49 protein-coding genes (1 of these 49 running past the window's edge) are annotated in these 57,671 nt (G+C 41.3%); 13 read left to right on the top strand and 36 right to left on the bottom strand.

The genetic code is table 11. The annotated features are described in order from the left end of the window. Positions 1-591: hypothetical protein (locus LQ50_RS24430; RefSeq protein WP_052144805.1), on the bottom strand; the 591-nt coding region annotated here is incomplete at its 3' end. Positions 592-775: 184 nt separating this feature from the next. Between LQ50_RS24430 and LQ50_RS25485 the strand changes: the two genes are divergently transcribed. Then, the gene (locus LQ50_RS25485) at positions 776-943 is read left to right on the top strand and encodes a hypothetical protein (RefSeq protein WP_161784692.1); all 168 of its coding nucleotides are present in this window, start codon (positions 776-778) and stop codon (positions 941-943) included. 133 nt (positions 944-1,076) lie between these two features. Here the strand turns inward: LQ50_RS25485 and LQ50_RS15820 are convergent, their stop codons facing one another. The 12 genes from LQ50_RS15820 to LQ50_RS15885 all read right to left on the bottom strand — a co-directional run bounded on the left by LQ50_RS15820 (position 1,077) and on the right by LQ50_RS15885 (position 20,713). Beyond that, positions 1,077-2,123 (bottom strand): aldose epimerase family protein, encoded by a 1,047-nt coding sequence (locus LQ50_RS15820; protein WP_034631172.1) that lies wholly within the window; start codon positions 2,121-2,123, stop codon positions 1,077-1,079. A 76-nt stretch (positions 2,124-2,199) separates the two neighbouring features. Next, positions 2,200-3,423: an ROK family transcriptional regulator gene (locus LQ50_RS15825; RefSeq protein ID WP_237563728.1), complete on the bottom strand. Its 1,224-nt coding sequence runs from the start codon at positions 3,421-3,423 to the stop codon at positions 2,200-2,202. A 133-nt stretch (positions 3,424-3,556) separates the two neighbouring features. Continuing rightward, a complete protein-coding gene (locus LQ50_RS15830) occupies positions 3,557-4,582 on the bottom strand; it encodes a family 43 glycosylhydrolase (protein WP_034631177.1) in 1,026 nt (341 codons plus the stop codon). Between the two features lie 106 nt (positions 4,583-4,688). Next, positions 4,689-6,446, bottom strand: coding sequence for a glycoside hydrolase family 2 protein (locus LQ50_RS15835; protein WP_034631180.1), 1,758 nt, complete (start codon positions 6,444-6,446; stop codon positions 4,689-4,691). A gap of 11 nt (positions 6,447-6,457) precedes the next feature. Continuing rightward, the gene (locus LQ50_RS15840; RefSeq protein WP_034631183.1) at positions 6,458-7,291 is read right to left on the bottom strand and encodes a carbohydrate ABC transporter permease; all 834 of its coding nucleotides are present in this window, start codon (positions 7,289-7,291) and stop codon (positions 6,458-6,460) included. Further along, positions 7,288-8,217, bottom strand: a complete 930-nt coding sequence (locus tag LQ50_RS15845; RefSeq protein ID WP_034631185.1) for a carbohydrate ABC transporter permease — start codon at positions 8,215-8,217, stop codon at positions 7,288-7,290. Before LQ50_RS15845 ends, LQ50_RS15840 begins: the two co-directional genes overlap by 4 nt. 70 nt (positions 8,218-8,287) lie before the next feature. After that, positions 8,288-9,556 (bottom strand): ABC transporter substrate-binding protein, encoded by a 1,269-nt coding sequence (locus LQ50_RS15850; protein WP_034631187.1) that lies wholly within the window; start codon positions 9,554-9,556, stop codon positions 8,288-8,290. Positions 9,557-9,859: 303 nt separating this feature from the next. Next, on the bottom strand, positions 9,860-10,807 hold the full coding sequence (locus LQ50_RS15855; protein WP_034631189.1) for a C40 family peptidase: 948 nt from the start codon (positions 10,805-10,807) through the stop codon (positions 9,860-9,862). 288 nt (positions 10,808-11,095) lie between these two features. Further along, the gene (locus LQ50_RS15865; protein ID WP_202595386.1) at positions 11,096-12,595 is read right to left on the bottom strand and encodes a glycine betaine uptake BCCT transporter; all 1,500 of its coding nucleotides are present in this window, start codon (positions 12,593-12,595) and stop codon (positions 11,096-11,098) included. A 311-nt stretch (positions 12,596-12,906) separates the two neighbouring features. Beyond that, complete coding sequence (locus tag LQ50_RS24435; protein WP_052144806.1) at positions 12,907-15,816, bottom strand: immunoglobulin-like domain-containing protein; 2,910 nt, start codon at positions 15,814-15,816, stop codon at positions 12,907-12,909. A 471-nt stretch (positions 15,817-16,287) separates the two neighbouring features. Then, positions 16,288-18,708, bottom strand: a complete 2,421-nt coding sequence (locus LQ50_RS15880; RefSeq protein WP_034631261.1) for a S8 family serine peptidase — start codon at positions 18,706-18,708, stop codon at positions 16,288-16,290. Positions 18,709-19,114: 406 nt separating this feature from the next. After that, positions 19,115-20,713 carry a hypothetical protein gene (locus LQ50_RS15885; protein ID WP_034631195.1) on the bottom strand — a complete coding sequence of 533 codons (1,599 nt, stop codon included), beginning with the start codon at positions 20,711-20,713 and terminating at the stop codon, positions 19,115-19,117. Between the two features lie 208 nt (positions 20,714-20,921). On the opposite strand from LQ50_RS15885, the gene LQ50_RS15890 reads away from it, so the two are divergent. Further along, on the top strand, positions 20,922-21,107 hold the full coding sequence (locus LQ50_RS15890; RefSeq protein WP_034631196.1) for a hypothetical protein: 186 nt from the start codon (positions 20,922-20,924) through the stop codon (positions 21,105-21,107). Between the two features lie 56 nt (positions 21,108-21,163). Here the strand turns inward: LQ50_RS15890 and LQ50_RS15895 are convergent, their stop codons facing one another. After that, positions 21,164-21,730 carry a hypothetical protein gene (locus tag LQ50_RS15895; RefSeq protein WP_034631198.1) on the bottom strand — a complete coding sequence of 189 codons (567 nt, stop codon included), beginning with the start codon at positions 21,728-21,730 and terminating at the stop codon, positions 21,164-21,166. A 134-nt stretch (positions 21,731-21,864) separates the two neighbouring features. Between LQ50_RS15895 and LQ50_RS15900 the strand changes: the two genes are divergently transcribed. Further along, complete coding sequence (locus LQ50_RS15900; RefSeq protein WP_034631200.1) at positions 21,865-22,044, top strand: H-type small acid-soluble spore protein; 180 nt, start codon at positions 21,865-21,867, stop codon at positions 22,042-22,044. Positions 22,045-22,747: 703 nt separating this feature from the next. Here the strand turns inward: LQ50_RS15900 and LQ50_RS25490 are convergent. Both LQ50_RS25490 and LQ50_RS15905 read right to left on the bottom strand, forming a co-directional pair. Then, a complete protein-coding gene (locus tag LQ50_RS25490) occupies positions 22,748-22,909 on the bottom strand; it encodes a hypothetical protein (protein WP_161784693.1) in 162 nt (53 codons plus the stop codon). Further along, a complete protein-coding gene (locus LQ50_RS15905; protein WP_052144807.1) occupies positions 22,869-23,864 on the bottom strand; it encodes a cell wall-binding repeat-containing protein in 996 nt (331 codons plus the stop codon). The genes LQ50_RS25490 and LQ50_RS15905 overlap by 41 nt, the downstream gene beginning before the upstream one ends. A gap of 446 nt (positions 23,865-24,310) precedes the next feature. Here LQ50_RS15905 and LQ50_RS15910 point away from each other — a divergent pair, with 446 nt between their 5' ends. Beyond that, a complete protein-coding gene (locus LQ50_RS15910) occupies positions 24,311-26,311 on the top strand; it encodes an acyltransferase family protein (protein ID WP_034631202.1) in 2,001 nt (666 codons plus the stop codon). A gap of 46 nt (positions 26,312-26,357) precedes the next feature. Here LQ50_RS15910 and LQ50_RS15915 read toward each other — a convergent pair whose 3' ends face one another. The 9 genes from LQ50_RS15915 to LQ50_RS15955 form a co-directional block, all read right to left on the bottom strand. Next, entirely contained in the window at positions 26,358-26,642 is a 285-nt protein-coding gene (locus LQ50_RS15915) for a hypothetical protein (protein WP_034631204.1), read from the bottom strand. Between the two features lie 155 nt (positions 26,643-26,797). After that, positions 26,798-28,744 carry an FtsX-like permease family protein gene (locus LQ50_RS15920; RefSeq protein WP_034631206.1) on the bottom strand — a complete coding sequence of 649 codons (1,947 nt, stop codon included), beginning with the start codon at positions 28,742-28,744 and terminating at the stop codon, positions 26,798-26,800. Beyond that, a complete protein-coding gene (locus LQ50_RS15925; protein WP_034631207.1) occupies positions 28,734-29,495 on the bottom strand; it encodes an ABC transporter ATP-binding protein in 762 nt (253 codons plus the stop codon). Before LQ50_RS15925 ends, LQ50_RS15920 begins: the two co-directional genes overlap by 11 nt. Positions 29,496-29,601: 106 nt before the next feature. After that, positions 29,602-30,606 (bottom strand): sensor histidine kinase, encoded by a 1,005-nt coding sequence (locus LQ50_RS15930; protein ID WP_034631208.1) that lies wholly within the window; start codon positions 30,604-30,606, stop codon positions 29,602-29,604. Beyond that, the gene (locus tag LQ50_RS15935) at positions 30,603-31,292 is read right to left on the bottom strand and encodes a response regulator transcription factor (protein WP_034631210.1); all 690 of its coding nucleotides are present in this window, start codon (positions 31,290-31,292) and stop codon (positions 30,603-30,605) included. The genes LQ50_RS15930 and LQ50_RS15935 overlap by 4 nt, the downstream gene beginning before the upstream one ends. Before the next feature lie 115 nt (positions 31,293-31,407). After that, the gene (locus LQ50_RS15940; protein WP_034631211.1) at positions 31,408-33,930 is read right to left on the bottom strand and encodes an EAL domain-containing protein; all 2,523 of its coding nucleotides are present in this window, start codon (positions 33,928-33,930) and stop codon (positions 31,408-31,410) included. A 147-nt stretch (positions 33,931-34,077) separates the two neighbouring features. After that, the gene (locus tag LQ50_RS15945; RefSeq protein ID WP_070808152.1) at positions 34,078-34,857 is read right to left on the bottom strand and encodes an alpha/beta fold hydrolase; all 780 of its coding nucleotides are present in this window, start codon (positions 34,855-34,857) and stop codon (positions 34,078-34,080) included. 270 nt (positions 34,858-35,127) lie between these two features. Next, positions 35,128-35,337 (bottom strand): KOW motif-containing protein, encoded by a 210-nt coding sequence (locus LQ50_RS15950; RefSeq protein ID WP_034631212.1) that lies wholly within the window; start codon positions 35,335-35,337, stop codon positions 35,128-35,130. 285 nt (positions 35,338-35,622) lie between these two features. Further along, complete coding sequence (locus tag LQ50_RS15955; RefSeq protein WP_052144808.1) at positions 35,623-36,366, bottom strand: sulfite exporter TauE/SafE family protein; 744 nt, start codon at positions 36,364-36,366, stop codon at positions 35,623-35,625. 405 nt (positions 36,367-36,771) lie between these two features. Here LQ50_RS15955 and LQ50_RS15960 point away from each other — a divergent pair, with 405 nt between their 5' ends. The 3 genes from LQ50_RS15960 (at position 36,772) to LQ50_RS15970 (ending at position 40,334) form a co-directional block, all read left to right on the top strand. Continuing rightward, positions 36,772-37,260 carry a hypothetical protein gene (locus LQ50_RS15960; protein WP_052144809.1) on the top strand — a complete coding sequence of 163 codons (489 nt, stop codon included), beginning with the start codon at positions 36,772-36,774 and terminating at the stop codon, positions 37,258-37,260. Positions 37,261-37,610: 350 nt separating this feature from the next. Then, the gene (locus LQ50_RS15965) at positions 37,611-39,329 is read left to right on the top strand and encodes a WG repeat-containing protein (protein ID WP_237563729.1); all 1,719 of its coding nucleotides are present in this window, start codon (positions 37,611-37,613) and stop codon (positions 39,327-39,329) included. Between the two features lie 486 nt (positions 39,330-39,815). Beyond that, positions 39,816-40,334: an AAA family ATPase gene (locus LQ50_RS15970; protein ID WP_034631214.1), complete on the top strand. Its 519-nt coding sequence runs from the start codon at positions 39,816-39,818 to the stop codon at positions 40,332-40,334. A 437-nt stretch (positions 40,335-40,771) separates the two neighbouring features. On the opposite strand, the gene LQ50_RS15975 is transcribed toward LQ50_RS15970, so the two are convergent. Both LQ50_RS15975 and LQ50_RS15980 read right to left on the bottom strand, forming a co-directional pair. Continuing rightward, positions 40,772-41,299: a DUF2179 domain-containing protein gene (locus LQ50_RS15975; RefSeq protein ID WP_034631217.1), complete on the bottom strand. Its 528-nt coding sequence runs from the start codon at positions 41,297-41,299 to the stop codon at positions 40,772-40,774. A 179-nt stretch (positions 41,300-41,478) separates the two neighbouring features. Beyond that, positions 41,479-41,640: a hypothetical protein gene (locus tag LQ50_RS15980; protein WP_237563730.1), complete on the bottom strand. Its 162-nt coding sequence runs from the start codon at positions 41,638-41,640 to the stop codon at positions 41,479-41,481. Positions 41,641-41,955: 315 nt separating this feature from the next. Here LQ50_RS15980 and LQ50_RS15985 point away from each other — a divergent pair, with 315 nt between their 5' ends. Further along, on the top strand, positions 41,956-42,201 hold the full coding sequence (locus LQ50_RS15985; protein WP_034631220.1) for a hypothetical protein: 246 nt from the start codon (positions 41,956-41,958) through the stop codon (positions 42,199-42,201). A 452-nt stretch (positions 42,202-42,653) separates the two neighbouring features. Further along, positions 42,654-43,529, top strand: a complete 876-nt coding sequence (locus tag LQ50_RS15995) for an AraC family transcriptional regulator (protein ID WP_034631224.1) — start codon at positions 42,654-42,656, stop codon at positions 43,527-43,529. A 134-nt stretch (positions 43,530-43,663) separates the two neighbouring features. On the opposite strand, the gene LQ50_RS16000 is transcribed toward LQ50_RS15995, so the two are convergent. Continuing rightward, on the bottom strand, positions 43,664-44,470 hold the full coding sequence (locus LQ50_RS16000; protein WP_034631227.1) for a LysM peptidoglycan-binding domain-containing protein: 807 nt from the start codon (positions 44,468-44,470) through the stop codon (positions 43,664-43,666). Between the two features lie 245 nt (positions 44,471-44,715). Between LQ50_RS16000 and LQ50_RS24440 the strand changes: the two genes are divergently transcribed. Continuing rightward, the gene (locus LQ50_RS24440) at positions 44,716-46,809 is read left to right on the top strand and encodes a sensor domain-containing protein (protein WP_052144810.1); all 2,094 of its coding nucleotides are present in this window, start codon (positions 44,716-44,718) and stop codon (positions 46,807-46,809) included. Positions 46,810-46,924: 115 nt separating this feature from the next. On the opposite strand, the gene LQ50_RS24445 is transcribed toward LQ50_RS24440, so the two are convergent. From LQ50_RS24445 to LQ50_RS16020, 3 genes are all read right to left on the bottom strand, one after another. Then, positions 46,925-47,989, bottom strand: coding sequence for a sensor domain-containing diguanylate cyclase (locus LQ50_RS24445; RefSeq protein WP_052144811.1), 1,065 nt, complete (start codon positions 47,987-47,989; stop codon positions 46,925-46,927). A 236-nt stretch (positions 47,990-48,225) separates the two neighbouring features. After that, positions 48,226-48,471 carry a hypothetical protein gene (locus LQ50_RS16015; RefSeq protein WP_034631228.1) on the bottom strand — a complete coding sequence of 82 codons (246 nt, stop codon included), beginning with the start codon at positions 48,469-48,471 and terminating at the stop codon, positions 48,226-48,228. 74 nt (positions 48,472-48,545) lie between these two features. After that, positions 48,546-49,358 (bottom strand): SGNH/GDSL hydrolase family protein, encoded by an 813-nt coding sequence (locus tag LQ50_RS16020; RefSeq protein WP_034631230.1) that lies wholly within the window; start codon positions 49,356-49,358, stop codon positions 48,546-48,548. A gap of 256 nt (positions 49,359-49,614) precedes the next feature. Here LQ50_RS16020 and LQ50_RS16025 point away from each other — a divergent pair, with 256 nt between their 5' ends. Next, complete coding sequence (locus tag LQ50_RS16025) at positions 49,615-50,067, top strand: hypothetical protein (RefSeq protein ID WP_034631233.1); 453 nt, start codon at positions 49,615-49,617, stop codon at positions 50,065-50,067. A 208-nt stretch (positions 50,068-50,275) separates the two neighbouring features. Here the strand turns inward: LQ50_RS16025 and LQ50_RS16035 are convergent, their stop codons facing one another. The 5 genes from LQ50_RS16035 to LQ50_RS16055 form a co-directional block, all read right to left on the bottom strand. Further along, positions 50,276-51,985 (bottom strand): ABC transporter ATP-binding protein, encoded by a 1,710-nt coding sequence (locus LQ50_RS16035; protein ID WP_034631237.1) that lies wholly within the window; start codon positions 51,983-51,985, stop codon positions 50,276-50,278. Between the two features lie 273 nt (positions 51,986-52,258). Continuing rightward, entirely contained in the window at positions 52,259-53,398 is a 1,140-nt protein-coding gene (locus LQ50_RS16040; protein WP_034631239.1) for a glycerate kinase, read from the bottom strand. A gap of 14 nt (positions 53,399-53,412) precedes the next feature. Further along, complete coding sequence (locus tag LQ50_RS16045; protein ID WP_034631241.1) at positions 53,413-54,681, bottom strand: GntP family permease; 1,269 nt, start codon at positions 54,679-54,681, stop codon at positions 53,413-53,415. Between the two features lie 124 nt (positions 54,682-54,805). Beyond that, entirely contained in the window at positions 54,806-55,954 is a 1,149-nt protein-coding gene (locus LQ50_RS16050; protein WP_034631242.1) for a sugar diacid recognition domain-containing protein, read from the bottom strand. Between the two features lie 75 nt (positions 55,955-56,029). Further along, positions 56,030-56,272, bottom strand: a complete 243-nt coding sequence (locus LQ50_RS16055; RefSeq protein ID WP_034631245.1) for a hypothetical protein — start codon at positions 56,270-56,272, stop codon at positions 56,030-56,032. A 71-nt stretch (positions 56,273-56,343) separates the two neighbouring features. On the opposite strand from LQ50_RS16055, the gene LQ50_RS16060 reads away from it, so the two are divergent. Then, positions 56,344-56,877 carry a sigma-70 family RNA polymerase sigma factor gene (locus LQ50_RS16060; protein WP_034631247.1) on the top strand — a complete coding sequence of 178 codons (534 nt, stop codon included), beginning with the start codon at positions 56,344-56,346 and terminating at the stop codon, positions 56,875-56,877. Continuing rightward, positions 56,870-57,671: the 5' portion of a DUF4179 domain-containing protein gene (locus tag LQ50_RS16065; RefSeq protein ID WP_034631249.1), read on the top strand. 473 nt of this gene lie beyond the right edge of the window; only the first 802 of its 1,275 coding nucleotides appear in the window; its start codon is at positions 56,870-56,872; its stop codon lies off the right edge, out of view. The genes LQ50_RS16060 and LQ50_RS16065 overlap by 8 nt, the downstream gene beginning before the upstream one ends.

Raw genomic sequence — 57,671 nt, forward strand, 5'->3', positions numbered from 1 at the left:
TACAACATCCGCTTCTTCTGTTGTTTCCTCTTCTTGGCTTTCTTCATCTACAGCATCTGCTTCTTCTGTTGTTGCCTCTTCTTGGCCTTCTTCATCTACAGGATCCGCTTCTTCTGTTGTTTCCTCTTCTTGGCCTTCTTCATCTACAACATCCGCTTCTTCTGTTGTTTCCTCTTCTTGGCCTTCTTCATCTACAGGATCCGCTTCTTCTTGGTCATCTTCGTCAACATCTGCTTCTTCTGTTGCTTCTTCATCATCAGACGGTTTATCTACAGCACCCTCTTCATCCGTCTCATCTTCTTTATCTTTTTCAGAGTCTAATTCTTTTTTTAGTAATTCATCAATTTCCTCATAATTTCCTTTAGCAATCTCTCGCATGATCTTTCCTTTTTCAGGTGATCCAGAAATGCTTTTAGCAACTTCTGAAACGATTTCGCCATGGCTTTTTTCGTTAGCATCTAATTCTGATGCGGAAACTGGTGCTCCTGCTGCAGCAAATGCACTTGCAACCACCGCTGTTGATAATACCAACGGAACGACCTTTTTGGAACCATTTCTCCTATTTGTCTGCATATCTTTCTTTTTAACCATGTTTCTTCCTCCCTTTAGCTTAAGATTGTTTTTTTGATGGCGACTCCCTCTTTGCAGTTGTCGATACAGAGGACTGCGCCATCCTTTTTGTCAGTTTTTGCAGTTTCTTAACTGCTTGTCCTACACTTTACAGAAGAAATATAACGAAACTATGAATTAAATTAGATAGAAATGAGACCTTTTTATGAACTCAGACATCATTTTTTTGAAAACTACCAAGCTTGCTGTCCAATCTGGGCATTATTCTGTCCAAAAGCCGACATATGCTGTCCAACTCCTGCCACTTTCTGTCCAAAAGCCGACACTTGCTGTCCGCACACTTACAGCACACAAAAAAGCCTGCCATTACTAATAGTAATAGCAAGCTCTCCAAATCATTATTTCAATAACGGGTCTTTAACATTCCGGTCCAACCCTAGACACTTGCAGTCCCAAATCCGCAATTTGCTGTCCAATCTGCGGATGATTCTGTCCAAGAACTTCATCTACTCCACGCCAAACACATAACGCGTCCGGCTTTCATACCTCTCGCCTGCCCGCAGAATTGGTGATGGGAACTGCGGCTGATTGATTGAGTCTGGTGCTCCTTGCGTTTCTAAACATAGCCCTAAATATTTGCGCGCTTGTACACCTTTCACCTTATAGGTATCCTCAATCTGTGTGCCTGTATATAACACCACGCAAGGTTCATCTGTCTCTATCATGAGCACACGCCCACTTTTTTCATCTTTCAACATGATTTCTCGATCGTTGTTCGTATTTAACATAAACGGATGATCATAGCCTCTTCCAGCTAACACATTTTGTTCGTAAACGGACGTGGCGCCTTCTTTTATTTGTTTTCCATTATTAAAATCAAATGGCGTACCATCAACACGGATCTTCTCTCCTGTTGGCATAAGGTCTGACTTTAACTGTAAGAACTCATCACTCTTTATGGTAAGCTCGTGATCAAGTATGTCTTCTTTCAAGTCACCACTTAAATTAAAGTACGTATGATTCGTTAAATTGACGATGGTCGTCTGATCGGTTGTTGCTGCATAATCGACTAGAAGTTCATTTTCCTCTGTTAGCGTATAGGTCACTGTCACATTCAAGTTGCCAGGGTATCCTTCTTCTCCGTCTTGACTTACATAATGAAGCGCAACTCCCACTCGATCTTGCTCTTCAAAAGTCTCCGCTTCCCAGATGACATGGCTGAACCCAACTTTACCGCCATGCAAATGATTTTCGCCATCGTTTTTTAGTAATTGATAGCTCTTTCCTTCTAATTCGAATGCAGCCCCCCTGATTCTCCCTGCAAAGCGGCCAACAATCGCGCCAAAGTAGGGAGAGTTACGCTCATAATCTTCTACTCGATCGAACCCTAGCACAACATCCTCACGTTTTCCTTCTCGATCAGGTGTGAGAAGTTTTGTAATAATCCCACCGTAGGTAAGGCATGTCATCTCCATCCCTTTGCTATTACTGAGGGTGTAGGCTGTTACCTCTTTTCCATTTAACGTACCAAAAAATCCTTTTGTCACTTTCATCTTAAAACCCCTCCCCAACTAACAGATAAAAAGAAGGCGACCTGCTTCTCCGCTCCCACAAGTCGCTTTCTTCACCCTAGTTCACGCCACCAGGCATAAAGACTTTGTTTATGATTAGCGCCACTGCGCCAAGGACCATTCCTTTTTTGCCTAGCTTTGAACAGATCACTTTGATATCTTCTGATAAGTTCGTTAACATATATTGATTGACCATTTGCTGAAGTGAATCAACCACAATGTTGTCATCACCTTCAAAGATTTGACCTTCTAATATAATTCGTGAAGGCTTAAGAATATTGATCATATTTGCTGTTGCAATTCCTAACGATTTTCCTGTAACCTCTAAAATGGAGGTCGCTAGCTGATCTCCCTCTTTAGCTGCCTTAAAAACCAATTCAATGGTTAATGCAGACTGATCACCGCTTGTCCACTCAGCCAGGATCGTTTCCTTGCCTGAATCGATCGCTTCTTGCGCCCGCTCTAAAATGGAGGTCTCTGATGCACACGCTTCCAAACAACCTTTGTTTCCACAACGGCAAACAGGTCCGTTCACATCCACAATCGTATGACCAATTTCACCAGCTGTATTAAATGAACTTCGATACACTTCATTATTAATAAAAATTCCTGAACCAACCCCGCGGCCTACACTTATACAGAGAAAATCTGAAATGCCTTGCCCTTGGCCAAACCAGCTTTCAGCGATAACCAGTGCACGAACATCATTCTCGATCATCACGGGGAAGTTAAATTCCGTTTCTAATTCATCCTTTAACGGAATATCACGAAGCTGTAAGTGAGGCGAGAAGATCGCTAGTCCCTTATCTGGGTTCACTAAGCCGTGCATCGCTACACCTAAGCCAAGAATGTATTTCTTGTCCACCTCATGCTCTGTGAGAACATAATGAATGCTCTCTTTGACCATTGCCAGAAACTCACTTTTGGTCGGCAAGTTTGTTATTTTCTGAACGTAATCAAATGTGATTTTCCCATCGAGCGTAGCAACCACAACCCGAATAACTTCGGCTGCCGCATAGACACCTATGACAAAATAGGCAGAGGCATTAATGCTAAGCATAATTGGTCTTCTTCCACCTACGTTTGATTTGCTCGCTTCTTGTTCAATGATGAGATTTTTTTCTACTAGCTCATTCACTAGTCCTCCAACCGTAGGCGGGGTTAACTTCGTGATTTTTGCAATTTCTGCTCTGGAAATTGGTCCTTTTAAACGGACTAAATTTAAGATTGTTGATTGATTAAGTGACTTCATCCCTTCGAAACTACCTGTTTTATAAACCATATCCATCCGCCTTCAATTTAATATTCACATTTGAGTTGTTCATTTATTAAATTATTTAATTAACTTAAGTATCATATATTCCTAAAGGTTGGTCAATAAGTTGTTACACTAAAACAACATTTTTTCCACTTTATTACTTATTGAAAACCGGTGCCTTTTTTAACGTACTGCTCGGGATGGAATCTTCAATGGTCGGCCAGCCATCTTCCCACACAATCGGATCAATCATTAGAGGTCGCCTCGTTGCTCCTAGTGGCAAATACGGCTGTTCTCTCTCAATCGCATGGTATACGATCCAATCTGTCCCTTCGTCATCAGTTATGATCGCATTATGCCCCGGGCCGACGAATACAGATTCACTGTCCTCCACAGGCTCCCCTTTTAAAATAAGCGTCCCTTCCGAATCAAGAAGATTATGGCCATCTTGATCAAGATAAGGCCCTTCAATCGATTCTGCTCGACCAACAGCCACTCGATACTTACTATTTAACCCTTCACAACAAGAACCAAGCGATGCAAAAAAGTAGAAATACCCATCACGCTCAATAATATACGGAGCTTCAAAGGCATTCCCTGCCACATGAAACTTTTCACCAGTAACCTCAAGCCCGTCCTCACTAAGCTCTACTCCATATATGCCATGAAAACTGCCCCAAAATAAATAGTTTTTCCCATCATGTTCATAAAACATTGGGTCAATGGAGTTGCGAACATCGATTTCAGAGCTCGTAAACAATTTCCCAAGATCCTCAAATGGCCCCTCCGGTTGATCAGACACCGCCACACCAATTCCTGGGTCTGGGTCTCCCCATGTTGAAATCGCATAATATAGGTAATACTTGTCATTTAGATGGACAATGTCAGGAGCCCATAAATACCCCTGTTCCTTCCACTCTGGCTTTTCTTCAAGCGCTTCTCCGACAAACTCCCATTCGACTAAATCCTGCGATCTTATAATAGGAATGAGCGGCTGACCTCTTTCATCTCCAAAGTGATCCTCTGTCCCATACACATAAAAGTACCCATCTTGTGCATGAACAATCGAAGGGTCCGCAATTACTGGTTCAAATACGGGATTTTGATATGTTTTTTCTTCTTTAGATTGGCAACCTGTCATGAGTAATCCTCCAAGTACAAATAATAAAAACCACCTTTTCATTATAGTACTCCTCTCCTCTATTATGGGCTTAAAAGTTTACGAGGGGACCAAAAAGGCGGTTTTCCTTTTCAGTCCCCTCTCAGTTTACAAGGTGCTTTGGTTGTACCTATTTCTTCTGATCATTAATCTTTTTGATTTCCTCTAAGTTGCACTTCGGTTCGCGGTTGTATGTTAGAAGGCCGTTGATTTCCTGTTCCACATCGGTTAATTGCGTATAGCAAAACCCTTGTAAAATATCAGACTGATAGATTGCCTCTGTAACTTTACGATATTCTTCAACAAGCCCCTCGCTCGATTTTACAGACGAATATCCCCAACCATCCTGCTCATCTACTTGATAAGCAATTCCGCCATACTCGGTAATGAGAATTGGCTCGCCGCGGTATTCATAGCCCTCTGCATAGATCATACGGTTTGCTGGCTCCGTCTTAATCGCACTTTCGATGGTTTCATACGATTTTTTAATATGGTCAGCAGATTTATAGTTATGAATTCCGCAAATATCAGAGATCGTGTGCTCCCAGCCCTCATTTGAAAGAACTGGGCGCGTCGTATCAATCGACTTGGTTAAATAGTACATCGAGGTTGCATGGTCCTGCTGTTGTTTCTCATGAGCCACACGCGAGATTCCCCAGCTTTCGTTTAATGGCACCCACACGATCACACTTGGATGGTTGTAGTCACGTTTAACCACATTGACCCATTCTGTCAACATCCGACGGACTGCCTCTTCGCTATATTCCGAGCAGTTGGCCATCTCGCCCCAAACTAGAAAGCCTAATTTATCAGCCCAATATAAATAACGTGGATCTTCGACTTTCTGGTGTTTTCTCGCACCGTTAAAGCCCATCTCTTTCGATAGCAAAATATCCTGTTTCAAATCATCATCGGTTGGCGCTGTTAGTAACGCTCCAGGGAAATACCCTTGATCCAGAACAAGCTTTTGATAATATGGCTTGTTATTTAACTTGAACTTGCCATTTTCAATAGAAACCTTTCTCATCCCAAAATAAGTATCAACCGAATCTAGTACATCTCCTTGACGAACGAGCTTAATATTGACATCGAATAGGTTCGGATTTTCCGGCGTCCAATACCAGCCATCATCGTGAATATTGCTTCGATCCGTAAAACGATTGCGTAAATTATAGCTGCGCTTCATATATGACTCTAGTACTCTAGACTCTTCTTCGACAAGAACTTGGTCACCATACGAGATCGTTGTTTTGATCGATAATGCCATATCTTTTGGCACATCATATTCGATGATAATGTCTCCTCGATCGATGTCTGGCGTAAAGCGCACCCCTTCAAGCTTTTGTTCAGAGACAGGCTCAAGCCAAACCGGCTGCCAAATCCCTGTCGTTCGAGTATAAAAAATCGATGCAGATTGCTCATGCCAATATTGCTTTCCTCTTGGAATCGTCACATCCTCAGACGGATCTTCCACACGTACGACGATTTCATTGTCCCCATTTTTGTTATAATGCGGGGTAATATTTGCCGAAAAAGGAGTATTCCCTCCTTCATGATACGTCACAAGCTCACCATTGATATAAACCCATGACTTATAGTCAACGGCTCCAAAGTGGAGGATCAACTCTTGATCTAACCAATCCTCACTGACAGTAAACGTTCTGCGATACCAAACGATATCATGAAAGCGATGATCGTTAATTCCACTTTTTACTGTTTGGTATGCAAAAGGAACGATTATTTTCATTGATTGTGGGAACTCTTTATACCATTTATCTTTCAAGCCTCGATTTTCATCATCAAAAGCAAAATCCCACTCCCCATTAAGATTCAACCACTCCTTGCGAACAAATTGAGGGCGTGGATATTCATTTCGAATTGTACTCATGTTATCTCTCCTTACTTAATCCCAGATTGTGTGACACCTTTAATGAAGTAGCGCTGTCCGATAATAAATACGACCACTGCTGGAATCGTTGCAATCGATGTTAACGCCATTAATTTTCCGTATGAAGATACAAAGCTTCCTTGCTGCATAACGGCAATCCCTGTTGCGATCGTTCTCATCTCTGGTGAGCTTGTTGCCACAAGCGGCCATAAGAAATCGTTGTAGATCATCATGAAAGAGAAGATCGATAACGTCCATAAGATCGGCCTAGCCGATGGAACAACAATGCGGATGAATATTTGCCATTTGTTGGCACCATCCAATTTCGCTGCCTCTTCAAGCTCTTTTGGAAACACTTTAAAAAATTGATAAAGCAAAAACACACCAAACGCATTCGCAGTATATGGCAAAATTAGCGCTGCATACGTATTTAAAAGTCCTAAATTACTAAATTGCATATACATTGGTAAAAACGTAATAACAAATGGAATCATTAACGTACTAACAAATAACGGAAAAAGGTATTTTTTAAAAGGCACGTCTAAGCGCGCAAGTCCGTACGCAGCCATCGCATCGATTGAAACAATAATTAATGTTCCAACAAGCCCAGCAAAAATCGAGTTAAACATCCAGCGAATGACCGGGACGTTCAAGCCTTCTCCTAATAACGTGTACGTATAATTTTCAATCGTAAAGTTTTGCGGAATCCAATTTAACCCACCTGTTAACGCTTCTGTATCGGTTTTAAAGGAAGTGGAAAGCATCCAGAATAAAGGCATTAAGAAAAGGATTGCGACCACTACAGCTATACTTACGACAATGAGTGATTTTCCTTTTTTACTCATACTCCCACTCCTTTCTTACGCTTTCTCTTAAATTTGCCTTCTTCACTTGCTCGATTGATTCTAAATTGAATGACTGAAATCCCAATCATAATCAATGCCATTAAGATCGCCATCGCTGAAGCTGATCCTAATTGACGCTGAGAGAATGCTTCATCCACAATACTCATAAGCAAAACCTCTGTTTGATTCCCTGGACCACCCCTTGTCATTAAGTACGGTTGCCCATACACATTGAACGAGGCAATGGTTGATGTAATAAACACAAACAACATCACAGGGCGAATCGTTGGTAGAGTGATATGAATCAGTTTCTTCCATGAACTCGCACCATCAATCGATGCCGACTCATATAATTCTTCTGGAACCTCATTTAACGCATTTATAAACAGAATCATATTAAATCCAATCGTCCACCAAATTGTAGCAATAACAATGGAGATCCATGCGTACGGAATTCTAGTCAACCACGGAATCGGATCGAGACCTAATACGCTCAAATATTCGTTAATCAAACCAGAGTTTGTATCTAGCAACCATAGCCATACAATTGCAATAACGGATACAGATACAACATATGGTATAAAGTAAACCGTTCTGAAAAAACCTTGAATTTTTTTCGGTAGCTTCGTTACTAGAAGTGCTAACAATAACCCGATGACAACTAATAAAGGAACAGAAAAAATAACAAACTTAAACGTATTAAATAATCCATTAAAGAAGACAGAGTTCAGATGTGAACCCGAATCAAAAATAGCGATATAGTTTTGTAACCCTACGAAAGGTCGATCTTTTGAGAGTAAATCCCAACTATGAAAACTTATGTAGATTCCATAGATGATTGGAATTAAGAGAAAGCAAACAAACATCACAAAATAAGGTAAAACAAATAAGAATGAGGTCAATTGTGATCGTTTTGAGTTTTTCATCCAATCCCCCCCTTTTCATTAATCATGCTTTTTTTTAAAAGGAAAGAGCAGGGTAACCCTGCTCCTATGTTTAGTTCAGTCGTTGTTGTGCTCGATTTGTTGCTTCTTCTAATGCTTCTCTTGGCTCTTTTTGCCCAAGTAGAACTTCATTAACCGCTTCCATTAATGGGTCTGATAATTGGCCCCAGTTACGAACTTGTGGCGAGAATTGCGTATAATCAAACTGCTTTGCCACCTCAGGCTGTTGCTTCATTTCTTGGAACTCATCACTTTCATACACAGCTTTTGCAGCTGGCGCTTGACCAGACTCAGCCCAGGCCATTCCATTTTCTGCTGTAAAGCTTAGGAATTGCTTAATCGCTTCATGTTTTTCTTCTCCAACAACTTCTGGCACCACAAAGTTATGCGAGTTACCAAATACTGCCTCTTGCTCCGTACCAAGCATCGGAACTGGTGCTACACCAAAATTAAGACCTGCATCTTCCCATTGTTGTAACATCCACGGACCATTCATGTGCATCGCATTTTTTCCTTGTAAGAAAAGTGTCACTTCTCCATCTTGCTGAACATCAGAAGGTGAGACATTGTACTCAGAAATCAAAGAACGTTGGAACTCTAATGCTTCAACTACTTCCTCTGAATCATAAAGAACTTGGCCATCTTCAATTAATTGACCACCATTTTGATACACAATCGTTGGCATAATAAATTGTTGTGGCCATAACGTTGGTACAACATAGCCATACTGACCGCTTCCGTCTGTTAATTTTTGTGCAAACTCAACGAACTCTTCACGATTTGTTGGTGGTACGTCTGGATCAAGACCTGCAGCTTCAAAGAGGTCTTTGTTCCAGTAGAACATTAATGGGTGAATATCTAAAGGAATGCCATAAAGCTCCCCATCAACCATTGCACCTTCTAAAGCATTTTCATTGTAATCTTCTAAATTTACTGTATCACCAGTAATGTCATCTAAATTTTTCAAAAGATCATTTTCCACATATGTAAGAATCTGATCTCCGTGCATAACCATTAAATCTGGAACATTGCGATTGTCGTTTAACGTTAAATCGACTGTTGTATAGTACTCAGACTGTGGGACAACTTGATAGTCTACCGTAAACTCATCTTGAGACGAGTTAAACTCATCAACGATTTCCTGCATTTTCGGACCATCCGGACCAGAAAACGGAACCCATAACGTAATCTTTTCGCTACCTGACGCACTTTCTGTATTTTCACCAGCTGAATCAGAACCAGCCTCGTTGCCATTGGAACAAGCAGCTAACACCATTAATAAAAGAATGATAAATAACTTTCCACTCAAAAACCTTTTCACAATTATTCCCCCTTTATTTGAAGAGCTATAATCAAATTAAATTAGTTAATTAATTTAATTTACAATCATAATATACCTATTTGAAAACGCTGTCAACTAGTTTTTTAGGCTTGTATATACAGAGTTTTTCATTGTGATATCCTTATTTCACGTATTGTTTTCAATTTAATTAAATTAATTTATTTTTATTCAAGAGCTAACCTCCTACTATTTTTGCTCGAAAAAATTAAACCTGCTATTACCTATAGGTAATAGCAGGCTCTTCTTAGATGAGAAAATCTAGGGTGTCATCAGCCACGCCCTCTACCGAACCGATTTCGCCCCTAAATAACGTGGTTTCCAATACGAATTATTCCTATCTGCAATCGTTACACCCGTACTAGAACCTGCATGAATAAATTGGTTGTTGCCAATATAAATACCGGCATGAGAAGGTCCAGGGCTAATAGTTTCAAAGAATACAATATCACCTTTTTGAGGACTCGAAACTAACTTCGTTGCCCCCCAAATCGTAGCAACTGTTCTCGGCAATGCAATTCCTTGTTTCATATAAACGTAATTCAAAAATCCTGAACAATCAAAGCCAGCTGGTGTGCTTCCTCCCCAAACATACGGGACACCGATATATTTTCTCGCTTCAGCAATCAAAGCATCCGCGTTAAACGTTTTTAATTCTGGTGCCGGGGTTGGTACTGGTGAGACCACTTGACCATTAGCTGTTAAACGCAATACTTGCCCAACATGTATCGTATCCGTTGTTAATTGATTAAACGTTTTTAGCTGCTGAACGGTTATGTTGTTTGACGTTGCAATTTCCCATAACGTATCACCTGGTTGTACGGTGTAGGTAGTTGCTTGAACTGATGTTGCAGTTACACTAGGAATCTTCAACACTTGTCCAACTCTAATCAAATCCGATGTTAAGTGATTAAGAGATTTTAGTTGCGCGATCGTTGTTTGATGATTTCTAGCGATGACAGACAAACTGTCACCTGCTTTTACTGTATAGGTTGTCGTTTGAGGAGTGGTTGTTCGTTGGTCAGTTAAAAACAACACTTGCTCAATTTGGATGGTTGCTGATGATAATTGATTGTATTGCATTAACTGATCGACAGTGAGGTTATTAGTTGTTGCAATCCTCCAAAGCGTATCTCCGGATTGCACTTTATAAGTTAATCCACTAGCTGATGCTTGCTCTGCTGCAAAAAGAGTCATAAATCCAAACATCGTAGTGATAACATATTTTTTCAATGAACAACACACTCCTAAAGGTTAGATTGTCTGCTTTCTTTCAACGAGACTCATCATAACGCGGTTAGGAGCATTAAAGTAGCCCTATTTATTTGGAAAACCTGCTTTCATTTCCCAATTCTTGGTTCTCCTTCTTGTCGTTCTGTCCAACTTGCACGATTTTCTGTCCGAACGAGTCCAGATTCAGTCTAACATGCTCCATATTCAATCCAAACGATGCCACTTGCTGTCCGAGCGAACCAACCACCCCAAAAAAACAAGAAGGAGAGACACGTCTCCCCTTCTCCATTATCTTCTCTGTTTTTTTATCTGCCCTATTCCGAGCTCTGCCGCTTCTTTATAGATTGCTTTCAAAAAGCTAATAACCATTAATGCCATGATGACAGAGAATGGCAAGGCGGCGGCAATCATCGTATTCTGCAACGCTTGAAGCCCTCCTGTATATAACAGGACGAGAGCGATCGCAGAAAGCATAGCACCCCAGATCAATTTAATCCGAGTACCGGGTGAATGAGAGCCATTTGTCGTCATCATCCCTAATACATATGTACCTGAATCGGCTGATGTAATGAAAAAGGTACCGATCAGAAGCATCGCAAGGATCGATGCTACAAATCCTAGCGGGAAATAAGAGAATACTGCAAACAAGGACTCCTCAACTGCAAATTCCGAAATTGCTGCAATCCCGTCATGCTCTAGCATAATTGCTGTTCCGCCAAATGTCGAAAACCATAAGAAGCCTACAACCGACGGCACAAACAATACCCCAAAAACAAATTCACGGATCGACCGTCCTTTTGAAACACGTGCGATAAATATGCCAACAAACGGCGACCAAGCAATCCACCAAGCCCAAAAGAAAACGGTCCATCCATCAATCCATGCACGTAAATCTGGATCCGCAGGCGAAATTCGAAAACTCATTGCGGGCAAATTTTGAATATAGGTCCCAATGGAATGAGTGAATAGCTCCAAAATAAACAAAGTAGGCCCAACAATAAACATCAATAAAAAGATAACAACCGCAAGCCCCATGTTGACATTACTTAGGATTTTAATTCCTTTGCTCAAACCCGTCCAAGCCGAAATCATAAACAAAACGGTGACGATTAAAATAATTAAAAATTGAACAACAATATTGACAGGGACGTTAAACAAATAGGATAATCCTCCGTTTATTTGAACGGCTCCAAATCCAAGTGTCGTCGCTACCCCAATCACCGTTGCAATAACGGCAATCACATCAATCACTTTTCCAATGCCCCCGTTTACCTTGTCTCCAAAGATCGGCTTTAAGGTCGCACTGATTAACCCGCGTTCACCATGCCTAAAATTAAAATAAGCCAAAACTAACGCGACAATCCCATATATGGCCCAAGCGTGCAATCCCCAATGGAAAAACGTAAAGCGCATCGCATCTCTTATCGCCACGTCCGTTCCAAGCTGCCCAGTTGGAGAATCAACCGCATAATGACTAATTGGTTCGGCCGCTCCCCAGAAAACAAGCCCAATCCCCATTCCTGCACTAAATAACATCGCAAACCAAGTAGGCCTTGAAAACTCTGGTTTACTGTCCTGTTTCCCTAATCGAATTCTCCCCACAGGACTAATTAAAAAGAACAAACAGACAATCGTAAACAACGTAACGACAATCAGATAATACCAGCCAAACGCTCCTGTTATAAACGTTTGAATATCAGCTGTCACTCGCTCTAATGCATCAGGGTCGATAACCCCAATAAGAACCAGGACTAAAAGGATGGAAACTGAAACATAAAAAACACCCATTTCTTTTCTCACCTTACGTTCTCCCTTCTAAAAACGACTTATGACTGCGTCAGATACTAAAAGATAGTTTTCTCCATTCCTATTTTTATCATTCATAGAATGAAACATCACTCCTACAGACGCCTAATGCGTGGCTTGCTGTCCAACTTACACGATTTACTATCCGAACAATGCAATATTCTGTCCAAACTGCGCCTTATTCTGTCCAAACGATGCCACATTCTGTCCGAAACAAAACCCACTACACCAAAAAGCCCACTATTACTTAAAAAGTAACAGCAGGCTCAACCCAAAACAGCACGATTCTCGCACTATTTCTTCAGCTCTTTTTTTGCTTCTTTATCGGCCTTTTTCTCCTCTTTCTTCGCTTCCTTCTCGGCCTTCTTCTCCTCTTTCTTCGCTTCCTTCTCGGCCTTCTTCACTTCTTTCTTCGCTTCCTTCTCAGCCTTTTTCTCCTCTTTCTTCAGTTCCTTCTCCGCCTTTTTCGCGGCCTTCTCTTCCTCTTTCTGCTCCTTCTTCGACTTCTCCGGTTCAGTCGGCTCAACCTCATTAAACAAACCTTCATGACCAGAAATTACGATATCATCAATTCGACTCGTTCCACCTGAACCGATCGAACCGCCATTAATCGCTACATCCGATGTGTTGATCCATCGAATCAAGACGTTTTCCTGATTCTCTAACTCTGTTGGCAATTCAAGCTGATCTGTCACACCTGAAGTCCAGTTGTTTCCGACAATAACGGTACTATTAGACATACTTGTCCAGCTTTCCCCGTCTAGACTGTACTGAATTTCGAAATCTCTCGGTCCTGTATTCGAACCGAACTGTCGAGAGGAAAGGGTGAGATCTTTATAGCCAAGTGTCGTTAGCTCAATCAGCCAATAGCTCTCATCTGTGTTCCAGCCATTCGCATTTACCGCTCTAGAGCCACTGCCATAACCAGCAACATAACCTGTGACCGCAGAAGCAACCGTAGTGATCTCACTCCCGATATTTTCGGAAATCCCACCTGTTGCAGCTAGACTTTCTGTATCAAAATTCCAGCTGATAACCTCCACAATCGCCGGCTTTACTGTTAACTGGAATTCTTTCGTTTCCACTAACTCACCTTTTTGAAGGGTCGCTACTAAGGTAACATCCACACTTTCATATTGCGGATTCGTTACTACACCAGTTGAAGAGATCACCCCTTCATCGCTAGACTCCCACGAAATCGACGAACCGTACGACCCTGTTGTGGCTAGAACCACATCCTGTACAACACTCGCTGCTGTATCTGATCCTTGGAATCCGACGCCTAACGCATTTTTATCCATGTCAATCGCTTCTTGATCGGTCATTTCAAACGGAGTATACCCTAACGCTTCCGCCTGCTCTCTTGTAAAAAACACACGATATTCTGGTTCGACCATCGCATAATGATCTGGTGCTACATATTCCTTCGTCTTAATATTCCCAACATAACGCGATAACCCTTCATCTCCACGCTCTCTTGCACGGAAGACAAATGGCATTTCTAATAAAGGATCAATTGGGTCATAAATTCCGAGATTGTTTTCTCTTGCATATTTGGCAGCCTCTGCATACTCTTCTACTTTTTCATCTTCAAACGGATAAATAAAATAGCTTGAGGCAAACCCATCTCTCACCATTTCTAAATTCGTATTGACACCTTCCTCTGTAAATACTTCTGCAAGCAAGCGTCCATACGCATCTAACGGTTCTTCACCCAAACGTAAAATCACCGTATCACCAGCACGTAACATCGTTTGCATATGAGCCGTTGCTAGATTGCCGTGTCTTTTTTGATTTTCATCTAACTCATTGTTCACAGAATGATACGTTTCTGGAGTATCCATATTTAAAAAACGTACATTCGTCGCTCCTAATACAGGTGTTTCCAACCGTATCGTATCTCCGTCAGTGACATGAGCGACCACCGCTTCATACTCACGATTTAATGTCGTCGGTGCCGGGCGTTGCTCTGCTGCTTTTACAAAATCAGCATTGCTTCTAGGCAACACTTGGTAAGACGTATTGTATTGACTCGAAATGGCCGTTACTTCATACCATGTATTTTCTTCAATTTGAGAAAGGTCAATGCCCGTGCTTTCCCATATTCGAAGATCCACCGCATCAAACTCATCATTAATAATAGAAATCGAAACCCCGCCGTTGTAGTACTCATTCACATTGCGAATAAACCCTTCAAAGGTAACAAGCGTCCCTTCATATAATTCTGCTACATTTGGATCCATGTAAGTAGATAAATCAATTTGTTTGGCAGTTACTTGTTGATTACGCTCCAAAACCTCTACTTCAGATACTTCAATTTGCGTAACACCATTGTACTCGCCAACGATACCCGTCACTTTTAAAAGATCTCCTTCTTTCACATCCGGAAAGCCAGCCGTACTATAGTTAAATAGTTGAATGCCTGCCTCATCATCTTGTATATAAAGAGAGAACCTTCCACTTTGCAAAAGCCCTTGATCAACATTCGCCACACCTTTGACGGTTACTTCTTGTCCGATGTTTCCGCGCGCAAAAGAAATTGATTGATGTTCAGGATCACCCGGTTCCCCTGGATCTACTTCTCCCCCTAGTGATACTCCTTCAATCACAACATCATCGATTCTGTTCGTCCCGCCACTAGCTACATCATCACCACGAATGGAAACATTCGATGTGTTGAGCCATCTTACATATACAGTCTCCGCATTGTCGGTCTCTTCTGGCAAGGCTACATTTGCAAGCACACCCGCTGTCCAATTCGTCGCAACTTCGATATCCGTACCTGAAACGCTTGTCCAATTTTCTCCATCAACACTGTACTCGAGCGCGAAATCTTTTGGTCCAGTGCTCGATCCATAATGCTTAGAGGAAAGTCGAATATCTTCATATCCCTCTGTTGTAAACTCAGCCACCCAGTAGCTCTCATCTGCTGTGTGCCATCCATTTGAATTAATCGCCCTAGATCCCGAGCCAACGCCCGCTACATACGCTGCCTGGTTCGCTCCCACTAATGCAAATTCCTGCTGGCGATTTTCAGTAATTCCACCTGTTGCAACGGCACTTTCATGATTAAAATCCCACTCCACTAGAGTGACAGGTTGTCCTTCTGCCGCCACCTGTACTGGCAGAAATGATAAGAAATGAGCAAATACGAACATAATGGCTAAAACCAACGATACTACAGGTCCTTTTCTAGTAACCATCCTTCTCCTCCTACCGATCCTATTTTCTACCACCAATTAAAATTATAGCTTACAAATATGAACGAAAAATGATGGTTTCATTATTCCTTTGTAAAGATGCCTCACATGCCGTTCAATTGTCCTATAAAGATTCTGAATAAATAAGAAAGATGAACTAGAAATCTCCTTTCTAGTTCATCTTTCTATTGGATTGGCTTTTCATTATTAGTATTTTTCGAAAAAATGATTATTTAGCCCCGAGTTTTCCCTGCCATTGAGCCGGTTCTTTCCAAACTTAGCTTTATTCAATCCAAACGTAGACATTTGCTGTCCGAACTATGCCACATTCAGTCCAAACTAGGACTTTTTCTGTCCGAAGCTTAAAATTACGCCAATCACTCGCCGCACTCCTTAAGATAGTGCAATCGACTGAAAAAACACCCTACGCGAAGAGGCACGTAAGTCCGGGCTTCCACTTAGGGTGTTCCTCTATTACTCTTTTGTTACTAAATAAGCTTGGTAGTTTGTCACTCCATCTTGTTCAACATACACAGCGAGAACATAGTCACCTTCAGGCAATTGTGTCCCACTTGCTTCACCGTTCCATGAAAATTCATGAATGGGTGCTGAAACATTTGCAAATTCACCAATGGTGCCTAGTGGAAGTCCAATCGTTCCATCCGAGTTGAACTCGTATAAATCATAAGCAAGCACTTCCGCTCCGCCTGGTAAATAAGAACCGACAGAATATGTGCCTTCAGACTCTTTTTCAAGGAACGCCCCCGTCACACGCGGATAATCAGGCTCACCGACAAACAAAATTGTTGGCACATCGATGGTTGCTGTTCCATCACTCACTTGAATCGTTCCTTCATAATATCCAGGATCCAATTTTGATGCATCCACCTGAACATTGAACCTAACATTTTGAGTTTTACCAGCTTGTACATTTAAGTTATTGCTTGTCATGACTTTAATGCCTTGTGGATTGCCAGCAAACTCCACATCAAAGCTGTAACGTTTTCGTTCATTTGATAGATTCTTAATCGTAAAGCTTGTCCCTTCCACTTGTTTGCCTTTGCTTTTGACAAACTTACCAAATGAATGACTGCCAGAAGTAACAAGTGTTTTCGTTTCAATTGCATCTAATACACGAATGCTACCCGCACCTTGAGTATTGTGTGGATACACTTCGCCTGTTGCTGGATTGATTAAGTCTTCAGCAGTATTCATTAACGCTGCTTTTATTTCTTCTACGCTCCAGTTCGGATTTGCTTCTAACACTAAGGCCGCAGCCCCCGCTACATGCGGTGCAGCCATGCTTGTTCCTTGCATCGCGCTATATCCATGTGGACTGTCTGGATTATGTGTTGGAACTGTACTTGTAATGTTGACACCAGGTGCAGAAACATCCGGCTTAATCATCCAAGTTGATAAAACAGGTCCACGAGATGAAAAGTCCGCGATCGTCTCTCCGACTTCACCGATAAGCTCAATATCAAATGATACCGTATTGTTACCTGCCTCTAATTCAGCTAGAAGCGCTTGTCCATCCGCTTGCGTCGTCTTAATCGTCGGAATAGCCATTCCTGGCACATCTGGTTGTTCACCACTCACATTATTATAAATTATCGCCCCAACAGCACCCGCATTTTTCGCATTCGTCGCTTTATCTACAAATGCGTACTCCCCGCGGCTGATTAACGCAATTTTCCCGTCAACATCGACACCTTCAAAATCAGATTCAGCGCCAAGTCCAACGTGAACAAATTCATACTCTCCTTCATTTAACGCAAGCAGCTCTTCTTCACTCGGAAAGCCCATCACGTTGGCAGAAGGATAGTCCACCCCACCAGGAGTTGTGATTTTTGCAGAGAAAACATTATACGGCAAGCGACTTGCTCCGACAGAAATGGCCTCACGCGACGTTCCTGGTGAACCAACTGTCCAGTTATTCGGCCCGCTATTTCCATTTGAAGTGACCGCAACCACTCCCTCAGCCATTGCCCAATCTAACGCAATACTCGTTGCAAAATCTGGAGAGTTCAATGTATTCCCTAAAGATAAATTCATCACATCCGCGCCATCTTGAACCGCACGCTCTATTCCAGCGACAACATTTTCAGTCGTTCCGCTTCCACCCGGTCCAAGAACTCGATACGCTAATAAACTTGCCTCCGGAGCTACCCCTTTAATCTCCCCATTTGCCGCGACCGTTCCCGCTACATGAGTCCCATGATTCGTTGAACCTCCACGTGGGTCACCTGTTGGCGTTTCTTGCGGATCGTCATCATTATCAACAAAATCCCAGCCTTTGTACTCACCAAAAGCGTGTTCTAAATCTGGATGCGTATAATCAGTACCTGTATCAATCACCGCTACCGTAATACCTTCACCCGTGTAGCCAGCATCCCATGCGAGATCCGATCCAATAAAAGGTGCACTTTCCACCATGTTCGGATTAAACACTTCTGGGTCGACTTCCACAGAATCAACCGTATATTCCACATTTGGATACACTGCTTTGACACCAGGAATCGTCGCCAATTCAGCTACTCGATTTCCTGGAAGCTCCACAGAAAACCCAGAAAATACATGCTCGTATTCACGATTCACCTTGGCATTTTTCACTTTATCCTTAACCGCATCAACTACCTTGTTACGCTCAGAAGCTAATTTTGATTTCGATTGGCTTTTGCCTTTTTGCTTCGCTTCAACAATGCTTTCCTCTTCTAATTCAACAATAACAGTCGTCGGGGCAGGAGATGCTAAGTTAATCTCTCCAAACAACTCCCCTGTCGGAAGCTCTCTTGACTCTGATTTTGAGTTCGCAAAAGCCCCCATGCTAAAAGTAGATAATAATAAAACAATTGCTAAAAAACTAATTAGTAATTTTGAACTTTTTCTAAACAACGCTACAAACACCCTCTCTTCATCTTTTTGCCGTACAATTCTTCTAACCTATTGGTACACCTCCTGAGTTTAGAAGAGTTAGAATATTTTTTAAATATATTACTATACTCTAAATACTAGAGTTTTTAGCTATCTCCTTCTGGACTATCGAACGATTAATAAAGGCACTAATTTAGGTATTAATACGGTTTATAAAAGTTTAAATTTCGTCTACCGAAGTATTTTTTGGAAAATACAGTTCTTTTTACTCAGTTCAAAACGGAATATCAGCTCGCCTCAAAGTAGTTCTTTTTACCCACGTTATTCATTAAGTCACAATAAATACGCTTGGAAATACACCCAAGCGTATCATTGTCGATTGCTTACTCGATACTCTTTCCTTTAAAAAATACTGTTTTGTGTACTATCACTTGCCAAATTCAATTTCATGTTCATCTAATAACCTGATTACTTCTTTTGGCAATGAAACGCCTTTATTTACTAAGTAATTAGCCTTGGATTGCGCAAGCATTTCTATTGTATGAATCCGACTGTCATCAACTTCTTTCCATAACTGCAGTGAAATCAGTAAATCCGTCAAGGTTAAGATCGGGTAATCCTCTCCTTGAAAACTATGGTCGGGATTAATCTGGTACCATGTGTCTCCTTGATCATTCAACCACTGATCCCCAAGTTCATCGATGCCATTTTGAATGAAAGTGGCAGCTTGTAAGTATTTTTCTTCATCAGTATCAACGTACGTTTGCAGTAACAGGTTCATTCCACCGAGGACATGATTTAAGGAACTATGAGTGACCGCTGTATCCTGATAATAGGTGAAATAATCACTTATCAAATAGGCATCTGGAGCCACCTTTACTACTTGCTCTGCTTCAATTTGCTTCACTAAAAAGTCAGCATAATCAATGATAGCCGTGCGCAACTCTGGAATATCAAATATTTTTCCTACTTCTTCTAAATAGAGGGCGACCTTTTCATTATGCCTTGTATCGATATAGGGCGCCTCAATGCCATACCGCCGATTCAACCAGTGGTTCGTATATTCCGTTTCCCAATAATCCTTCCCGTCTTTAAAAATGGTTAAATTCGCAAGCGAGTTTAACATGATATTACGAAAATACCGTTCTTCTGTTTCTTTGTACCTTGTTAAAGCTTCATCTTCTCTCACAATCAATAGGTTCCTAGCATATTGCAACTTAGATGCTGGTGCCGGCTCTGCCGATTTCCCTACTTTTTTATATGGCCCCTCTGCTGTGTACCAGTTGTTATGCTTTCTTTTTTTATTATGGTAAATCTTAGCCCATTCAGTGAAGGAATCCTCTGAATCAAATAACCGCTCTTTCGAAAACACCAGCCAATGATCTAAAATATCCTCTCCCTTTGACCTCATATCCATCTTAAATAACAGTTCATCTTCCTTAGAATCGATATCAAAGTTTTGGTTCTCTGATAAAAATTCTCTCATCACACTTTTTCGCCCATCCTCATAATTGTCCGTAATTTTGCGAGAGTGGTATTGTTTGCCGATCATGACATTTGAGGAAAACTCATTTTCTTTATACGTTGTTAAAAGACCAAACGGATGGGTTGTTAAATCAACATGAATCGCATCATTAAACCTTGGTCCAGTTATAAATTGATCAAGGCTTTGCAACGAATAATAGCCCGTATCAGCGACAGGAATAGAAAAGGATAGTTCAACCGCTTGATCACTCTGATTATCCAGTGTGGTAAAAATAAAGTGATCATCACGATCGATCATGCGCTTTGTTACGGTAAGGTAGGATGCTGGTTTTGTTTTAATCTCATATGTATACACGATGTCTTTCACCAAATTGTAATAAGTACTTTCAGCTGTATCAATCAATTCGATACCATGTCCCGTTTCTTCTTCGATGTTGATCGGTAATGTTTGATCTTTTTTTGCAAATACTTGTGTATGACTTAAGTTAGTCGATAACATAATCACAAGTATGATCAAAAGCATTCGTTTCTGTTTCCGCACTGCACACACACCTTTTCTTTCTATTTATACATACTTAGTTAAACCAACTTGTACCATTTTATGCAAAAAAGAATCCGTTCATTGACAGCTTGCTGTCGTTACTTCGAGCTAAATTTGTCGCAAAAAACTATGAATGCCTCAACAAACTTCGAGTCCTTTCCCTTCAAACATTTGATACAGTTACAAAAAGCACATTGAGGTGATGAGCATGCATTTTGAGAACTTGCTTGATATTGTGTTAGGAAAAAGAGAAGTGTTATCGATTATTGAGTGTCCCGTCTGCGAATTAGAAGAAATTTATTATAAAGATCCTGCTACCAACAAACAAACGGGCCGAGCTTGTTCCCACTGTAACTTTGTCCAAAAATTTGATTTCGATTCTGTTAAATCTTAAAAAATAAGCCCTAAGCTACCGTTTTCTTCTGCTTAGGGCTATTCTTTCTCTGCATCTTAATCAACGACACGAATCGTATGGTTTTTCGCTAATTTCTGGGCCTGTTGTTTGATCTGCCTTGCTTTTCGTTCTCCCACTTTTTCATCTACGGTTAATTCGACCACCTGTCCACGTACTCGCGCCTCTTGTACTCCATCTATTTCTAAAATTCGAGCCGTTTGCAATGTCTGATTATGCTGGACATCATAAGCTCCATCTATATGATTTTTTTCTGCCAATACGCCACTTCCGCCTTGTTGCGTTCTCTCTTGTCTATGCCCTTCGATACCAAAGAATCCACCAGCTCGTCCTTGACCAAAGTCTGTACCGAACCCTCTAGACCGGTCCTCACCCACTTCAACTTCTCCTGGTGAATGTCTTTGTCCGGTAAAAAATCCACCATCATGATCGACGCGACCACCCAAATCATTACGAGTTCCAATTCCCGGGCTATCGTTTATTCCTAATGTACCTTGTCGATGTTCTGTTTCGTACGGATGTGTTGCTTGATTATCAACTCCACAGCCAGTAAGACCACTAACTAACATCGTTGCTGCTACAACTGACATCGTAATTTTTTTCATCTTGGAGTCCTCCTCTCTTTATTAAAATGGCTTAGTGAGAACTCCTTTACACTGTTAGTTCTTGGTTACTCAGATGAATAACGGTTTATTTATCGGAGAAGCTATGAGTGACAAATTCAAAAGGAGTGTTTTTCATGGACGCAAAGCGCGCGCAAGAAATTTCATCAGCAACACAAATGGCTAATGTTTCTTACAACGGGCAGGCCGTATATATTGAGCATGTCGATCAAGGGACTGGACAAGCAACCATTCATCCGCTTGATAACCCAACAAGCAAGCAAAGCGTTTCTGTCACGGACTTAAACGAACAGTAAGAGGTGTAGGCTAGGGGGATGGATTTTGAATTGGTTTAGGCGGATGTTCTCTCTGGGGGGCCTCGGTTTCGGGATCCATCCTCTCTCTTTGGCTAACCGTTCTCTTCGCGGTTCCTTGGTTTCGGGCTCCATCACACCTCTTTGGCTACCGATCTCTTCGGGGGGCCTCGGTTTCGGGGGCCATCACATCTCTTTGGCTACCGTTCTCTTCGCAGTTCCTTGGTTTCGGGATCCATCCCCTCTCTTTGGCTACCGTTCTCTTCGCAGTTCCTCGGTTTCGCGATCCATCACACCTCTTTGGCTACCGTTCTCTTCGCGATTCCTTGGTTTCGGGATCCATCACACCTCTTTGGCTACCGTTCTCTTCGCGATTCCTCGGTTTCGCGATCCATCACACCTCTTTGGCTACCGTTCTCTTCAGGGTTCTTCGGTTTCGGGATCCATCACACCTCTTTGGCTACCGTTCTCTTCGCGATTCCTTGGTTTCGGGATCCATCCCACCTCTTTGGCTACCGTTCTCTTCGCGATTCCTTGGTTTCGGGATCCATCACACCTCTTTGGCTACCGTTCTCTTCGCGGTTCTCGGTTTCGGGATCCATCACACCTCTTTGGCTGCCGTTCTTTCCTCAGGATCCAAAGCAAACCAAACACAAAAAAGCCATCCCTTCCCCATTAAGGAAAGGAATAGCCGCCGTAATAAGAATTATTTGCCACCTTCTAAAGTAGACTCATCCTCATCGTTTTCTTCTTCATCTGTAGATTCTTCTGTTGATTCATCATCTTCTTCGTCCGTTGACTCTTCAACATCTTCTTCTGTTGATTCTTCAGTATTTTTCTTCTTCTGTTGATTCTTCAGCGTTCTCATCTTCAGTTGCTTCTTCTTCAGATGTGAAACCTTCAAAAATCGCTAATACGTCTTCGCTAATGGCTACTGTTCCACCTAGAATGTTAAAGCTTGTAAACTGCTCAGCTAATTCGCTAATTACCGCTGGCACACGGTCGCTACGAGTTAATAAAATAGAAGCGTCGTTTTTCGCCGCTAATACAGAACCAGTTAATGCATCTGCAAAGTTTGTTCCAGTTGCTACATAAGCTGCTTCTTGTTCAGTTGTGAACTCGTCGACAATGGCTTTGTTCGTTTCATAACGGTCAACGCCACCTAAACGTCTTGCATCAGTTAGTGCTTCTTCAATTGCATTGTTTACTGCAGCTGTTCCACCAATAATGTATTGCTTTGTGCTGCTTTCAAGTGCTTCTTCTGCTGCAGCAGATAAACGATCAGAACGAGTTAATAAGATTGGGTATCCGTTCTTTGCTGCTTCTGGTGCTACTGCAAGAGCATCTGGGAAATCCAATCCGTTTGCTAATACTACTGTTTCAGAAACAGGAAGTTGCTCTGCAATAAGAGCTGCTGTCTCATAACGTGTTTCGCCACCAATACGCTCTACACTTAAACCAAGAGCCTCTAATTCTTCTGTAACCGTGTTTGAGATCGCACCTTCTCCACCAAGAATAACAACTTCTGTTGCATCTAATCTAGCAATCTCATACAAAGTTGAAGAAGGAATCACTTCTTGACGCGTTAATAATACCGGTGCATCAAGATGATAAGCTAAAGGACCTCCTGCTAATGCATCTGGAAACTCATCTCCTCTTGCAAGTACAACAACATTAGAAGACTCCCATCCATCCTTTGAAATCTCAACAGCTGTCGAATAGCGATCAGAACCACTAATTCTCTCAGTAGCCCCAACACTCATAGGCAAAGTAAAAATTACCGCTGCCGCAAGTCCTGATAAAACCATACTTTTTAGTTTCATACTCTATTCCCCTTTTCCTAGTAATAAATATTAGTAGAATTTCCTAAATTTTCTTCTACTCTATCTATTATAAATACAGAAGAATCCTGTTGTAAATTGGAAAACCCTAAAAATATTAGTCGAAATTAGTAATATTATGTAAACGAAGATGAAGAGAAGCTAGGAATTCTGTCGAAACTCCACTATTTACTGTCTAAACCACATCATTTGCTGTCCAATAACCGCATTATTCAGTCCAAACCGATCAATTTGCTGTCGCAAGGTCCGCTTCGCCAAAATATGGAAAGAACTAACCCGAGTTGATAAAGTACTTCAGCCATTATAGAATAGATTAGTCAAAACTCGACAAGTACACTCGTATTCCTATGAGAGATTAAGATAAATACGCCGCAAGGCACAATTTCTAGTAGGGTGAGATTTAGATTAATGCATTGGAGATGTATACGATGACTGATTTACGAGCACCAGAAAAGCGATTCCGCCCCGAGATTGAAGGGGTGCGAGCGGTTGCTGCGCTTCTGGTCGCAATCTATCATATTTGGTTAGGCTCTGTTTCCGGAGGAGTCGACGTGTTTTTTATTGTTTCTGGATATTTGATTACCACTACTTTGTTATCAAAAATGGAGCGAGAAGGAAAGGTTAATATATTGGAATATTTCTTAGGGCTTGTACGAAGATTGTTTCCGATTGCCTTTGCTGTTCTATTCGTTTCCACTTTGTTATCAATCCTGCTTATGCCGCAAACGCAGTGGAAGCAAATTATTTCTGAAATCTTTGCTTCTGTATCTTATTTTCAAAATTGGCAGCTGGCGTTCAGCTCGGTCGATTACTTAGCTCAAAATAATGAAGCGAGTCCCTTTCAGCATTTCTGGGCTTTGTCGATACAAGGGCAATTTTATTTAACTTGGCCGCTTATTATTTTGTTAGCTTATGCTCTGGCGATAAAGGTATTTAAAACGCCGATTCGAAAAACTCTTTTAGCTGTGCTGAGTGTCATTTTCGTCGCATCCATCAGTTATTCTATTTATATGACGGCCGTGAATCAACCTTGGGCCTATTTTGACACGTTTGCCCGTGCTTGGGAATTCAGCTTAGGTGGAATGTTAGCTCTATTGATTCCGTATTTAGCCTTTACGAAATCAGTCAGCCTTGTATTAGGCTGGGTGGGGCTTGCGATCATTTCTTTCACTGGCCTTCTTTTACCTGTATCAACTGTGTTTCCAGGTTATGCAGCTCTCTTGCCAACATCAGGCGTGATCTTAGTCATCATTGCGGCTGAGACGGGGAACCGCTTTGGTGTAGAAAAACTGTTAGGGTCTAAGCCATTTCTATACTTTGGGAGTATTTCTTATGGATTTTATTTATGGCACTGGCCTCTCCTTATTTTCTATTTCGCCTACTTTAGGACGGATAGCGTAACGGTTCTAGGAGGTCTGGCGATTTTATTAATAACGTTCGTTCTATCTGTGATATCGGTGAAATTTGTCGAAGCACCGATCCGGACCATTAATGTAAGACAATCAAAAATGCTTTTAGCTAGCCGGTTGGTTCCTTTAATTCTGCCAGTCATTTTCGTTACCGCTTCGTGGGGGCTTTATGTAAACCACACGCAAGCGAGCTTATTTGAACCCGATTTAGTGGAAGATTACCCGGGGGCACGAGCGATATTAGACAATGTCCTACCAACTCAGGACATCGATCCGATCCCAGCGCCTGTTCATGCAAAAGATCACTTGCCTGCTTTTTACGAGGATTCGGATTGCTTTTCTCATTTTAATGATCCGAAAGTGGCGACATGTTCATTAGGGGAGACAGAGAATCCGGATTACACCATTGCCTTAGTTGGTGGCTCACATTCTGGACATTGGTTCCCAGCTTTAGAGGAAATGTCTGAACGGTTGAACTTGCAAATTGATGTCTACAATAAAGACGCATGTCGTTTTTCAGATGAGGACTTTAACGGAAAGTTACACGAGTCATGTATGGTGTGGAATGAAGACATTATTGAGCCACTCACTTCTGATCCACCAGATCTCGTCTTTACAACAGCCAATGTCAACCGTGGCGATACGGTGCCTCAAGGCTATATTAATCAATGGAAGAAACTTGAAGGCATTACCCATGTCTTTGCCGTTCGTGATAACCCACGAATGCAAAAAGACACGCCATTTTGTGTAGAAGCAGAAGAGGATCCTCTGTCCTGCTCCGTCCCTAGGGAGGAGGCCTTATCTGAGGCAATCCCTTGGGAAAACACAGATGGAATTCCAGACAATGTGACCTTTGCTGATTTATCTGATTATTTTTGTGATGATACAACCTGTCATGCTGTCATTGGGAACGTGATTGTCTACCGTGACTTGCATCATATAACGACTTTATACTCTCAAACCCTCGGCCCCGTTTTGGAAGAATACATTGCCGACAAGTTGGAGAACTTAGAGTCATAGAACTTTGGCTGAATGGAACGTTCCATTCAGCCAGCTTTCTGTCAACTTACTCCCCAACCTTCATCAACCACTCACGCAGCTTTGCTTTTGGGTAGTACACCTTATGATTGATCATCAGATGAGGAATACTCGGATGCTCTTCAATCAACTTCTTAGCATCATCCTTAGAGATCCCCATAAAATAATGAACGTCACCTTGTTTAATTAATTCATGCTCATCCCCTTCGTCTAACGTATCCAAAATGTTTTTCGCTCCAGGGTTATTCATATTTTTCAACCCATCGCCAATTAAATAACCAGCGATTACGATACTAAGGGCTAACCAAATCATCGCATTCCCTCCATACAACGTTTATCTTTCTACTCATCTATTATATGAATAGGATACCTTTCCACTGAATCTTTTTCCACTATTTGTATTTGGACTCATACAAAAAAAACGAGCGTCCTCCCCGGATGCACTCGTTTTTTTTTAAAACAACTTCTTTACAACGCCTCTTTTATAACTCTCTTATAATAAAGCACAGACAAAATCCCAAACACAGAATACAATGCCGTGTAAAAACCCATCACTAACAGCATCGGAGTCCATACTTCCATCCCAAAAATGAACCAGCCTGATTGCACAGCAAAATAGCTATGGGAAAGACCGACAATAAGAGGGATACCAAAGGTAAATAACTGCTTCATTTGGATGCCCTTCATGAGATCATGCTGAGTAAAGCCAAGCTTGCGCAATATGGTATAGTTCGGCTTTTCCTCCTCGCTCTCATCCATCTGTTTGAAATACAAAATACAACCAGATGTGATCAGAAACGTTAAACCAAGGAAACCAACAATAAACATAAGCAAGCCCATGTTTTGCTTATGAGTGTTCAACTCATCAAGCTGAGATTCGTGGCGATAATCTCCACTGAAATTAAGATCGTTGTACAGGTCATTGGCTTGCTGATGCTCGCTTGCCTCTGTAATGTCAATTCCAACATAGGTTGACATCTCGTATTGAAGCTCAGGATCAAGGTCAGCCAAAAGACGATCATAGACCGACTGATCGACAATCGCAACAGGTAATCCGCCGCCGGTGAAGAACCAAGGTAAAATCGATTCATCGTTTAACCCTACATACGATTGCGGAATGGATTCTGTTAAACCATGCAATTCAATGTCTCCCGCATCCTTTAGTGGCATGATGCTTTCTAATATATTACTATAGCCTGAAAAGACCGTTTCCTCGCTTGATAAATCGACGCCTTCCACATCTATGTCACGAACAACCGGTAACGTCATCTCGCTAGGATCGACATACAGGGCTTCGATGTTCGTATCAACGATCGTTTCTACATCCATTCGAACTTGAATGACATCCAAGACCGTTTCGTCATATGCAATTCCATGACGGTCTAAGGTGGCTTTCAACGTATCGGCCTCCTCAGCATGGCTAAAAGCAAAATGAGACGGAACGCTATTTTCTGCCATCTGTTCCGCTGAGTAATAAGAAATATAACTTAGTGAAAGCAGTCCAATAGCCAGAGCGGATACGGTAGTAATAATCGTTAACAACAAGGAATTGGTTTTCATTTTAAACATAATGCTTGATAGTGACAGCACTTCTTGAACCGTTAAATACCCACCTTTTTGTTTGCGAATAAGATTTCCAATAAAGCTAATCGAGCTTCGATAAAACAAATACGTCCCAACAATAACAGTGGCAAGAATCAGAAGCATCGCCGCAAATAAATTGGGAATCTCTCCACTAAACAGCTTCTGTGAGAGCACGTAGCCAAATACAATCAGACCGATGCCGACAGCCCCCATTGTCATCTGAAGTAGCGAAACCTTCCTTCTTTTTGTTGCTTGTGTTTCCGTTGAAGACGTAGCACGGAAAAGCGAGAGAATCGTCTGTCTTTTAATATAAAAGGCATTCATTGCTATAATGAGTAGATAAATCCCCCCAAACACGAGCAATGTTTGACCAAGTGCCTCTTCTGAGAATCTGAGAGTCGCCTCTGCCTCCACTCCTGTTATTTTCAAGAAAATAAGCATAATCAATCGTGAAAACGCAAAGCCTGCAAAAATTCCGATCACCAAGGAACTGACATATAAAATGAAATTTTCCGTACTTAATATCCGAACAATTTTCCCCTTTGTCATGCCAATCAATTGAAACAAGGCAATTTCCTTGCTTCGCCTTTTAATAAAAATATTGTTGGCATATAACAGAAACACCGCAACAATCACAACAAGCAAGACAGAGGCTACACCTATAGCTGCAGCTCCCCTCATCGTGCCTCCCGTCTCCTCAATGGCAGGATCATATTGCAAAGTCACAAACGCAAAGTAAAGAGCGACGGTGAAAACAAGCGCAAAAACGTATAGATAGTAATGCTTTACGTTCTTTTTTAAATTTTGAAGAATGAGCTGCTTAATGGTCATGCTGCACCCCACTTAAGACGCCCTGTGTTTTCATAATGTCTTGGAAAAATGCCTTTCTTGTTTCATCGCCTTTGTTCAATTGCGTATAAATTTGGCCATCTTTAATAAAAATGACACGGCTGCAATAGCTTGCGGCTAACGGATCATGGGTGACCATAGCAATCGTTACATTTCGACTTTGATTTAAATGACTCAATTTTTGTAACAAATCAGCAGCCGACTTCGAATCAAGAGCTCCTGTTGGTTCATCAGCAAAGATCATACTCGGCTCGTGGATAAACGCGCGCGCTGCCGATGTTCGTTGCTTTTGTCCACCGGATATTTCATTTGGATATTTATCTTTCACCTCAGTAATGCCAAGCTCTGCTGCAAGTTCCTTAAAGCGCTGATCGGCTTCCTTTCTAGAAACCTTCTGCACCGTAAGCGGTAAGAGAATGTTCTCTTTAACGGTTAACGTGTCAAGCAGGTTATACTCTTGAAAGATGAAGCCAAGATGACTTTTTCGAAATTGTGCAAGCTGCTTTTCTTTCATTCTCGTAATATCATTGCCTTCAATTTTGATCGTCCCTTGACTCGCTTTGTCAATCGAGGACAGCACGTTCAACAACGTCGTTTTACCAGAGCCTGATGCCCCCATAATCCCGACGAATTCTCCTTGTTCAATCGATAAATCAACACCTTGTAAAACGACCTGCCTATTAAATTTATTTCCATAACTCTTTTGAAGTTTGCTTGCTTCTAAAATTGCCATCGAATCACTCCTTCTGTTCATCACTTTGATGACTTCATCTTAACCAAATTTCCTCCTTGTTTCCTTCGTTTCACCGAACAAATAACAAAAACATGTGACATTTTTGTCACATGTTTGAAAGATCAATGAAGGCATTTGATTTAGGAAAAAGCAGTGTAACAGTCGTTCCCTTTCCAACCGTGGAATGCACATCGATCTTAATCAGCAGCTGCTTGGCGATTTTCTTGACCAAATATAACCCCATGCCAGTTGCCGCATGGTCACGGTGCTTCAAAGTTGAAGTAAAGCCTTTCTCGAAAATGCGAGGAAGATCTTTCGGATCAATGCCGCACCCTGAATCTTCAATCGTGACCAACGTTTGATTCTCTCGTTTTGTCGATGTGATGACTATATCAGATGCCTCACTGTATTTGACTGCGTTTGAGAGCAGCTGTCTTATTAAAAAAGCAAGCCACTTCGCATCACTTAACACTTCATCTACCTCAAGCTCGACGTCAAACCCAATCCCCTTTTGAATGCACCAAGACTGCAGCGTCTTAATTTCCTCAAATAAAATTTGTTCTAGAGACGTCTTTTCAATGTAGAGGTCATTCTCCATCACGGGCAGGCGTTTTTGATGGAGCTGTTGATCAAGCAACAAATGAATGCGCAGCCACTCGTACGTAAGGCGACCTTTTAACTCTTCATCCTGCACTCGATCAATCATTAACTTCATCGCGGTTAATGGGGTTTTCACCTCATGAATCCATGCTAAAAGCTCGTCTTTTTCTTCCGCCACTTGTTGTTGGTTTTGCGTGAGCTCCAGCTTCAGCTGTTCAATTTGTCTGGTCATATGATGTTCAACAATTTCCTCAAACGGGCTGTTTGGACTAGCGACCGAACTCACATCTAACTCCGTATCACGTTCGTCAAGGCTTTTAAAAAAAAGCGTTTCTTTCTGATAGCGAGCGAGCAAAAAGACAATAAAGATAAGGACCGACAAAAGATTGCCATACAACATCGACTGAACTGACATCGCAGGATCAACATACGCAATAAATAAAAGCAGGATTTGCAAGCAAAGAAAAAGCACAATCCAGCTTCTTCTTTCTTTTATGTAAATTCTCTTCATAGCGAGACCTCGTCTGTAGCGATATACCCTTGCCCTACCTTTGTTTCGATGAAATTCCCTAAACCAAGCTCTTCTAATTTTTTCCGTAAACGATTAACGTTCACGGTTAACGTATTGTCACTAATGAACCGCTTATCATCCCATAAGCTGCGGATCAATTGTTCCCGACTGACTATTTTATTTTTTTGTTCAATTAACTGCTTCAAGATAAATAATTCATTTTTCGTTAAATCAATCGTTTTTCCCTTAAATGTGACGGTGTTCTTTTCATAGTCGACCGTTGCACCGCGCCATGCTTTCAACTCAACACGCTCTGTGTTGTAGTTGTATACGCGGCGAAGAATGGCTTGCACCTTGGCGACAAGCACATCAAAGTGAAAAGGCTTTTGGATAAAATCATCGGCACCAAGTTGCATCGACATCACCATATCTGTTGGATGATCGCGCGAAGACAAGAATACAATCGGGACATTGGAATGATTGCGGATCATACGACACCAGTGAAACCCATCAAATTTCGGAAGTTGAATATCAATAATGACAAGATCTGGCTTACATTGTACGAATTCCTCAAAAACAGAATTAAACTCTGTCACTCCATAAACCTCATATGACCATTGCGACAACCGTTCACGAATCTCGTTAAACAAAGTAGCATCATCTTCAATTAAAAGTAGTTTAAACAACAGCCTCACCTCTTATGAATTCACGCCCATTATACCACTATTTGTAAGTAAACGTGAAAAAGCGCCTGCCCTTAAATGAGGGAACAGACGCTTTCAGGAGTTTATTTGCATTCACTTACCTCAGCAAACTCTCCAACTCTTTTGCACAAACTGGCTTGCTATACAAATAACCTTGCATGAAATGGCAGCCATGTTGTAACAAGAACTCTTTCTGATATTCTTCCTCTACGCCTTCTGCGATTACTTTTAAGCGTAAGCTTCGGGCGAGGTTAATGACCGCTTCGGATATTTCTGAATTGCTAAAGTCCTCACGTATATCTGAGATAAACGATCGGTCAATTTTCAAGCAGTTAATCGGTAATTTTTTCAAATAGCTTAACGACGAATACCCCGTTCCGAAATCATCAATGGAAATCGCAATTCCGTATTGTTGCAAGTCCTCAAGCGCTTTAATGGTTTCTGTTGTGTTAAATAACAACGTACTTTCTGTAATTTCTACTTCAAATAGCTCTGGTGCCAACTGACATTCAGCGAGGATCTCCTTCACTTGGCTGATCAAGGAGCACGGATCTTGAAATTGTTTCGCCGAAAAGTTAACCGCAAGACTTAATGGTTTCTCTCGTCCTTCATTCCATTTGCTGACCTGATAGCAAGCCTTCTTCATTGCGATCTTCCATAAAGAATGAATCAGCCCAGTATCTTCGGCAACTTTGATAAATTTATCTGGCGGGACAAAACCAAGCTCCCCATCTGTCCATCTAAGTAAAGCCTCTACTCCTGTCATTTGATTGGTCCGAGCATCGATTTTCGGTTGGTAATAGACGTTAATTTCTTCATCGGCAATCGCCTTTTTCAGACGAGCTTCTATCCGAAGCTGCTCATTTTTTTCAATACTGATTTGTTCATCATATAAAATTGCTTTGTTACCAGCTGTTTTCTTCGCTGCGTACATCGCGCCATCGGCATTGATTAATAGAGCTTCAATGTTTTTTGTATGTTCAGGATAAAGACTAATGCCACAGCTTGCACTCACGATTACTTCATTTCCACCTAGCAAATATGGTTCATTAATGGCCGCTACAATGTTATCAGCAACCACTTGAACTTCTTCTTTTTCCAGCTTACTAAGTAAAATGACAAATTCATCTCCACCTTGTCTTGTTAGCACACTCTTTCCAGTAGAGAGATGGTTTTGAATTCGAGCTGAAATCAGTTGAATGAGTTGATCGCCATTGGCATGCCCTAACGTATCATTCACATTTTTAAAGCGATCAATATCAATAAATAAGACTGCGACTGTTTCTCCAGTTTTTTTCGCAACTCCAATCCGCTGAGTGAGCTCTTCTTGAAAATACCTTCTGTTCAACAAACCAGTAAGAGGATCATGGTATGCTTGAAATTGGATCACTTCTTGGCTTTGTTTTAAATCATGAACATAGGTCTTCAAGGAATTCGAGAGAGCATTTACATTCTGCGCAAGATTACCCAGTTCATCTTTTCGTTTCAACTCAATATTTCCACCAAAATTCCCTTGAGCAATCTCATTTACCTTCTCATCAATATAACCAATCGGTTTTGTAATCGAACGAGAAAAGAAAAAGCTAGTTAGTAACACAACGATGATAAACGGGATTGACAATAGAAAATGCTGCCAAAACTCACTTTCTAGCTCATTTTGAAACAAACTATGATCATATGTTACACCGATCACATATCGATCATTTGCACCCGTACCAATCGGAACGAACGTTTTGGAAACAAGTTGCCCATTGATTTCTTCCACGTAATTTTGTGTATCACCCGTTGCACTTGCTGCTTGAACGAGGTCTACATCGACCGCTTGGTTTTGATATTCATAAGTTCCGTACCAAATCGGCTGATCCACGATCCGAATAAAATCGTTGAATTCAAGATACAACATATCTGTCTCTTTCCCGAAAGTTTCCGGATTAAAAACAGACAATTCAAGCACACCATCGAGATTATCCTTAAACCGTTCCATAATACGATCTGGCCCAAAACGTTTCTCATACTCTAAGACGGCACTATCCCGAAGGTAAGGATTAATAATATAGTCGGTTGACCCATCATGATAATAGCCCCATTTATCGGTATGATCCGGATTACTAGCCGCTACTTCAATTGGACCTGTCCAATACTCTGGAAGAGCTAACCCTTCTTCCACAGTGACAGGCTCTAGTGCAAATAACTGCCTGAACGCATCGTACCAAAACAACCACTGGTTTGTGGATAAACCAATCTCATGCGGATCAGACGATTTCACACCAACGATATCATCTTCCGTTTCTGCTAATAACGTAATATGAGAAATCATCAACTCATCAGCCAAATCAGCCAACTGTTCATTCGTTACATCTTCATAGTTGGCAGGCAACGCATTTCGAATCGCAATCGAAGCGGTTCGCAATTCTTTCCCCATAAGATCTTCTACATATAGCGCGCCACTTTTTGCATTTTCTACTTGATGTGATATTTCCTGAGTAATTAACTCAATTTCTCTTTCATTGAACTCAATGACCTTTTCTTTTGAACGCATAAAGTGTAACGAGCTATGCGCAATTAAAATACATAAGACCAATAGCGTAAAAATGAAAGGTAATTTCTTTTTGATTGACACCTATGCGCCTCCTCTGACTACGATGAAAAAAGCCTCTACGAAGGGAGATCCAAGGCCACTGAAAAAGGTCATGTTCTTCTCCTTTTTCAGTGGCCTTTACTTCCTCGAATTTACTAAAATAGACTTTTTTAGTGGACTCGGGAACTCCTATGCAGAGGTTGGGTTTTCCACGTATTTTACTTTGTTCCCCGCCAATCCTGTTTGAAAGTAATACCCTGTTAGAAATGACTCAAATAAAGCCATGAACTGTTCATGTTCATGAATATGTGCCACATGTCCAGCATTTTTTATCTCTTCATAGTGCACATGAGGAAGCCATTTCTTCATCTCAATCAGCGTGCTTTTATAAAGTTCATCATATTCGCCCATCACCCACAGAACCGGCATGTGTAATCGAAGCAGTGCCGCTTTTGAATCAAATTCCAATTGCAGACGAATGGATTTCTCTAACCCATCGGGATCAACTTGCAGGGCATATTTATAAAAAATAGATTCTGAGTCTTCTCGTATGAATGAACAATTTGGATTTAACATTTTTGCGTATTTAGCTAGCCAAACCTGATGCTCATACTGACTTTTCTGCTCAACCAATCGAGTAAGCCTTTCGTTAAATGGCGAACGAACTCTGCAACAATATCCCCCGACAAATGTCATACTAGAAACCATTTGAGGATATGTGCAAGCAAAGGCCTGAGCAATAATACTACCGAAACTTAAGGCGCAAATATGAGCTTGTCTAATGCTATATTTAACAAATATTTGGTAAAGCTGTTCGATGAACACATCTAAGGAAGGCATGACACCTCGAAGATCATAGATGTCATAAGAGATACATTGATAGCGTTCTTGCAACACGTCCATTTCCCTCTTAAATGTATTCTTATTTCCGACAATCCCATGCAAAAAAATAATCGTTTCTTTTTTCATCTCGAAACCTCTTATTATTTTAGTCATAGAAATCATTATACAAATATATTAATTGCATTCATTCTTTTTATTATATTTCCTTCAGGTCTAACTAGCAAAGTGAAACTTATGGAAGAAGAGCCTAATAATCCTTAATGGACCACAACGCATTTTGAAAAGTGGGAAATGTGGGGCCGAGCGCGGATTGTCCAACGCTCGCTTAAGTTTGATGGACTATGTGAAGAAACCATAAGGGGATTATCTTTTTACCGGAACTGATGAATAGAAAAATTACCCTGTAATTTTCTTGTAACTATCATGTTTCACGACCGTTCGCAGGTTGCTTCCGTCCTGTTGCGTAATCGCATCAAAATTAACGGCAATCGTATTATTATAAACGTTGATCACCGTCGCCTTCTCCCCTTTGTATTCCCCTTTTGTCACTTCCACCCGATCATCAATTTGTATATTTATTTCAGGCTTTTCTGCTACATCTGACATGAAAACAACTCCTTTTGAACAAAATAACTACTGTTATAAGCATTTGATGTTTGGGTTGGATTTATTAAATAAAAAAGCTGGGAAATGATGTGCACTGAAAAAGGTACGATTTCACCTTTTTCAGTGGCCTTGTGATTTCCCGTTTTTCGGTGCCTTTCTTATCCTGGCACATATGCTTATTTGAAGCTTGCTGTCCAAACTCCGCTATTTGCTGGCGGGAATCAGACTTATTCTGTCCAAACTTGGACATTTGCTGTCCGAACTGAGCCTCATTCTGTCCAAACTCTAAAGAAGAGCAGTCACCATCAAATTGGCAGCGGCGATTGCCACAACAATAGCGGCGATCTTCTTAATATTTTGCTGAGAAAGCTTGGCGAATAACGCAACTCCAAGACGCGAGCCAATCAATACACTCACAAGACCAACAGCGAAATACCCTAAAAACCCAAGCGAAAAATCACCATTCACCCCATGCAGCGTCACGGTCATTACGGCGGTTGCAACAAAAGTCACCTGAAGATTGGCGCTATAGGAATACTTGTTATGATGAAAAAGCAAAAGAAAATAAAACACAAAAAACGGCCCACCAACAGCAAACACTCCGCCAATGAGACCACCAGCTAATCCTAAAACGATGGGAAGCCACGTTCCATTTACTTTCGTATCGGGCTTCGGAGGCTTGCTTTTAAACAAATACACAACAACACAAATTAAAAACACACCAAGGAACACTTGCAAAATATCAAGCTCCCCAAAATGATGCAAAATAAAAAAGCCACCAACACGCCCAACTAACGCAGCCGACAAAATCACAACAAGCGACCGCCACTCTATATGTTTAAACAATTGCCAAGCAATACTCACTGACAACACAAGCGCGAGCGACACAACCAGAAGCGTACTTTCTTTTACCGTAAACATCAAAGGCAAAAAGCTCATAGCAATCAACCCAAAGCCAAAGCCACTCACCCCTTGAATAAAACTCCCAAACAATAGGATCAAAAATATAATTGCTAACTCTAAGATCATTACGTAGCGAACCTTTCATTAGTAAAGTAGCTTGCTGAAACAAGCCATGTTTTATTATAACAGAGCCTGTCAGTTATCACAGATGACTTGCTTAGGAAGCTCGGAGGAACGTTCTTAGCACATATATAGTTCAAACCCTGGCCTATTTTAAATCGCCTTCCTTCGTTATAACTCCATTTACCTTCAACAACTCTCTACAAATTTAGACAATCTTAAAAATCCTCTGAGTCATACTGCTAAACAGCCTGATAACCATTTTCAAATATCTTCCATCATTCAACTTGTAAAACAAAGTCGATATATGTAAAACGATTACAAAAGGGGATTGGCTGATTTTGTAGAAGTGAGAGGTATCAAAGAACGGAAAAATCGACATGGACTATTAAAAAACGGAAGGTGAATGATATGCTAAAAATGTTCAAAATCTTCAAAACTTCTTATAGCAAAGAGCAGGATCTGTGCGAACGCAAGCTTGTAAGGATAATGAAACGTTTAAATGTGGCCTATTTCGATTACAATTGGGATCGCACCAGTTGTTATATTGAATTCCGATATCATGAAACCTTGTACAAAATGGAGCACTCATCTGACAAAGCCACGGGAACCGCTGTGGCAGAATTAAAAAGTGGGCTCGATTGTTTAATTGAATTAGTGGATACGCTTGAGGATCTTTGCATCATTATTGACCGAGGAACCTATAAGCTCGAAACATGGCTATCCGGCATGAAAAAGACCGCTTTAGTCGAAGAGAAACCTGAGTCCTTAGAGAAAGCACAAATCAAACATAAGCTATCCGGAAAACAAAAACACGATGAATTTGCCCTCGTTGCCTCCGAATCATCACTAGTCGACTTTGACCGAAACAAAGTCGTCCACCGCACTAAAAGCAAATAAAAGAGACGCCTCAAAGCAATTCATGCTTCGAGGCGTTTTGTTTTTAATCTATCTGTGTTGTTCATGCAGTTGGTATTTTTGATACATCTCTTTGTATCCGATTGTTTTAAAGTGCATCACTTCATAATACGTTAGCTCGGATGACTTCGTTTGGTTTATGAACCAGGATCTTAGATTGGTTAACAGAACCATCAAACCCCTCCCCCTTTTTACAGGATATTCTGACTTAAGGAAAAGGATCACTCTTTTTCTCTGATCATGCGCAAAATCCTCCGTCTCCTAGGCTCAAGCACCCCCGCCTCCCACTAGCCATATACTACCGATATACAAACAACCAACGGAGTGAATCAATGATGAGAACAACACCAACTGCCTCCCGCTTACTCCCTGCCTACATCCATACGAAAGACGGAAAAAAATGGGGCTATATTAACATCAACGGTCAATTTATCATCGAACCTCAATTTGATGAGGCCAATGAGTTTCAAATGAACGGACTGGCGATCGTTAGCCTAAACAATCAATATGGCTTACTTGATCAGACGGGACAGTTTTTTATCCCTCCTATTTATGATTCAATTTTGCCTTTTACAGATGGTCGTGCTATCATCACCGATCATGAAGGCTATAAAGTTATAAACGAAGGAGGTCATGTCCTAACAAAAAAAGCATACGAACTCATTATGCCTTATGTAAACCAACGTGCTGTGTTCGCTGATACTAGTAACAATCAATATCGTTACGGCTATTTAGACGAGCTTGGTAAGGAACGAATTCCAGCTCAATTTGAAATCGCTTATGATTTTAAAGACGGCAAAGCACTCGTGAAAATAAAAGAAAATGAATTTGCTCTTATCCAACTAAGCGGCGAGGTCGCTCACAGCTTCCCTTATGCCTCAATGATGGGCTATAGCGAAGGACTGATTGCATTCAGTCAGGCTTTTGGAGACAAATGGGGCTATGTAGATGAACAAGGCAAGGTCGTGATTCCCCCTCAATATACGTACGCATCACCATTTAAAGATGGCAGAGCCGTCATCAACCTGTCTGAGGGGATCGATAACCAATACGGACTCATTGATAAAAACGCGACCTTGCTTCTTTCCCCTATCTATAACGATATGATTTCATTAGGGGAACAACGAGTCGCCATTGGAAAGGCTCGTGACGACAAGCAGCCGTTTGTTGGTTCAACATACGGGATTGCTACAACAGCCGGGGGGATTTTGACTGATTTTCTTTATGATTCTGTAGGAGAATACCAAGACGGATTAAGCCCTGTAACTGCCGGACAGTACACGTTTTTCATTGACCTAAGCGGAAGACGCGCCCAAACACTCCCCGTTATTTCAGGTGTCGGAACGGTTAGGTTAATCGACGATCGTATCGAAGCGAATGTTGATCACAGTTTGTCCTACTACAACCGAGCAGGACAAATCATCTATCAACCGAATACGAGCTATCCATTAAATGACCAATACCGCATTCATATTGAAAAATATCAACCAAATAAGGATTATCTCGTCTATTATCCGCGAATCGAAGGAATGACAAACACCGAAGCCGAAAAGCAGGTAAATGACGAGCTCCAACAAAAATCAAAAGTCGTCCCTGTACCTCCTACTCAAATAGACTATGAATATGTCGGTAATTTCTCCGTCTCCTTTTTTCAAAAAAGTCTACTCATCCTCAAACTAGAAGGCTATGACTACCGATTTGGTGCTGCTCACGGAATGCCCTATCAAGTCCATGTCCCGATTGATTTAAACACAGGTACAATCTACGAGCTCAAAGACCTTTTTAAACAAGACAGCCACTATGTAAAAGTAATCAGCGAGTCCATCGAGAAACAAATTCAAAAAGATCCACAATCCTACTTTCCTGACCAATACAAAGGCATCCAACCTGACCAACCCTTTTATATCGACAACGATTCTCTTTTCATTTATTTTGAACCCTATGAAATTGCCGCCTATGCAGTAGGGTTCCCAACATTTATGATTCCTTTTACGGAAATCATGGCCATCATTGATGTGGATGGGGCGTTTTGGAGGGCGTTTAGAGGATAGTCAATATGGGGAGTGAACCATATTCCCATTCTTTAATTGCAAAAGGAGGCATTCAATCTTGCAGGATATAATCGCGGCTCCTAAAAAAGAAATCATTCATTCAGTAAATTCCAAAAGAAGAACCACCCCATGGTCCACTTAACGGGTTTACTTCAGAAGTGCAAACAAGCCATTCGCAAGCAGAATCACACGCAATTTCACAGCAGAAATCACATGTGATTTCTGCTGTGAAATTGCGTGTTTTATTGTTAAACATACAGAAAATTACACAGGAATTCGCACACCTATTCACATAGGTGGAAATAAATATTCCTTCTTGTGATTTTGATGTGATTTGCTATGAGAATTCTAACGTGAAAGAGAAGGATATGGATATTTATGTTAAAATAAAAGAAAGCAATGTACTTAAACAAACGGGCAGTTTAGCGACAGATAGACATATCTAATATAGTGTGCTTATCTAATTGAATGGAGGGTCTAATAATTATGGGTATTAGGAATTATCTGGTTGAAGGCGTTTCCGGCACAGGCAAAACTACGGTCTGCAACGAATTGCAGCGGCGCGGTTACCATGCCATTCATGGTGACCGTGAATTAGCTTATCAAGGCGATCCGGAAACTGGTACACCAATGGATAGCGCTACGCACGAGAACCACATTTGGCACATAGATAAAGTAAAAGCTTTGGTCGCCAACCAGGATGAGGCGGTCACATTTTTCTGCGGTGGTTCGCGGAATTTCCCCAAATTCATCAATCTCTTCGACGGCGTGTTTGTCCTTGAGGTCGACCTGGAAACCTGTCTCCGGCGGATTGATGAGCGAGTGACACTGGACCCAACTGACTGGGGTGGAAGACCAGAGGAACGGGAAATCATTTCGCGCTTGCATCAAACCAAAGAAGGCATTCCCAAAAACGGGATTATAATCGATGCCACCGCACCGATCGATCAAGTCGTTGACGAGATCATCCGTCAAAGCGAAGAAAATAAAAGCCAACGACAGTAAACTCATGGTTGCGATAGCCCAATACAACCGGTGCATCTGGGTACGAATTTTATTTCAGACGATGTTAAATTACGTATGAAATACACTAGATATTTTTAGTATATTGGCACTGATTTTAGGGGTAGGGTATCTGACTTAGTGACGAATATATGCCTATCAAGATACCAAAAATCAAAAAAATGAAAAATCCGTACTTAAACTCCCTCAGTTAGATTCTATTTATTAAAGGGAGCGTTAGTGAAAAAAACAAACATGAAAACAAAGGTACGAAGAATCGCTTCTTCGTGCCTTTTTAGTATGCGAATTATACTGTGATTTAAGTTGCAAAAAAAGCGTGATTTAGCGTGTGTATTTGTCTGTGTTTTACCATTTTTTCACCTCACAAGTAAACTCGTTAATGGTCCACTAGGGTGGTTCTTCATTTAAGTAATCCCTTTCTACGAGGCCTTCCTCTTCTTCATCGCCTTCGTAATATATCCGCCTTTAAAGTTGCGAGGCTCATAAGAGATGATAAATGCATTCGGCTCGTGCGAACTGACAATCTTCATAAACTCTTTTTCACGGTCACGTCTAGCGGTGCAATCAAGCCGATATCTACGAGCATGATTCATCCCTTCCACTTCAGACATTGAGACGCTGAAGCCTTCCTCTCGCAGGTGACTTGATAACGTTTCATTTCTATTCATAATGTTTACCTCAATCGACACGTAACCGATTGCGAGCTTCTGTTCGATCAATTGACCGAGATAAACACCTATACCAAAACCTAACGCGTAGGCAACCATATTTAAATAATTGGAAAGATCACTAAAGACAATTCCAAGTGCAACAACGTAAATGAGTCCTTCAAGGATCCCAAGTGCCGCTGCCTTTTCTTTCATCCCCTTGACCATTAAGATCGTTCTCAATGTAAGCACAGGAACAAACAACAATTGGGCTATGAAAATAATCAGTGCTTGAAGCATCGTCTCACCTTCCCCCCTAAAATGTTCAACCTGTGTAGTGTAACAGGATTTCACTGATGAATCTACACGATTCCCGTAACATGTATTGGTAAAACATGTTCCTCCAATTTTACTAGTATCTTTTGACGAAAAAAAGAACCACCGCTCACCTTTAAGAACAGTCGGTCCCTTCTCCTACATCAATCAATTACTCTCGCTACTTCTTTGTTACACTTTTGACAATACCCTTTTAAAATAATCGCGAAGTCTGAAGAATCAACATGGTAATTTACAATGGTCGTCACTCCACAATTGGAACAAAAAACATTGTCTTCAAGTCGCTTTCTAATATCAGCTGGCATCGCTTGCCACCGCTTTAAGGCTAACTCGTCAGTTTGTTTGATCGTAACCATCACCTTTCTATAGAACTATTATAGACAAAAATCACAAACAAAAGTCAGTCCCTATTAGAATACCTTATTTTTAATCATTTGCTAGATTATTACGATCATATTTAATGCATAACAACCCACACCCCCCCTTGCAATCTTCTTGAAACCATCCTTTTATTATTTCGTGTATAATTAAAAAGGAAAATAAATACAGGAGGAGTTTTATGAAAAAAGGAATCATCCTTTCTTCCATGATCATTCCTCTACTATAGCAGGAGGACTATGATGACAAAAACCTATAAAGCCGTGACGTATGATGTTTGTGAACACAATGACCTATATGAAGATATGAACGAATATTTTATAGATTCTCCTGAAAAAATCGATGAAAAAATAAGAGAGTTAGCCAAACAAGATGTGGCTCCATTAGTAAAACTGTATGAATTGGATACAAGGAACGAATTCCAATTAATCGACGAATATAAATTCAAAGACTATGATTGTGGTTGTCTAAGTAAAGCGAGGCCTTAAGTATGATAGTTATTGATCAAGCGAAACGTGAACATTGGTATACTTCCTTAAGGTATAAACGCCAACTAGGATAAGTGCAAGCTGAGAAAGAAAGGTCTCTTGCTCTTTTTCTTTGATTTGACATTCCTCATAATCATAAGCTGTTTTTGTAAATATTATTGCTGTGAAGAAGCGTTTTTTCTCGTAGTGAAATGGAGCGGAAGTCACTCGACTCCTGCGGGATGAAGAGGTAGGGGCGAGACCCCACAGGCGCAGCCGAGGAGGCTCGGCACCTCCTTGCGGGTGCGAGTGACTGAAGCGCAATGGAACGAACATTGGAGAACGCGTCTCCCCCCATAAAATAACAATGTATAAGAAAACACCCTAACAAAAAAGACCCTACACATGTAAGCACGAAATGTCGGGTTGAACTCGTTTGCTCCTGCTATTGTATAGATCAAGGAGGTCATGACATGGATTTGCTAAAGAACATGAATCAAGCTATTCAATATATTGAAGAAAATATTACGAGCGAGCTTAACTATCAAGAAATAGCAAAAGTAGCATTCTGTTCAGAATTTCATTTCAAACGGATGTTTTCAATGATCGCTGGCATCTCACTATCCGAATACATCCGCAGAAGGCGCCTTACTCTTGCAGCATTCGATCTAAAAGATGGCCATGCAAAGGTCATCGATATCGCGATGACCTATGGATATGCTTCACCCGATTCCTTTTCACGAGCGTTTCAAAACTTGCATGGCATCACGCCATCAGAAGCTCGAAATAGCGGACAATCACTTAAAGCCTTTCCACGAATGACCTTCCAACTAACCATAAAAGGAGGAAGTGAAATGAATTACCGAATCGTAGAAAAAGAAGCTTTTCGTATCATCGGCATCAAAAAGCGAGTTCCAATTGTTTTTAATGGAGTGAATCCAGACATAGCTGAAATGTGGGAAAGTCTCGATCATGCCACTATCACTCAACTTAAAAGCCTGTCCAATGTAGAGCCTAAAGGACTTCTTAGTGCTTCGACCAATTTCTCAGAAGGACGAATGGAAGAAAAAGGCGATCTCGATCATTATATTGGCGTTGCAACGATGAAGGATTGTCCAGCTACATTCACACAACTTGACGTTCCCGCTTCAACATGGGCTGTCTTTGAAGCCGTTGGTCCATTCCCCGATACTCTTCAGGAAGTGTGGGGACGCATTTATTCTGAGTGGTTTCCATCCTCTCATTACGAGCAAAAAGAAGGTCCAGAAATTCTGTGGAACGAGGAGAAAGACCTCTCCTCCCCAAACTTCAAAAGTGAAATATGGATTCCCGTTTCAAAAAAATCATAGTTAAAGAGGCGCTCTCACAAGGTACATATTAGACCTTGCGGGAGCACCCCAAATAGCTTGAACTATTAAGAGGACCCCTCTTATCAAGCAACTAGTCATCGTCTCACCCAATCTCCTCCCTTCATATTTCACGATCACTCAAACCAAACTCTCACCTGAACAAGATCTTGTACCGATCCGTCCTTCGCGCTCCTTGTGTACACTTGTAATGTCCCTCCGCTCGCCGTTGGCTCCTGGTCAAATGGAATCGTATCTCGAAAACGACTATAAGAAGGCGCTCCATACTCTGCGGTTGTAAATGTTTCCTCTGTCACTTCAACTTGATTATCATCAACCACTCGGTACAGGACGTTCGCTTCAAAGGCGCGTGCATAACCAGAAATAAGTTGGTTCTCACGAAGAATCGATCCTGGAAAAGGCTGCGTGACGACAATGTTTTGGGACATTGGAAGAGGAATGATTAATCTCATTCCTGCATACAGAACATCTGGCGAGAACGTGATTCGCTTGGAATTGGCATCGATGATGGATTGAATGGGAAGTCCTACTCTTTCAGAAATCGATGCGAGGCTATCACCAGGTTGGACTTCATCGATAACTGCTAGGATTTCAATTTGTTGATAAGGGAAGATGAAATCCGGATTTTGTACCGTCGGATTGATGCCTGCGACTAACTCTGGAAAACTATAAAAACGCTGTGCAATCGTCCCCATTGTGTCACCTTGTTGAATGACATAAAGGGTGGCTGTTCCATTCGAAATAATCTTTGGGATTACGAGCTCTTGATTAGGATAGATCACATACGGATCAACAAAAGGCGGGTACAAAGCATTGGCCAAAGCAATGGCATCGACTGTACTTTCATATTGCATAGCTAAGCGATAGACGGTGTCTCCAGGTTGAACCGTATGAATAATATGCGTTTGGAACATGATCGTCATTCGTCACCTCTCCTTTTGGTTCGCCCCCATATATGTATGATAGGAAACGATGAATATTCCTTTATAAGGGATGAGCTATGTTTTAGTGATAAACAAACGATCATTCTAATGTCAATCATCCTCAAGTTTCCTCTATACGTTCATGCCATTAGACAGTATGATAAAAGCATCGACATAGTCTATTAATAATAGACAGTATTTGATCTATCTCCAACTCCTAAAGGTACTACAAGAAAGGAGCGTTTATGAGCAACCTACATTGGGCACAATCAGAACTTATGAATTATTTAGATACGAAAGATTATCCATATAAAGAGTTACTTGAAAATTTCACCGAAGCCATTTATGTCATTAGCTTACAAGGTCATTTCCTTGATTTTAATCGGGGGTTTACCAAAGTATTAGGTCCACGTGAAAAGCTTTTGAATACACCTTTTCTTGACATCGTTCACCCTGATGATAAAGAAATAGCCAGAAGAGGTTTTATTGAAACGATCGAAGGTATCACGCTGAAAGAGGTAAGGTTAAGGATTTTTGCTAGTTGTGGAGAAATCAGAACCATTGTAACAAGCAATGTGCCCATTATCGGAAAAGAAGGCCAAACGCTTGGAATATTGGGGATTGCTGTAGACATTACGGTTGAAATTCAACTCCAATCTCAAATTGAAAAACAAAACAATAAATTTAAGTCCTTGCTTAAAAACTCAAATAGTGTCAGTTGCATTCTTTCTGATCAAGGCGAAGTCACTTACCGGAGCCCATCACTTGAAAAAGTGTTAGGATACAAGCCAAGCGAAGGATCCCAAACGTTTCTTTCATTCATCCACCCAGATGATATGGAACACGTTCAAAATTGTTTTGACCAGATCCTTGTTGAGCCAGATCAACCGCAAATTTTCGATGTCAGACTTCGTCATAAAAATGGAAATTGGCGAATGGTACACGTTGAAAGCCATAATTTATTAGATGATCCTGACATTAACGGGATTATTGTCAATTACCATGACGTGACAGACGTGAGAGAAGCTCAACATGAAGTCCACTACATGGCTTATCATGATTATTTAACCGGATTGCCAAACCGCCGCTACTTTGAAGAACAGCTTGAAAATGAATTGCAAAAAGCAAAAGCCTATCATCAAAAAGTAGCTGTCTTTTTCATTGATATTGATCGTTTTAAATTTATTAATGATACGCTTGGACATGACATGGGTGATCAAGTTTTAATCAAAGTCGCTGACATGCTAAAAAGCTTTGTTTCCGATAAAGGGACAGTCGCGAGAATGGCTGGCGATGAATTTATGATGTACGTTTCTACTGTTAGAGACAGCGATGACGCAGAAAACATTGCTACTAGCATTTTAAAGAAGATGCAAGAGCCTATTATCATCAATGACTACGAGCTTTTTGTTACGGGTAGCATCGGCATCTCGCTCTACCCAGACTCCGGAGAAGAACTCTCTGTTTTAATGAAAAACTCCGACTTAGCTATGTACGTAGCAAAAGAGCGAAAAGAAAATAGTTACACGTTATTTAACCCAGTAATGGAAAAAGCAACGTTCAAAAACTTTTCATTACAAAATGAACTAAGAAAAGCGAATTACCAGAAAGAATTTGAACTATACTATCAGCCAAAAGTCAGCTCAAAAACACGCCAAATCGTAGGAACAGAAGCACTAATCCGCTGGAACCACCCAACATTGGGCACCCTAGCACCAGGTGAATTTATCCCTTTAGCGGAAGAGAGTGGATTAATCGTTTCGCTTGGAGAATGGGTATTCCGTCAAGTTTGCAAGCAGATTAGAACGTGGAAAAGCAAGGGCTTCCCACCAATCGTAGTATCTCTTAACTTCTCAGCCCTACAAATGTTACAAAAAGGCTTAGTTGAAACGGTTGCGTCTATTTTAACCGAACATCAAGTAGACGGAAAATGGATCGAAATTGAGATTACAGAGAGCCTCATCCTTGAGAATGATGGCGAAATGGTGAATAAGCTAGAAGCCTTAAAAGAGTTAGGCATCCATATTGCTATTGATGACTTTGGGACAGGCTTTTCATCTTTAAGCTACCTAAAAAAATACAAATTTAATACCATCAAACTCGATAAATCATTTATTAACGACATTCATACGTCTCAAGATAACAAAGCCATCATCGAGTTCATTATCAACCTTTCCAACCAACTTCAAATGAAAGTCGTAGCTGAAGGGGTTGAGCATGAAGAGCAACTGGCCATTTTACAAAAGCTGAACTGCGACGAACTCCAAGGCTACTTGTTTAGCCGGCCCCAACCGTTACCGCAATTTGAGAAGTTATGGTTACGTGATTTGCCTTTGTGAGTAGTAGAGATCGCGCCTCATTCTGAACGATGAGGCGCGTTTTTTTTATGTAGGAGGAGGACTCGCACAAAGCCAGCCCCAATGCACCATGCATGGGGCTGCCTCAAACTTTATATTAGCTAACTTCTTCATCTCCCATGCCTCCGCTAACAAACGTAAACCGGTTTTTCCCACCTTGTTTCGCCTTATACATCCCCTGATCGGCTTGTTCAATTAATTGTTTACTAGACTCTCCGTTCTCAGGATACATCGCTATTCCGATACTAGAGGTCACTTGTGCCTTCTTTCCATCCATCGAATGCGAGTGGCTAAGTTGTTGAATGATTCTCTTAGCAATGTCAGCACAATCGTCTTTATCCACCTCTGGAAGAAGGATGAGGAATTCATCTCCGGCAAATCGCGAAACGGTATCTTGTTTACGTACGCACATCTCTAAATAGCGGCTCACCTGTTGAAGAAGATAATCGCCCGATTCATGTCCAAACGAATCATTCACTTGTTTGAAGCCATCTAAATCAAGAAACATAACAGCAAACTTCTTATTTGTTTGTTTCGCATGTTTAATCGTTTGCTCGAGTTTATCCATAAATGCTCTGCGATTTGGCAACTTCGTTAATGAATCCTCGTATACGAGTTGCTTCATCTCTATTTCTTGGTTTTTTCGAATGGTAATATCTTTTATGACCATCTCAACTGCTCGCTCGCCTTTAAAATCAATGTGCGAAATGGATGTCTCTACGATAAACGTGGTCCCATCTAACCGTTTAGCTTGGTATTCCTCGTTTTTAAGTGATTCATTTTCAAATTGAATAAGATCGTATATTGATTTGTTCAGAAATTGTGTTGAATCCTCGGCACCAAATAAGTTACCAGCGGCTTTGTTTGTATAAACAAGCGTTCCGTTCTTATGAATGACGATCGCTTCAGGAGATGAATCGAGTAGATGCTGCACATGTCGCTCATTTTCCAACGCTTGTTGAATGATTTTCTTTGCTAAGAAGAAAATCCAGAGTACCAATAAAATCTCAGCGATAGAAGCTGCAATATGAAGCATATATTCCCAAACAAGAAGCCCTCTTGCCGTAATATGAATAAGGATATGGACAGCAAAAATTTCTATAAGTGATATCAAAATAAGCAAACAAACGATCAGCTTCATACGTGATGCGAATAATTTCATGATGTATACTCTCCTTTTTTCAAAAACGGCATATGGTAATTGGATAACAGTTAACTTGTGGTTCGTCAACTAGTAGTGAGGAAAGGTGGCGAGGAAATGGATAGGTAGTTCCTTTAATCTTATGGCTCTCCTCATCATATATCAAGTCTTTTATCCTAAAACTTATGGTACATCAGCTAGGCATTGTCATTCCCTCCACAAAAAAATCCACCCATGACGAGTGGATCTCCTATTCATTAATATAGTGGCTGCTGGTGATGATGATTGTGGTGGTTCTGATGACACGGCGGGAACCCGTTAATATCTTGAATCATTTGATAATCATAATGTTTTAGTGCGAATTGAGAATGGTACATATATTCCATCAAATATAATTGCCCCCCATTCGCATCACACAATATACCCGAGGCTCCTTGACCGTTTGTAAAAGAAACACCAATAGGCTGCCCCATCAGATGACTGATTTTCCTCTGCCAATCCATGCAAACTCCCCCTTTTCATACTTTATGCAAAAGAGCAAGTTAGGTGTTTGTTTCATACACGAGGGGGCAAGCACCTACCATCTCCCCATCAAATACCCGACAACAAACTCTCCCCAGACTTCATGCCCCGCCTCACTTGGCCTTCTGTCATTCAAGTACTTCTGTAACTCCTTTTTATTATCTGGAGACGGCCAGATTTTCCAATGATTTGCATACTCGTATTCTTCCTTTTTCGCAAAGTTTACTAGGTCTACCTCTGTTTTCTTTACATAGTAGCCTGCATCAAGAAGTGGGTTCGCTGGCGTCATAATGATGCTTGTATCAGGAAGTTCCTCCTTAATTGTTGCAAGGACTTTCTTCATATTGCTTAGCGAATCCTCAATTCCAATCACTCCCGCATCATTTAGAAGTAACGGTTCAACCACTAAAATATCCGGGGCACTTTCGATAACATCGTCTACATAATCGGAATACAGCACATCGATGGAGCGCTCCTCCCCTACTTCAATCACCGTCGCTGTGATGCTCTCCTCTCCAAGTTCCGACTCTAGCTCTGACGTTACAAGACTCGTCCAACTTTTACTAGAGTCTGCCTCATATACTAATGACTTTGATCCAAAATAGCTTACACGAATAGGCTCTTCCCCGCCTTTCTGCCCTAGCCAATAACCTACCACCCCTCCAACATCAATAAGGCTTTCTTTCGGCATTGAAAAAGATTGCTCTTCCTCACCATCCAACTCATCTGGTTCCACCTCTGATACTTCAACGTTCACATCCTTGGCAGCTACTGCAATCGTCTCAAGCTTGTCTTTATAATGATGGTGACCAAAGATCACACCCAAGATACTTAAACAAACCAATCCAATGAACCATACGTTTTTCAACTTAACACCCCTTCTACATGTCCTCTATCCTGAAAATAAATTCCATATATTAGGACGTTATACCTTTGCTGGAATTTGTCTTTTCATCGTTACATTCCGACAGCAATAGCTGAATTTTGTCTTGTAGATGGGGTTTGGAGCCGCTCGCGTCGAAAACGTGTTTTCATTCTGGTCCTTTGACGAACGAAGCGATTCATAATTTGTCCTATTCGCGAATAAAATTCTTAAACAACCCTTGAAAAAGCAGGTGACTCCTATGCGTAGACAAACATCCCCTCTAATCCTGATCGTACCGTTTGCCTTAATCATCGTTCTTTTATTATTTGTCGTTCTTATCCCATCCCAATCGAAACAAGCTAGTAAACTAGTGACCGAATTCTATAACGCTGAACAACAAGCGGATTTCGCTTCTTCATGGGAATTGCTTCATCCAAAAATGAAAGAGAGATTTTCAAAGTCTTCCTATATGCAAGACCGGGTTCATACCTTTATGAATCACTTTGGAGCCGATACCTACACGTACTCAACATCAAAGCCAAGTAAAATAAAACATTGGACAATGACTGAGGAATCAGAACCGATTGAAGTATATGAAGTAATTGTCACAAAAAATTACAATGGAAAATATGGACGCTTCCAATTTGTCCAATATACCTATGTTTCTTTAGATAAAGAGGAGCCCGGGATACTCTGGGATTATAAAGAGTAAAATCTCATCATTTGGACCATGAATTTCTAAGCTTGCTGTCCAATTTCCAGGATATTCAATCCAAACTTGGGCTTTTGCTGTCGGAACCTGGCTATTTGCTGTCCAAACATCGCATTTTGCTGTCCAACTTTAAAAAAAGCCCCACCACTCCTCCACACAACAGCAGCAAAAAAGAGTATCGCGATTCTCTCGCAATACTCTTTTTCCATTACCCAAACTGAGCGTAATGAAGGCGGCTATAAATGCCTTCTGATTGAATTAATTCTTCATGCTTTCCTTGCTCGACAATTCCTTTTTTTGTGACAACCATGATTCGATCGGCATTTTTGATCGTAGCCAAGCGGTGGGCGATGACGAGTGTCGTCCGTCCTTTCGATAATTCGGCTAATGATTGTTGAATTGCTACCTCTGTTTCTGTATCTAGTGCCGATGTCGCCTCATCAAGAATGAGGATCGGCGGATTTTTCAAGAACATCCGAGCAATTGCTAACCTCTGCTTCTGGCCTCCAGAGAGCTTCACCCCGCGCTCTCCAATGACGGTATCTAGCCCATCCGGTTGAGAATGAACAAATTCATCGAGTTGTGCTCTGCGTGCAGCTTCCATAATTTCATTGTCAGTTGCATCCAATTTCCCGTAGCAATTATTTTCTCGAATCGATCCAGAAAACAGAAAAACATCTTGCTGCACAATCCCAATTTGGTTTCGTAAAGAGCTTAATGTTATATCCTGAATGTCCGTCCCATCAATTTCAATTGAACCATGATCCAACTCGTAAAAGCGTGGCAACAGGCTACATAAGGTTGTCTTTCCTGCACCAGAAGGACCCACAAAGGCAATCGTCTCACCAGCTTTAATCGATAAGGAGATGTTATTTAGAACCTTTTCTTGTCCCTCGTAACCAAACGTAACATTGTTATACCTTATGTCTCCTCTTACGCTGACTTCTTTAGCACGCGGAGAATCGGCTATATCAGGCACTGTATCAAGGATTTCACAATAACGTTTAAACCCAGCAATTCCTTTAGGATAACTCTCAATCACCGCATTAATTTTCTGAATTGGCCCAAGGAGAATATTGGCTAATAAAATAAACGCGACAAATTCACCATTCGTTAATTCGCCACGAATGACGAAGAACGTTCCAAACAGCAAAGTAAAAAGGGTAATGATACGCATGAGCATATAATTGGCTGTCACGTTTTGAGCCATGATTTTGTAGGATTGTAATTTCGTTTTGCGATAACGCTGATTGTTCACAGCAAATTGCTTTTGTTCATGCTTTTCATTCGCAAATGCTTGCACAACACGGATCCCACCAATGCTATCTTCTACTCTAGCGTTAATATCAGCAACATCGTTGAACATTTTCCGAAACGTTCTAGTCATCTTTTTATTAAAGTAGATCGCTAGACAAGTAAGAACAGGGATGACGATAAAAGAAATAATTGCTAGCTTCCAGTTAATCGTAAGCATTAAGCCAAAAGCACCAAGTAAGGTCATTACCGCAACAAAAACATCCTCTGGCCCATGGTGCGCCACCTCACCAATTTCCTCTAAATCTTTAGTTAACCGAGAAATCGAATGCCCCGTTTTATTATTATCGAAATAGCCAAACGACAGCTTTTGCATATGCTCAAACAGCATTCTGCGCATATCGGTTTCAATATTAATGCCAAGCATATGCCCCCAGTATGTAACCACATAATGCAATCCTGTATTTACTAGATAAATAGCTAATAAACCGATACAAGCCCATAAAATAACCGTCCAATTCCCCTCAGGCAATAAGCGATCGATCACTTGATTTACCGCTAATGGAAAAGCCAGCTCCAGTAGCCCCACTAACACCGCACACGAGAAATCAAGGATAAATAAGAACTTATAGGGCTTATAATATGAAAAGAAACGAGCTAACAAGTCATTCACCTCTTTATAACTGATAATGATAATCAATTATAATTGAAGTTATTGGAAAAGACAACAAAAACAGTGTCTGCCCCGCTACGTTAAAAGACCACTGAAAAAGATAAGATTTTCACCTTTTTCAGTGGTCTTTTAGCAATCAACATCTGGACCCATTGCCGCTTTCTCCAATCTTCTAAAAGGACTTTTTTCAGTGCCTCCCCCTCGCAATAAAAAAGACCGCAACTGCCCAAAATAGATAGTTACAGCCTCTACTCTCTACTGAACTCAGGAACACGTAATCTGTATTACCGCAGCAAGGTTCCGAGCTGTATTTTTCATATTTTCATAGCCTGCTTCAAAGGCTTCCTCCAATGTTACCGCTCCTGGAACAATACTGAACAAAGCATCAATGCCGTGATCATGCACATTGGTATAATCGTTTGTTAAACTCCCTGCAAGCGCAATGACCGGGACACCATGTTTTTTCGCTGTATTCGCCACACAAATCGGCGTTTTTCCATGAATCGTTTGATGATTAATGCCGCCTTCTCCTGTGATGACGAGATCCGCGTCTCTTACCACGTCTTCAAGTTTCGTTGCTTCGATCACTAAGTCACCACCACGCTTTAATTCAGAAGGTAAAAAGGCAAGCAGTCCTGCACCTAGTCCGCCCGCGGCCCCAGACCCTGGCACGTCTTGAATCTCCTTTCCTACGTCTCGCTTGATCACGCTAGCATAATGAGCTAAATTTTCATCGAGAAGCTCAATCTGTTCTGTTGTCGCTCCTTTTTGCGGGCCGTAAATGGCTGATGCCCCTTTAGGACCTGTTAATGGGTTATCCACATCACAAGCAACATCTACCGTTACATCCTGCAGTCGTTGATCCAGTTGAGATATGTCAATACGTGCAAGCTTCGCTAAACCAGCTCCTCCAAGCGGAATATCCAAACCATTCTCATCGACTAACCTTCCGCCCAATGCTTGCACCATTCCAGCGCCACCATCATTTGTCGCGCTTCCACCAATTCCAATGATGATTCGCTCGACCCCTTGATCTAGCGCAATTGAAATTAATTCCCCTGTTCCATATGTCGTTGCCACCATTGGATCACGTTTCTCAACAGGGACTAGCTCAAGCCCTGAGGCAGCAGCCATTTCAATGGCTGCTGTCTTTCCGTCTCCTAGCAGACCATAAAATGCTTCAACTTTTTCTCCCAATGGACCGGTTACCGTGGCATACTCAATCTTTCCACCGGTTGCATCGACAAGCGATTGAACGGTTCCTTCGCCTCCATCTGCCATCGGAACTTTCACATACTCAATATTAGGCAATACTTCCTTTAAGCCCTCTTCAATCGCATTCGCCGCTTGTAAGGCGGTCAAACTCTCCTTAAACGAATCTGGTGCAATGACAATCTTTTTCATCAGCGTTTCCTCCTTTATAAAAATAGCTTAAACACACCAAAGATCAGTGTTGAGATAATCGCAATCGTTAATCCGACAAGGGATTCATACGGAATGAGCTTTAGACGCTCTTGGAAGTTCATTAGTACACTCCCTGCTGTTGCGTGGAAGAAGCTTCCATGCGGAAGGTGGTCCAAAACGGTTGATCCAGCATGAATCATCGCCGCACCAGCAAGACCTGCTACACCTAACTCAAGCAATGTCGTACTAAAGACACTACTTGCAACCGCCGCTCCAGCCGTGGTGGAAGCCGTCGCTGCCGACATGAAAATACCTGATACTGGCGCTAATACATACGACGGCAACCCTAACACATCAATGCCGTCTATTAATACATTTCGAAGACCTGAGTTTGAGATGATTCCAGCAATGGTACCGGTACCTAAAAGCAATACGGCAACACCAGACATTTTATTTAATCCTGATACGATATACTTATTAATCGACGTAATTTTCCCCATGACGAGTGCACCAATCAATCCCCCTGCTGGAAGAGCAAGCATTGGGTCGATGACGATATCAAATAATGGGCGCAGTGCAAGTAACACGATCGTTACAAGTGGTGCAATAATTGCTAGACCAAAAGTTGGTAGCTTTTGCTCGTCTGTTTGTGTAATTTCATCAAGGGAAACCTTCGTCCCTTTATTGACTAATCTTTTCGCTATGATATATGTGACAAACAGTCCACATAGTCCTGGGATGATCCCAGCAGCCATCACAGATGTTAACGGGACATTAAAAGCCTCTGACACCGCGATCGTATTCGGATTCGGTGACATGATGTTTCCTGCCTTTCCTCCCCCGATCATCGCTAGTAATATCGCTGTTTTTGATAGATTTGCTCGACTCGCAATCGCTAGGGCAATAGGAGCTACAGTAATAACCGCCACATCAACAAATACCCCAACAGCGGTTAAAATCATTGTAGCGATTGCTAGTGCAAATAACGCTTTTTTCTCGCCGATTTTCTTTACGATGCTCTCAGCAATCGAAGCCGCTGCTCCTGACTCAATTAACACCCCTGCAAGCACACCCGCTGCTAAAATTCGTAACACTGCAGGGATAATCCCTTGCGCTCCACCCATCATTAAGTCAACGGTTTGCACAACGGAGGCGCCTCCAACTAAACCACCAAGCATCGCTCCTCCTACTAACGCATAAACAGGTGGTACTTTCCTAAATATAAGAACAATTGCTAATACTAAACCGACAATGGCGCCTAAAGCGCTTACTTCAATATCCAATGTTGACCCTCCTAGCTTAATCTGAATCTATTATTCATTGTAAGCGTTTTACAAAACGATTTCATTGGTCAACTGAACAGAGTAAACCGTATTCATTAATTACATTTCTGTTCATCCGACCAATTCAATTCTCATTGTAACAAAATAAATCCATCATCAGGGAGAGATACAATTCGAATAATTCTTTATAATTCCTGGGATCCTTGCCCGTGATTTCTTTGATTTTCTCTAATCGATACTGCAAAGAATTTCGATGAATAAACAGTTCATTTGCTGTATTGCTCGCTTTTCCATTTTCCTTTATGTACACGTGTAACGTCTTTTTTAAGTCCCCTAATTCATCTTCGTGCTTTAACCGCTGAACCAATTCTGCCAAAGGATTGGTTTCAATCTCGTTTGCTAATTTGCTTATAAACACATAAATGGAAAAGTCATCAAACAAAAGTAGCTTTTGTTCAGGGACTAACTTTTCACCAACGCCAAGCGTTTCTTTCGCCTCGGTAAAGGATTGATGCAGCTTTTCAACTGCTGCCACACGACCAACAGCCATTTTGATGCTCGAATCCATTTTATGGAGCTGACTAATCCACATTTGTACCGTTTGTAATGTCCGCTCCCTTTCCCATCTCCTGTCTTTTTCGTACACTTTTTTGATAATGACGAGTTCTCCAGTATAGATCGTGGCTATTAAATCATCGTCTTCGATTAACTTCGATAGATAAAGCTCTAACTTCCGGTTCTGAGCCATTTCATGAGAGTTGCTTTTTACTACGATCACCACTCGCGGAACAGCTAAATCCACTTGTAACGACTTCGCCTTTTCATAAAACAAATGATCATCTAAGTGGTTTCCGCTAATTAACTGATGAACAAACTCTTCTTTTATCCGCTCATCAAGCTGCAGCTGCTTTTGTAGAAAGGCTTGTTCAATGATCATTTCTGTCGTCATTTTAACTAATTGCCCATACCCTCGCGTGTCATTCGGGTCCCCCGTAATGCCAACAACGCCAACAACCTCTCCTTGAAAAACAATCGGCAAATTGATTCCCTCTTTAACTCCATTCCAACTATCCATATCAGCTCGTCCAATTTCCACGGCCTCTTTTCTCCTCAACACTTCACTGGCCACTTCATGCTTCGTCAAAATCCGTTTTCTATCACCCGAACCAATTATTTTCCCTTCCTGATCCATCACATTAATATTATATGGAAGAATCGCCATCGTTCGATCGACGATTTCTTGAGCAAGCATTTCGGTTAAAAACATTGTCATCCATTTCCTCCTTTTGGGACACGTGGGACTCGGGGACAGGTCCCTCGTCCCAGCGCAAGAGAGGCTCTCCCTTGGCTATACTCTACCATAACAAGGGACAGCAGGGACAGGTTCCTTGTCCCAGAAATACTGCCAGTTCCCCATGAGATTAGGTACCACTTTCGGTCCAACTCTACTATTCTGTCCAATCAGTTCAATTTGCTGTCCAAACCAACCATTATTCGATCCAAACTCACTCATTTGCAAGCGAAACACTTGCTTACTCGCTAAATGAATATGGTGATTCTCTTCTACACCTCCCTTAAGATAAAATATCAATAGACAGCAAACCCAAAAATAAAATGAACTTTTTCATATGCTCGTGACTCTAATAGGAAAGGGGTGAAGAGATGGAGGATTACCGGCTCGTTAAAAAGGCGAAAAAAGGAGACAAAGAAGCCTTGCTTCAACTAATCATGAAGCGAAAAAATCAATATTATCGATTAGCGTTTACGTATGTAGGCAACGAGCACGATGCCATGGATGCGTTAGAAGAGATGATTGTGCTTGCCTATGAAAAAATACACCAACTACAAAAAGCAGAGTCCTTTTATAGTTGGACCAATACGATTTTAGTGAATTGTTGCAAATCGTTAGTAAAAAAACGACTCAAGCTCGTTTTTCTAGATGAAACCGACTCAAAAAAACAACCAGACGCCATAACCAATCCGTATATCGTCCGTGAACAGCAACTCGACCTTCAGGATCTACTCTCGCGTCTTAATCAACATCAAAGAGAGGCGATTGCTTTAAAGTATTTTCATGATTTAGACTACAAATCTATTTCTAAAATAACAGGCGTATCCATTGGTACCGTCAAATCTCGAATCTTTCAGGGTTTAAAAAAGATGAAAACTCTCTATGGAGCGGATGCAGATGAATAAGATTGAAAAGAAGCTAAAAGAAGAGAAACAGCGCATTGATAAGCTCGAAGCCCCTTCTGAGCTAGAGGAGCGCTTACGAACGGCCCTAACGCAAACGAAACAACGTCGCTATTCACCGAAGAAGTGGTTCATCGCAGCGATTGCCATGTTCTTATTTTTCACCATTGGCTATCACTATCATGCATTTGCCTTTTACGGTAAGAAAATTTTCGGGTTTGATGAGGTGATGAATGGTACGCTACAGCACTTAAATGAGGAGGGAATGGGTCAAATCATTGATGAAACCTACCAGCTTCATAACCAAGCCGAACTGACCATTGAAGCGGTGATGACCGATGCGAATCGAATGATCATCTATTATACCGTAACCGATGACGAGGGAAACGTTGATCACGTGCACGATCAATGGTTTCGCCCTCGTAAAATTACGGGACTATTCACGAATGTACATTATGAAGGTGGCCAATGGCTTGTCAATGAAGAGGGAACCGAATTGAAAGGAACCATGGAGTTTGCATCACCTAGTCCCTTTTCGAAAACGTTAACCCTCCACTTTTGGAATCAAGACGAGCAAGTCGAAAAAACACACGCCTTTTCGTATGATCCAAATCAAGCGATGCAAACGATAATCAAGCAAAAAATTAATGAAACGGTACAAGTAGACAAAGGGCACATCACATTTGATTCGATCGTAGCCACACCATCATCCACAATGATCGAAGGCTCGCTCCGTGTGGATAATTTTGATCGTGTTAACTTAGGGTTACATGGGATTGAGTTAGTAGCGAACGGAC

Source organism: Halalkalibacter okhensis (assembly GCF_000787375.1).
Classification (GTDB): Bacteria; Bacillota; Bacilli; order Bacillales; family Bacillaceae_D; genus Halalkalibacter; species Halalkalibacter okhensis.

What these genes read in the sequence shown, in the direction of transcription:
- LQ50_RS15970 (WP_034631214.1), top strand. Translation starts at nt 39,816, where the DNA reads ATGGGTATTAGGAATTATCTGGTTGAAGGCGTTTCCGGCACAGGCAAA.
- LQ50_RS15835 (WP_034631180.1), bottom strand. Translation starts at nt 6,446, where the DNA reads ATGAGTACAATTCGAAATGAATATCCACGCCCTCAATTTGTTCGCAAG.
- LQ50_RS25485 (WP_161784692.1), top strand. Translation starts at nt 776, where the DNA reads ATGAACTCAGACATCATTTTTTTGAAAACTACCAAGCTTGCTGTCCAA.
- LQ50_RS24445 (WP_052144811.1), bottom strand. Translation starts at nt 47,989, where the DNA reads ATGAAATTATTCGCATCACGTATGAAGCTGATCGTTTGTTTGCTTATT.
- LQ50_RS15895 (WP_034631198.1), bottom strand. Translation starts at nt 21,730, where the DNA reads ATGAAAAAAATTACGATGTCAGTTGTAGCAGCAACGATGTTAGTTAGT.
- LQ50_RS16015 (WP_034631228.1), bottom strand. Translation starts at nt 48,471, where the DNA reads ATGGATTGGCAGAGGAAAATCAGTCATCTGATGGGGCAGCCTATTGGT.
- LQ50_RS15980 (WP_237563730.1), bottom strand. Translation starts at nt 41,640, where the DNA reads ATGCCAGCTGATATTAGAAAGCGACTTGAAGACAATGTTTTTTGTTCC.
- LQ50_RS15820 (WP_034631172.1), bottom strand. Translation starts at nt 2,123, where the DNA reads ATGAAAGTGACAAAAGGATTTTTTGGTACGTTAAATGGAAAAGAGGTA.
- LQ50_RS15965 (WP_237563729.1), top strand. Translation starts at nt 37,611, where the DNA reads ATGATGAGAACAACACCAACTGCCTCCCGCTTACTCCCTGCCTACATC.
- LQ50_RS15890 (WP_034631196.1), top strand. Translation starts at nt 20,922, where the DNA reads ATGCATTTTGAGAACTTGCTTGATATTGTGTTAGGAAAAAGAGAAGTG.
- LQ50_RS24435 (WP_052144806.1), bottom strand. Translation starts at nt 15,816, where the DNA reads ATGGTTACTAGAAAAGGACCTGTAGTATCGTTGGTTTTAGCCATTATG.
- LQ50_RS15920 (WP_034631206.1), bottom strand. Translation starts at nt 28,744, where the DNA reads ATGACCATTAAGCAGCTCATTCTTCAAAATTTAAAAAAGAACGTAAAG.
- LQ50_RS15830 (WP_034631177.1), bottom strand. Translation starts at nt 4,582, where the DNA reads ATGAAAAGGTGGTTTTTATTATTTGTACTTGGAGGATTACTCATGACA.
- LQ50_RS25490 (WP_161784693.1), bottom strand. Translation starts at nt 22,909, where the DNA reads ATGAGAACGCTGAAGAATCAACAGAAGAAGAAAAATACTGAAGAATCA.
- LQ50_RS15975 (WP_034631217.1), bottom strand. Translation starts at nt 41,299, where the DNA reads ATGCTTCAAGCACTGATTATTTTCATAGCCCAATTGTTGTTTGTTCCT.
- LQ50_RS15905 (WP_052144807.1), bottom strand. Translation starts at nt 23,864, where the DNA reads ATGAAACTAAAAAGTATGGTTTTATCAGGACTTGCGGCAGCGGTAATT.
- LQ50_RS15950 (WP_034631212.1), bottom strand. Translation starts at nt 35,337, where the DNA reads ATGTCAGATGTAGCAGAAAAGCCTGAAATAAATATACAAATTGATGAT.
- LQ50_RS15985 (WP_034631220.1), top strand. Translation starts at nt 41,956, where the DNA reads ATGACAAAAACCTATAAAGCCGTGACGTATGATGTTTGTGAACACAAT.
- LQ50_RS15865 (WP_202595386.1), bottom strand. Translation starts at nt 12,595, where the DNA reads ATGGGTGTTTTTTATGTTTCAGTTTCCATCCTTTTAGTCCTGGTTCTT.
- LQ50_RS15930 (WP_034631208.1), bottom strand. Translation starts at nt 30,606, where the DNA reads ATGAAGAGAATTTACATAAAAGAAAGAAGAAGCTGGATTGTGCTTTTT.
- LQ50_RS15945 (WP_070808152.1), bottom strand. Translation starts at nt 34,857, where the DNA reads ATGAAAAAAGAAACGATTATTTTTTTGCATGGGATTGTCGGAAATAAG.
- LQ50_RS15955 (WP_052144808.1), bottom strand. Translation starts at nt 36,366, where the DNA reads ATGATCTTAGAGTTAGCAATTATATTTTTGATCCTATTGTTTGGGAGT.
- LQ50_RS15915 (WP_034631204.1), bottom strand. Translation starts at nt 26,642, where the DNA reads ATGATTTGGTTAGCCCTTAGTATCGTAATCGCTGGTTATTTAATTGGC.
- LQ50_RS15925 (WP_034631207.1), bottom strand. Translation starts at nt 29,495, where the DNA reads ATGGCAATTTTAGAAGCAAGCAAACTTCAAAAGAGTTATGGAAATAAA.
- LQ50_RS15910 (WP_034631202.1), top strand. Translation starts at nt 24,311, where the DNA reads ATGACTGATTTACGAGCACCAGAAAAGCGATTCCGCCCCGAGATTGAA.
- LQ50_RS24440 (WP_052144810.1), top strand. Translation starts at nt 44,716, where the DNA reads ATGAGCAACCTACATTGGGCACAATCAGAACTTATGAATTATTTAGAT.
- LQ50_RS16040 (WP_034631239.1), bottom strand. Translation starts at nt 53,398, where the DNA reads ATGAAAAAGATTGTCATTGCACCAGATTCGTTTAAGGAGAGTTTGACC.
- LQ50_RS16025 (WP_034631233.1), top strand. Translation starts at nt 49,615, where the DNA reads ATGCGTAGACAAACATCCCCTCTAATCCTGATCGTACCGTTTGCCTTA.
- LQ50_RS16050 (WP_034631242.1), bottom strand. Translation starts at nt 55,954, where the DNA reads ATGACAATGTTTTTAACCGAAATGCTTGCTCAAGAAATCGTCGATCGA.
- LQ50_RS15845 (WP_034631185.1), bottom strand. Translation starts at nt 8,217, where the DNA reads ATGAAAAACTCAAAACGATCACAATTGACCTCATTCTTATTTGTTTTA.
- LQ50_RS16000 (WP_034631227.1), bottom strand. Translation starts at nt 44,470, where the DNA reads ATGACGATCATGTTCCAAACGCATATTATTCATACGGTTCAACCTGGA.
- LQ50_RS15825 (WP_237563728.1), bottom strand. Translation starts at nt 3,423, where the DNA reads ATGGTTTATAAAACAGGTAGTTTCGAAGGGATGAAGTCACTTAATCAA.
- LQ50_RS15840 (WP_034631183.1), bottom strand. Translation starts at nt 7,291, where the DNA reads ATGAGTAAAAAAGGAAAATCACTCATTGTCGTAAGTATAGCTGTAGTG.
- LQ50_RS15960 (WP_052144809.1), top strand. Translation starts at nt 36,772, where the DNA reads ATGCTAAAAATGTTCAAAATCTTCAAAACTTCTTATAGCAAAGAGCAG.
- LQ50_RS15900 (WP_034631200.1), top strand. Translation starts at nt 21,865, where the DNA reads ATGGACGCAAAGCGCGCGCAAGAAATTTCATCAGCAACACAAATGGCT.
- LQ50_RS16060 (WP_034631247.1), top strand. Translation starts at nt 56,344, where the DNA reads ATGGAGGATTACCGGCTCGTTAAAAAGGCGAAAAAAGGAGACAAAGAA.
- LQ50_RS15995 (WP_034631224.1), top strand. Translation starts at nt 42,654, where the DNA reads ATGGATTTGCTAAAGAACATGAATCAAGCTATTCAATATATTGAAGAA.